The 56419-nt window shown below is 73.6% G+C and carries 50 protein-coding genes and 1 pseudogene (2 of these 51 only partly in view); 36 read left to right on the top strand and 15 right to left on the bottom strand.

From position 1 onward, the window contains the following. The 5 genes from ABTY59_RS22125 to ABTY59_RS22105 form a co-directional block, all read left to right on the top strand. A protein-coding gene (locus tag ABTY59_RS22125; protein ID WP_352020718.1) for a TlyA family RNA methyltransferase crosses the window boundary here: on the top strand, window positions 1–629 show its 3' portion. Its footprint begins 187 nt before the window's first position; only the last 629 of its 816 coding nucleotides appear in the window; the start codon falls outside the window, past its left edge; the stop codon is at window positions 627–629. Beyond that, entirely contained in the window at window positions 626–1549 is a 924-nt protein-coding gene (locus ABTY59_RS22120) for an NAD kinase (protein ID WP_352020717.1), read from the top strand. The genes ABTY59_RS22125 and ABTY59_RS22120 overlap by 4 nt, the downstream gene beginning before the upstream one ends. A gap of 95 nt (window positions 1550–1644) precedes the next feature. Further along, window positions 1645–3387, top strand: coding sequence for a DNA repair protein RecN (gene recN / locus ABTY59_RS22115; protein ID WP_352020716.1), 1743 nt, complete (start codon window positions 1645–1647; stop codon window positions 3385–3387). Beyond that, window positions 3384–4169 carry a hypothetical protein gene (locus tag ABTY59_RS22110; RefSeq protein WP_352020715.1) on the top strand — a complete coding sequence of 262 codons (786 nt, stop codon included), beginning with the start codon at window positions 3384–3386 and terminating at the stop codon, window positions 4167–4169. Before recN ends, ABTY59_RS22110 begins: the two co-directional genes overlap by 4 nt. Before the next feature lie 169 nt (window positions 4170–4338). Beyond that, window positions 4339–5418 carry a glycosyltransferase family 4 protein gene (locus ABTY59_RS22105; protein WP_352020714.1) on the top strand — a complete coding sequence of 360 codons (1080 nt, stop codon included), beginning with the start codon at window positions 4339–4341 and terminating at the stop codon, window positions 5416–5418. 136 nt (window positions 5419–5554) lie between these two features. Here the strand turns inward: ABTY59_RS22105 and ABTY59_RS22100 are convergent, their stop codons facing one another. Next, window positions 5555–7177 (bottom strand): PucR family transcriptional regulator, encoded by a 1623-nt coding sequence (locus ABTY59_RS22100; protein ID WP_352020713.1) that lies wholly within the window; start codon window positions 7175–7177, stop codon window positions 5555–5557. A gap of 161 nt (window positions 7178–7338) precedes the next feature. Between ABTY59_RS22100 and ABTY59_RS22095 the strand changes: the two genes are divergently transcribed. Both ABTY59_RS22095 and ABTY59_RS22090 read left to right on the top strand, forming a co-directional pair. Then, complete coding sequence (locus ABTY59_RS22095; protein ID WP_352020712.1) at window positions 7339–8847, top strand: APC family permease; 1509 nt, start codon at window positions 7339–7341, stop codon at window positions 8845–8847. A gap of 25 nt (window positions 8848–8872) precedes the next feature. Further along, window positions 8873–10507, top strand: a complete 1635-nt coding sequence (locus tag ABTY59_RS22090) for a flavin monoamine oxidase family protein (RefSeq protein ID WP_352020711.1) — start codon at window positions 8873–8875, stop codon at window positions 10505–10507. A 6-nt stretch (window positions 10508–10513) separates the two neighbouring features. Here the strand turns inward: ABTY59_RS22090 and ABTY59_RS22085 are convergent, their stop codons facing one another. Together ABTY59_RS22085 and ABTY59_RS22080 are read right to left on the bottom strand one after the other, a co-directional pair. After that, entirely contained in the window at window positions 10514–11896 is a 1383-nt protein-coding gene (locus tag ABTY59_RS22085; protein WP_352020710.1) for an FAD-binding oxidoreductase, read from the bottom strand. Window positions 11897–11964: 68 nt separating this feature from the next. Beyond that, complete coding sequence (locus ABTY59_RS22080) at window positions 11965–13767, bottom strand: glycoside hydrolase family 15 protein (RefSeq protein WP_403542630.1); 1803 nt, start codon at window positions 13765–13767, stop codon at window positions 11965–11967. Between the two features lie 566 nt (window positions 13768–14333). Between ABTY59_RS22080 and pyrG the strand changes: the two genes are divergently transcribed. The 13 genes from pyrG to ABTY59_RS22015 all read left to right on the top strand — a co-directional run bounded on the left by pyrG (window position 14334) and on the right by ABTY59_RS22015 (window position 28883). Beyond that, complete coding sequence (pyrG, locus tag ABTY59_RS22075; protein ID WP_352020737.1) at window positions 14334–15983, top strand: CTP synthase; 1650 nt, start codon at window positions 14334–14336, stop codon at window positions 15981–15983. An 86-nt stretch (window positions 15984–16069) separates the two neighbouring features. Beyond that, window positions 16070–16696, top strand: a complete 627-nt coding sequence (locus tag ABTY59_RS22070; protein WP_352020708.1) for an NUDIX domain-containing protein — start codon at window positions 16070–16072, stop codon at window positions 16694–16696. Window positions 16697–16868: 172 nt separating this feature from the next. Next, complete coding sequence (locus ABTY59_RS22065; protein WP_352020707.1) at window positions 16869–18854, top strand: AAA family ATPase; 1986 nt, start codon at window positions 16869–16871, stop codon at window positions 18852–18854. A 146-nt stretch (window positions 18855–19000) separates the two neighbouring features. Beyond that, a complete protein-coding gene (gene ald / locus ABTY59_RS22060) occupies window positions 19001–20116 on the top strand; it encodes an alanine dehydrogenase (RefSeq protein ID WP_352020706.1) in 1116 nt (371 codons plus the stop codon). Window positions 20117–20576: 460 nt separating this feature from the next. Then, window positions 20577–21602: a ParA family protein gene (locus ABTY59_RS22055; protein WP_030212665.1), complete on the top strand. Its 1026-nt coding sequence runs from the start codon at window positions 20577–20579 to the stop codon at window positions 21600–21602. Beyond that, entirely contained in the window at window positions 21587–22093 is a 507-nt protein-coding gene (locus ABTY59_RS22050) for a hypothetical protein (protein WP_352020705.1), read from the top strand. The genes ABTY59_RS22055 and ABTY59_RS22050 overlap by 16 nt, the downstream gene beginning before the upstream one ends. Before the next feature lie 44 nt (window positions 22094–22137). Beyond that, window positions 22138–23238: a segregation and condensation protein A gene (locus ABTY59_RS22045; RefSeq protein ID WP_352020704.1), complete on the top strand. Its 1101-nt coding sequence runs from the start codon at window positions 22138–22140 to the stop codon at window positions 23236–23238. Next, complete coding sequence (scpB, locus tag ABTY59_RS22040; protein ID WP_352020703.1) at window positions 23235–23828, top strand: SMC-Scp complex subunit ScpB; 594 nt, start codon at window positions 23235–23237, stop codon at window positions 23826–23828. Before ABTY59_RS22045 ends, scpB begins: the two co-directional genes overlap by 4 nt. Then, window positions 23828–25093: a pseudouridine synthase gene (locus ABTY59_RS22035; protein ID WP_352020702.1), complete on the top strand. Its 1266-nt coding sequence runs from the start codon at window positions 23828–23830 to the stop codon at window positions 25091–25093. The genes scpB and ABTY59_RS22035 overlap by 1 nt, the downstream gene beginning before the upstream one ends. A gap of 255 nt (window positions 25094–25348) precedes the next feature. Beyond that, entirely contained in the window at window positions 25349–26359 is a 1011-nt protein-coding gene (locus tag ABTY59_RS22030; RefSeq protein WP_352020701.1) for an AAA family ATPase, read from the top strand. Then, on the top strand, window positions 26356–27093 hold the full coding sequence (locus ABTY59_RS22025) for an NUDIX hydrolase (RefSeq protein ID WP_352020700.1): 738 nt from the start codon (window positions 26356–26358) through the stop codon (window positions 27091–27093). Before ABTY59_RS22030 ends, ABTY59_RS22025 begins: the two co-directional genes overlap by 4 nt. Next, window positions 27090–28121 carry an ADP-ribosylglycohydrolase family protein gene (locus ABTY59_RS22020; RefSeq protein WP_352020699.1) on the top strand — a complete coding sequence of 344 codons (1032 nt, stop codon included), beginning with the start codon at window positions 27090–27092 and terminating at the stop codon, window positions 28119–28121. Before ABTY59_RS22025 ends, ABTY59_RS22020 begins: the two co-directional genes overlap by 4 nt. A 3-nt stretch (window positions 28122–28124) precedes the next feature. Then, window positions 28125–28883 (top strand): nucleotidyltransferase domain-containing protein, encoded by a 759-nt coding sequence (locus ABTY59_RS22015; RefSeq protein ID WP_352020698.1) that lies wholly within the window; start codon window positions 28125–28127, stop codon window positions 28881–28883. A 149-nt stretch (window positions 28884–29032) separates the two neighbouring features. Here the strand turns inward: ABTY59_RS22015 and ABTY59_RS22010 are convergent, their stop codons facing one another. Continuing rightward, a complete protein-coding gene (locus tag ABTY59_RS22010) occupies window positions 29033–29722 on the bottom strand; it encodes a nucleotidyltransferase domain-containing protein (protein ID WP_352020697.1) in 690 nt (229 codons plus the stop codon). A 10-nt stretch (window positions 29723–29732) separates the two neighbouring features. Beyond that, window positions 29733–30209 carry a Rieske (2Fe-2S) protein gene (locus ABTY59_RS22005; protein WP_352020696.1) on the bottom strand — a complete coding sequence of 159 codons (477 nt, stop codon included), beginning with the start codon at window positions 30207–30209 and terminating at the stop codon, window positions 29733–29735. A 131-nt stretch (window positions 30210–30340) separates the two neighbouring features. Between ABTY59_RS22005 and ABTY59_RS22000 the strand changes: the two genes are divergently transcribed. The 6 genes from ABTY59_RS22000 (at window position 30341) to der (ending at window position 35455) form a co-directional block, all read left to right on the top strand. Further along, window positions 30341–30844, top strand: coding sequence for a YidB family protein (locus ABTY59_RS22000; RefSeq protein ID WP_403538904.1), 504 nt, complete (start codon window positions 30341–30343; stop codon window positions 30842–30844). Between the two features lie 105 nt (window positions 30845–30949). Next, a complete protein-coding gene (aroH, locus tag ABTY59_RS21995; RefSeq protein ID WP_352020694.1) occupies window positions 30950–31312 on the top strand; it encodes a chorismate mutase in 363 nt (120 codons plus the stop codon). Next, window positions 31309–32397, top strand: coding sequence for a prephenate dehydrogenase (locus ABTY59_RS21990; RefSeq protein ID WP_352020693.1), 1089 nt, complete (start codon window positions 31309–31311; stop codon window positions 32395–32397). The genes aroH and ABTY59_RS21990 overlap by 4 nt, the downstream gene beginning before the upstream one ends. Window positions 32398–32614: 217 nt before the next feature. After that, entirely contained in the window at window positions 32615–33289 is a 675-nt protein-coding gene (cmk, locus tag ABTY59_RS21985; RefSeq protein WP_352020692.1) for a (d)CMP kinase, read from the top strand. Continuing rightward, window positions 33244–33930: a lysophospholipid acyltransferase family protein gene (locus tag ABTY59_RS21980; protein WP_352020691.1), complete on the top strand. Its 687-nt coding sequence runs from the start codon at window positions 33244–33246 to the stop codon at window positions 33928–33930. The genes cmk and ABTY59_RS21980 overlap by 46 nt, the downstream gene beginning before the upstream one ends. A 76-nt stretch (window positions 33931–34006) precedes the next feature. After that, window positions 34007–35455: a ribosome biogenesis GTPase Der gene (gene der, locus ABTY59_RS21975; protein ID WP_352020690.1), complete on the top strand. Its 1449-nt coding sequence runs from the start codon at window positions 34007–34009 to the stop codon at window positions 35453–35455. Window positions 35456–35538: 83 nt separating this feature from the next. Here the strand turns inward: der and ABTY59_RS21970 are convergent, their stop codons facing one another. Together ABTY59_RS21970 and ABTY59_RS21965 are read right to left on the bottom strand one after the other, a co-directional pair. After that, window positions 35539–35850: a hypothetical protein gene (locus ABTY59_RS21970; protein WP_352020689.1), complete on the bottom strand. Its 312-nt coding sequence runs from the start codon at window positions 35848–35850 to the stop codon at window positions 35539–35541. 140 nt (window positions 35851–35990) lie between these two features. Then, a complete protein-coding gene (locus ABTY59_RS21965; protein ID WP_352020688.1) occupies window positions 35991–36773 on the bottom strand; it encodes a DUF8842 C-terminal domain-containing protein in 783 nt (260 codons plus the stop codon). Window positions 36774–37000: 227 nt separating this feature from the next. Between ABTY59_RS21965 and ABTY59_RS21960 the strand changes: the two genes are divergently transcribed. Continuing rightward, window positions 37001–37699: a LysM peptidoglycan-binding domain-containing protein gene (locus tag ABTY59_RS21960; protein ID WP_352020687.1), complete on the top strand. Its 699-nt coding sequence runs from the start codon at window positions 37001–37003 to the stop codon at window positions 37697–37699. Window positions 37700–37703: 4 nt separating this feature from the next. Here ABTY59_RS21960 and ABTY59_RS21955 read toward each other — a convergent pair whose 3' ends face one another. From ABTY59_RS21955 to ABTY59_RS21945, 3 genes are read right to left on the bottom strand one after another with little or no spacing between them, the layout of a single operon-like run. After that, window positions 37704–38363 (bottom strand): ATP-binding cassette domain-containing protein, encoded by a 660-nt coding sequence (locus tag ABTY59_RS21955; RefSeq protein ID WP_352020686.1) that lies wholly within the window; start codon window positions 38361–38363, stop codon window positions 37704–37706. Further along, complete coding sequence (locus tag ABTY59_RS21950; protein ID WP_352020685.1) at window positions 38360–40984, bottom strand: ABC transporter permease subunit; 2625 nt, start codon at window positions 40982–40984, stop codon at window positions 38360–38362. Before ABTY59_RS21950 ends, ABTY59_RS21955 begins: the two co-directional genes overlap by 4 nt. Further along, window positions 40972–41373 carry a hypothetical protein gene (locus ABTY59_RS21945; protein ID WP_352020684.1) on the bottom strand — a complete coding sequence of 134 codons (402 nt, stop codon included), beginning with the start codon at window positions 41371–41373 and terminating at the stop codon, window positions 40972–40974. Before ABTY59_RS21945 ends, ABTY59_RS21950 begins: the two co-directional genes overlap by 13 nt. Window positions 41374–41492: 119 nt before the next feature. Between ABTY59_RS21945 and ABTY59_RS21940 the strand changes: the two genes are divergently transcribed. The 4 genes from ABTY59_RS21940 to ABTY59_RS21925 all read left to right on the top strand — a co-directional run bounded on the left by ABTY59_RS21940 (window position 41493) and on the right by ABTY59_RS21925 (window position 45683). Next, window positions 41493–42008, top strand: a complete 516-nt coding sequence (locus ABTY59_RS21940) for an MTB12 C-terminal domain-containing protein (RefSeq protein WP_352020683.1) — start codon at window positions 41493–41495, stop codon at window positions 42006–42008. Beyond that, entirely contained in the window at window positions 41986–43278 is a 1293-nt protein-coding gene (locus tag ABTY59_RS21935) for an ABC transporter substrate-binding protein (RefSeq protein ID WP_352020682.1), read from the top strand. Before ABTY59_RS21940 ends, ABTY59_RS21935 begins: the two co-directional genes overlap by 23 nt. Window positions 43279–43351: 73 nt before the next feature. Next, window positions 43352–44626, top strand: coding sequence for a glycosyltransferase (locus ABTY59_RS21930; protein WP_352020681.1), 1275 nt, complete (start codon window positions 43352–43354; stop codon window positions 44624–44626). Window positions 44627–44714: 88 nt separating this feature from the next. Next, complete coding sequence (locus ABTY59_RS21925) at window positions 44715–45683, top strand: helix-turn-helix transcriptional regulator (RefSeq protein ID WP_352020680.1); 969 nt, start codon at window positions 44715–44717, stop codon at window positions 45681–45683. Here ABTY59_RS21925 and ctaD read toward each other — a convergent pair. After that, window positions 45640–47334, bottom strand: coding sequence for an aa3-type cytochrome oxidase subunit I (gene ctaD / locus ABTY59_RS21920; protein WP_352020736.1), 1695 nt, complete (start codon window positions 47332–47334; stop codon window positions 45640–45642). The two genes, ABTY59_RS21925 and ctaD, sit on opposite strands and share 44 nt — an antisense overlap. Before the next feature lie 309 nt (window positions 47335–47643). On the opposite strand from ctaD, the gene ABTY59_RS21915 reads away from it, so the two are divergent. Next, on the top strand, window positions 47644–47859 hold the full coding sequence (locus ABTY59_RS21915; RefSeq protein WP_352020679.1) for an I78 family peptidase inhibitor: 216 nt from the start codon (window positions 47644–47646) through the stop codon (window positions 47857–47859). 17 nt (window positions 47860–47876) lie between these two features. Here the strand turns inward: ABTY59_RS21915 and ABTY59_RS21910 are convergent. Beyond that, window positions 47877–48813 (bottom strand): annotated as a pseudogene (locus tag ABTY59_RS21910) (phosphatase PAP2 family protein); the annotation flags it as partial. 407 nt (window positions 48814–49220) lie between these two features. Here ABTY59_RS21910 and ABTY59_RS21905 point away from each other — a divergent pair. Next, window positions 49221–51125 carry an MFS transporter gene (locus ABTY59_RS21905; RefSeq protein ID WP_352020677.1) on the top strand — a complete coding sequence of 635 codons (1905 nt, stop codon included), beginning with the start codon at window positions 49221–49223 and terminating at the stop codon, window positions 51123–51125. A gap of 43 nt (window positions 51126–51168) precedes the next feature. Here the strand turns inward: ABTY59_RS21905 and ABTY59_RS21900 are convergent, their stop codons facing one another. Next, window positions 51169–51603 carry a cell division protein SepF gene (locus ABTY59_RS21900; protein ID WP_352020676.1) on the bottom strand — a complete coding sequence of 145 codons (435 nt, stop codon included), beginning with the start codon at window positions 51601–51603 and terminating at the stop codon, window positions 51169–51171. Window positions 51604–51925: 322 nt separating this feature from the next. On the opposite strand from ABTY59_RS21900, the gene ABTY59_RS21895 reads away from it, so the two are divergent. After that, window positions 51926–53257: a DUF5685 family protein gene (locus tag ABTY59_RS21895; RefSeq protein ID WP_352020675.1), complete on the top strand. Its 1332-nt coding sequence runs from the start codon at window positions 51926–51928 to the stop codon at window positions 53255–53257. Window positions 53258–53316: 59 nt separating this feature from the next. Here the strand turns inward: ABTY59_RS21895 and ABTY59_RS21890 are convergent, their stop codons facing one another. Both ABTY59_RS21890 and ABTY59_RS21885 read right to left on the bottom strand, forming a co-directional pair. Then, window positions 53317–54282 carry an ABC transporter substrate-binding protein gene (locus tag ABTY59_RS21890; protein WP_352020674.1) on the bottom strand — a complete coding sequence of 322 codons (966 nt, stop codon included), beginning with the start codon at window positions 54280–54282 and terminating at the stop codon, window positions 53317–53319. Further along, entirely contained in the window at window positions 54279–54758 is a 480-nt protein-coding gene (locus ABTY59_RS21885; protein ID WP_352020673.1) for a GNAT family N-acetyltransferase, read from the bottom strand. The genes ABTY59_RS21890 and ABTY59_RS21885 overlap by 4 nt, the downstream gene beginning before the upstream one ends. Window positions 54759–55193: 435 nt before the next feature. Between ABTY59_RS21885 and ABTY59_RS21880 the strand changes: the two genes are divergently transcribed. Then, window positions 55194–56042 (top strand): amino acid ABC transporter permease, encoded by an 849-nt coding sequence (locus tag ABTY59_RS21880; protein ID WP_352020672.1) that lies wholly within the window; start codon window positions 55194–55196, stop codon window positions 56040–56042. After that, window positions 56039–56419, top strand: the 5' portion of a protein-coding gene (locus tag ABTY59_RS21875; protein WP_352020671.1) for an FAD/NAD(P)-binding protein. It continues 1425 nt past the right edge of the window; only the first 381 of its 1806 coding nucleotides appear in the window; its start codon is at window positions 56039–56041; its stop codon lies beyond the right edge, outside the window. Before ABTY59_RS21880 ends, ABTY59_RS21875 begins: the two co-directional genes overlap by 4 nt.

Raw genomic sequence — 56419 nt, 5'->3', positions numbered from 1 at the left:
CCGACTACGTCTCGCGCGGCGGCCACAAGCTCGCCGGCGCCTTCGCCGCCTTCGTGCCCAAGGGGCTGGAGGTCGAGGGCCGGCGCGCCCTGGACGCCGGAGCGTCCACCGGCGGCTTCACGGACGTCCTGCTCCGCGCGGGCGCCGCGCACGTCGTCGCCGTCGACGTCGGCTACGGACAGCTCGCCTGGTCGCTGCAGAGCGACGAGCGCGTCACCGTGAAGGACCGCACGAACGTACGCGAGTTGACGGTCGACGCCATCGACGGCGTCCCCGTCGACCTCGTCGTCGGGGACCTGTCCTTCATCCCGCTCGGACTCGTCCTGCCCGCACTCGCGGCCTGCACGGCGCCCGGCGCCGACCTCGTCCTCATGGTCAAGCCGCAGTTCGAGGTGGGCAAGGAGCGGCTCGGCACCGGCGGAGTCGTACGGTCCACCGAACTCCGCGCCGACGCCGTGAAGAACGTGGCCCGGCAGGCCGGCGAACTCGGCCTCGGGGTCCTGGGCGTCACCGCCAGCCCGCTGCCCGGCCCCTCGGGCAACGTCGAGTACTTTCTGTGGCTGCGGGCAGGCGCGCCCGCGCTCGATCCGGCGGACGTCGACCGCGCCGTGGCGGAGGGACCTCGTTGAGCTCAACGGCAGCAGCACCATCGGGAACTGCACGCACCGTCTTCCTGCTCGCGCACACCGGCCGGCCGGCCGCCGTGCGCAGCGCCGAACTGGTCGTCCTGGGGCTGCTGCGCTGCGGCATCGGCGTCCGCGTCCTGGAGGCCGAGGCCGCGGACCTGCCGCTGCCGCCGTCCGTCGAGAAGGTGCCGGAGGCCTGCTCCGACGCCCTCGACGGCTGTGAACTCCTCGTCGTCCTCGGCGGCGACGGCACCCTGCTGCGCGGCGCCGAGTTCTCCCGCGCGTCGGGTGTGCCCATGCTCGGCGTCAACCTCGGGCGCGTCGGCTTCCTCGCGGAGGCCGAGCGCGACGACCTCGACAAGGTCGTCGACCGGGTCGTCACCAAGGCGTACGAGGTCGAGGAGCGCATGACCCTCGACGTCACCGTGTACGAGAACGGCGACGTCCTGCACCGCGACTGGGCGCTCAACGAGGCCGCCGTGCAGAAGGTCTCGCCCGAGCGGATGCTGGAGGTCGTGCTCGCCATCGACGGACGCCCGGTGACCGGCTTCGGCTGCGACGGGGTGATCTGCGCGACACCCACCGGCTCCACCGCGTACGCCTTCTCCGCGGGCGGCCCCGTCGTCTGGCCCGAGGTCGAGGCGCTGCTCATGGTCCCCATCGGGGCCCACGCCCTCTTCGCCAAGCCGCTGATCACCACCCCCGAGTCGGTGCTCGCGGTCGAGGTCGAGCCGCACACCCCGCACGGCGTGCTGTGGTGCGACGGGCGGCGGACGGTGGAGCTTCCGGCGGGTGCCCGCGTCGAGGTGCGGCGCGGCGCCGTGCCGGTCCGGCTCGCCCGGCTGCACCACGCCTCCTTCACGGACCGGCTCGTCGCCAAGTTCGCCCTGCCCGTGTCGGGCTGGCGGGGCGCCCCGCACTGACCGCCCCGCACCGACCGCCCCGGCGGACCGCAACGAGTGGGACTCGGGAGGGTTACGCCCGGGGGCGATGTCGCATCGGACCCGGGAAACCTCGTATGGTCTGGGACGTGCTGGAGGAGATGCGGATACGGTCGCTCGGGGTCATCGACGACGCGGTGGTCGAGCTGTCGCCCGGCTTCACCGCGGTGACCGGTGAGACCGGTGCGGGCAAGACCATGGTGGTGACCAGCCTGGGGCTGCTGCTCGGCGGACGAGCCGACCCGGCCCTGGTGCGGATCGGCGCGGCGTCGGCCGTCGTCGAGGGGCGGATCAGCGTGCCCGCGGGCACGTCCGTGGCCGTACGCGCCGAGGAGGCCGGAGCCGAGCTCGACGACGGCGTGCTCCTCGTCAGCCGTACCGTCTCGGCCGAGGGCCGCTCGCGCGCCCACCTGGGCGGGCGCTCCGTGCCCGTCGGGCTGCTCGCCGAACTCGCCGACGAGCTCGTCGCCGTCCACGGCCAGACCGACCAGCAGGGCCTGCTCAAGCCCGCCCGGCAGCGCGGCGCGCTCGACCGGTACGCGGGCGAGGCCGTCTCCGTGCCGCTCGCCGCCTACGGCGAGGCGTACCGGCGGCTGCGCGCCGTCACCACCGAACTGGACGAGATCACCACCCGGGCCAGGGAACGCGCCCAGGAGGCCGATCTGCTGCGCTTCGGGCTCGGCGAGATCGAGGCCGTCGAGCCGCGCGCCGGCGAGGACGTCGAACTCGCCGCCGAGGCCGAGCGGCTCGGCCACGCCGAGGCCCTCGCCTCCGCCGCCGCGCTCGCGCACGGCGCGCTCGCGGGCAACCCGGAGGACCCCGAGGCCGTCGACGCGACGACCCTCGTCGCGGGCGCGGGCCGGGCCCTGGAAGCCGTACGGTCCCACGACCCGGCGCTCGCCGGGCTCGCCGACCGGATGGGCGAGATCTCCATCCTGCTGTCCGACGTGGCGCAGGAGCTGGCCGGATACGCCGACGACCTGGACGCCGACCCGCTGCGGCTCGCCGCCGTCGAGGAACGGCGGGCGCTGCTCACCCAGCTCACCCGGAAGTACGGCGAGGACATCGCCGGCGTCCTGGCGTGGGCGGAGGAGAGCGCCGGGCGGCTCGGCGAACTCGACGGCGACGACGACCGCATCGAGGAGCTCACGGCCGAGCGGGACCGGCTGCGCGACGAGCTGTCGGTGCTCGCCCAGCGGCTCACCGACGCCCGCACGGAGGCGGCGGACCGGTTCGCCGACGCCGTCACCGCCGAACTCGCCTCGCTCGCCATGCCGCACGCGCGCGTGTCCTTCGCCCTCGCCCAGACCGAGGACCCCGAGGGCGTCGAGGTCGGCGGCCGGCGCGTCGCCTACGGGCCGTCCGGCGCCGACGAGGTCGAGCTGCTGCTCGCCCCGCACCCCGGCGCCCCGCCCCGGCCCATCGCCAAGGGCGCGTCCGGCGGAGAGCTGTCCCGGGTCATGCTCGCCGTCGAGGTCGTCTTCGCCGGGGTCGACCCGGTGCCGACGTACCTCTTCGACGAGGTCGACGCGGGCGTGGGCGGCAAGGCGGCCGTCGAGATCGGCCGCCGGCTCGCCAAGCTCGCCAAGTCCGCGCAGGTCGTGGTCGTCACCCACCTCCCGCAGGTCGCGGCCTTCGCCGACCGGCAGCTCCTCGTCGAGAAGACCAACGACGGCTCCGTGACCCGCTCCGGCGTCACCGTCCTGGAGGGCGAGGAGCGCGTCCGGGAGCTGTCCCGGATGCTCGCGGGCCAGGAGGACTCCGAGACCGCCAGGGCCCACGCGGAGGAGCTGCTCGCCGCCGCGCGGTCGGACGCGTGACCCGGGGCGTGGGCCCGGCCGGTCCGCGGCCGGGTGGCCCCGGGCGGTCCGGTCCCCGAACGGGTGGTCTCGGGCGGGTCGGCACCTTCGCCGTCGCCTTCGGCGCGGCCCGGCTCGCCTACGGGCAGCTGAGGCGGCGGCCCCCGGGCGACCCGTCCGGCTGGGAGCGGACCAACCACGTCGGCCGGCCGGTGACCCTGCTGGCCGGCCCGGCCGTCGCGTTCGGCTCGGCCGCCGCCGGCCTGACCGCCGCTCCCGCCGCCTCCCTCGCCGTCGCCGCGGCGGCGCTGTGCGGGCGCTACGACGACCTGCGCGGCGACCACCGGCGCGGGTTCCGGGCGCATCTGGGGGCGCTGCGCGACGGCGAGGTGACCAGCGGGGCGGTGAAGCTGCTCGGCATCGGAGCCGCCTCCCTCGCCGCCGGGGCCCTCCTCCAGGAGAAGCCCGTGGACAAGGTCCTCGCCGGAGTCGTCATCGCCGGCACCGCCCACCTGGTGAACCTCGTGGACGTACGGCCCGGCCGCGCGGGCCTCCTCGTCCTCGGGCTCGCCGCGCCGGGACTGCTGCGGGGATCGCTCGCCGCCGCGCCGATGGGGGCCGCGGCCGCGCTCCTCGGCGACGACCTCGGCGAGCTGACCATGCTCGGCGACACCGGCGCCCACGCCCTCGGGGCCGCCGTCGGCAGCGCGATCGCCGCCTCCAACGGACGACCGGGGCTCGCCGCGCACGCGGCCGGTCTCGTCGCCGCCGCCCTCTGGGGGGAGCGGGCCGCCTCCGTCTGAGGCGCGAGGAGGGGCGCGGGGGAGCGGCCGGAGACCCCGCGCGCTCACCCGAGTGGGTGAACCCGTGACGCGTGTGACCGCTCCGTACTCCTTCCGCGCGGGGGAACGACGCCATCTCGGTGCCGGAACGTGCGTACGGTCGGGGGCGGGGACTGGCATCCTTGGGCGCGTGACACAGCTCCGTACGGTCCAAGTGCTGGGCGGCGGTGGCGCGGGCAGCAGCGCGCACGTCCGATCACTTGCCGCGGGGCTCGTGGCGAGGGGCGTGCGGGTGACCGTGTGCGCCCCGGCCGAACTCGACCGCGCATACGACTACCTGGGCGCCGGCGCGCACTTCGTGCCGCTGCCGCGCCTCGGCGACCCCGCGACCGTCACCGCGCTCCGCAACGCCTGCATCGGCGCGGACGTGGTCCACGCGCACGGCCTCCAGGCCTCCCTGCGGGCCGCGCTGGCGCTCGCCGGCGGCGGCCGGGCGCCCCTCGTGACCACCTGGCACACCCGCGCCCACGTGGACGGAGCGCGGGGCGGGGTGCTGCGGCTCCTGGAGCGGAAGACCGCGCGGGCCGCGACCGTCGTCCTCGGCACCTCCTCCGAACTCGTCGACCGGGCCCGGCGGCGCGGGGCCCGGGACGCCCGCCTGGCCCCCGTCACCGTGCCGCCCGCCCGCGGGCCCGTCTGCCTCCACGACGGCAAGGCCCGCGCCGAACTCGGCGCCGTCGACCGGCCCCTGCTCATGGCCGTCGGCGCGCTCGAACGCGGCCGGGGGTACCGGACGCTGCTCGACGCGGCGCGGTCGTGGCGGGACCTCGACCCGCAGCCGCTGCTGGTGATCGCGGGCGAAGGACGTGAACGGGCCTTCCTGCAACAGCGGATCGCCGAGGAACAGCTCGCCGTGCGGCTCATCGGGCGCCGCGACGACGTCGCCGAGCTGCTCGCGGCCGCGGACGTCGCCGTGCTGCCCTCGCGCTGGGAGGCCCGCTCCCTGCTCGCGCAGGAGGCGCTCCGGCTCGGGGTGCCGCTCGTCGCGACGGCCGTCGGCGGCGTACCGGAACTCGTCGGGGACGCGGCGGAACTCGTCCCGTACGGGGACGCGGCGGCCCTGGCGGGGGCGGTGCGGGGGTTGTTGGACGACGTCGACCGGCGGATGGACCTGGCGGCGGCGGGGCGGGTGCAGGCGGGGTCGTGGCCCACGGAGGACGAGACGGTGGCGCACGTCCTGTCGGTGTACGACGAGCTGACGGGGCGCTAGAGCGGGTCTTGAGCGGGCCGTCCTGGGCGGGGCGCCGTGGGCCGTGCGGTGTGGGCGGGGCGTCGCGGGCCGTGCGGTGTGGGCGGGGCGCCGTGGGCGGGGCGCACACGGGGGCGTGCGCACCGCCCACGACGGGCTACGCCGTGTGGCGGCGGGCGCGTAGGGCCAGGGAGAGGGCCAGGACCGTCTGGGGGTCGTCCAGGTCCGTGCCCAGGAGTTCCGAGATGCGGGCCAGGCGGTTGTAGAGGGTCTGCCGGTTGAGGTGCAGCTCGCGCGCCGTCTCCGCCTTGCGGCCCGCGTGGGCCAGATAGGTCTCCAGGGTGGGCAGGAGAGGCGGCCGGGACACGCGGTCGTGGTCCCGGAGGGGGCCGATCGCCCGGTCCACGAAGGCCGCCAGGTCCGGGTGGTCGCGGAGGCGCCACAGGAGCAGGTCGATGTCCAGGCGCCGGGCGTCGTACCAGGGGAGGTCCGAGAGGCCCTGCGCGGCCGTCGCGGTCTCCGCCGCGTGCCGCAGACCCGCCGAGGCCGCAGCCCAGCCGCCCGCGACGCCGACGACGACGACCGGCGGGTGCGCTCCGGCGCGCTCCAGGCCCGCCCGTTCCACGCCCGCGCGGAGCGCCGCCGCCACCCGGTCCGCCACCGCCGTGCGTTCCGATTCGGAGCGCAGGCCCAGGAGCAGCGGCACCCGGCCTTCGACCGGGCGGACGCCCAGGAGGGCCGGGACGCCCACCGAGGACAGTTCTTCGAGGACCGCCCGGGCGAGCAGGGCCCAGTTGCCCGACGGGGACAGTTCCGAGGCGAGGCGCATCACCACGGGGAGCAGGGGGCCGTCGCCCGGTTTGAAGCCCAGCACCCTCGCCTGCGCCGGGGCGTCCTCCGCCGAGATCCGGCCCTCCGCGAGGTCCGTCAGGAAGTCGCCCCGGCCGCGTGCGGCCAGCTCCTCCTCCTGGCGGGCCTGCATGAGGACGACGGCGAGGAGGCCCGCCGCCCGCTCGGCCGCCATGCGGTGGACGGGGGAGAGCGGTCCCGAGACGGAGAGGAGGACGAGCCGGGCCCGCACCGAGCCCGTGCCGGGGCCGCCGCCGGGCACGTCGACGAGGACGGTGCCGGTGGGCGGGCCGGACTCGCGGGCCGCCCGCTGGCCGCGCAGTCCGTCCCACACCTGGAGCGGGTCGGCCGGCGCGGACTCGGTGCCCGCCGCGTAGAGGAGCTGTCCGTCGGCGGTCTCCAGGAAGACCGGGTTGGCGGCGAAGTCGGAGAGGATGCGGAGCACCTGAGGGACCCCGCCGCCGCCGAGGAGCGCCTCCGTGCACTGCCGGTGGACCTCCTCGGCCTGCCGCTGGAGGGCGTAGTGGCCGTTGACGATCTCGGTGTGGATCTCCTCCGTGACGGCGACGAAGGGGACCTCGCGGTGGAGCTGGACGAGCGGCAGCCCGGCGGCCCGCGCGGTCTCCACTATGGTCGCCGGGAGGCGGGCGAAGCGCGGGCCCAGCTCGACGACGAGCGCGGCGATGCCCCGGTCGGCGAGCCGGCGGACGAACGCCCGCTGTTCGGCCGGGCGGGTGCCCAGGCCGAGGCCCGTGGTGAGGAGGAGTTCGCCGCCCTTGAGCAGCGACGCGATGTTCGGCACCTCGCCCGCGTGCACCCAGCGCACGGTGCGGTGCAGCCGGTCGGCGCCGGCCACGACCTCCGGGAGCCCGCCGCGCAGTCCGGGGAGTTCCAGCGCCCGCTGCACGGTGATCCCGCCCTGATTGTCCATGGGGCCGGACGCTACCCGCGTCCGTGTTGCGGCGACATCACCGCACGGTCACGGGACCGGACAGTTCGTACACCAGGGCGACAACTCGTCGCTCTGTGGCGGGAATTGTGCGACCGCCTGTCGATTGTGGCCTACGTCACTCGCGAGGATCCTCTCGGGCCATGGCAGAGAACCCCACCCCAGAGGTCCACCGGCTCAAGGCCGACTCGGTCGGACTCGTCGGCGTCGTCTTCATGGCCGTCGCCACCGCCGCGCCGATCACGGCGATGACCGGAAACCTCCCCATCGCCGTCGGCTTCGGCAACGGCACCGGAGCACCCGCCGGATACCTCTTCGCGACGCTCGTCCTGACGGTCTTCTCGGTCGGATACGTCGCCATGGCCAAGCGCATCACGGCCGCCGGCGCCTTCTACGGTTACATCTCGCACGGCCTGGGCCGGATCGCCGGCATGGCCTCCGGCATGCTCGCCGTCCTCGCGTACATCGTCTTCGAGGCCTCGATCGTCGGCGTCTTCGCCTACTTCGCCAGGACGACGGTCGCCGACCAGCTCGGCGTCGACCTGCCGTGGATCCTGTACGCGGCGGTCATGCTGGCCGTCACCGCCGTCCTCTCGTACTTCGACATCAACCTGACCGCCAAGGCGCTCGGCGTGATGCTCGTCGCGGAGATCGCCGTCCTCTTCGCGGTCGCCACCGCCGTCCTGATCGCCGGCGGCGGCCCCGACGGCATCCCGGTCGAGCCGGTCGACCCCAGGAACGCCTTCACCGGCACCTCCGCCGGGCTCGGCCTCTTCTTCGCCTTCTGGTCCTGGGTCGGCTTCGAGTCGACCGCGATGTACGGCGAGGAGTCCCGCAACCCCAAGCGGGTCATCCCGCGCGCCACCCTGATCTCCGTCATCGGCGTCGGCCTCTTCTACATCTACGTCTCGTGGATGACCATCGCGGGGAACGGGCTCGCCGGGTCCGTGAAGCTGTCCGCCTCCTCGTCCCCGCTCGACCTGTTCTTCGCGCCCACCGAGACCTTCATCGGCGCCTGGGCCGTCGACGCCTTCCAGTGGCTGCTGCTCACCGGCTCGTTCGCCTGCGGCATGGCCTTCCACCAGTGCGCCTCCCGCTATCTGTACGCCATCGGCCGGGAGGGCTTCCTCCACCCGGCGCTCGGCCGGACGCACGCGCGGCACGGCTCGCCGTACATCGCCTCGTACGTGCAGAGCGGGATCGCCGTCGCCCTCGTCGCCGCCTTCTGGCTCACCGGCCAGGACCCCTACATCCACCTCTACACGCTGCTCGCGATCCTCGGCACGATGGCGATCCTCATCGTCCAGACCCTCTGCTCCTTCGCCGTGATCGGTTACTTCCGCAGGAACCACCCCGAGGACCGGCACTGGTTCAGGACCCTCACGGCCCCGCTCCTCGGCGGCATCGGCATGATCGCCGTCGTCGTGCTGCTGATCATGAACATGGAGACCGCGGCGGGTCTCGCCGCCGACTCCCCCTTCTTCAAGGCGATCCCCTGGATCGTCGGCGTCGTCTTCTTCGGCGGCCTCGGCCTCGGCCTCCACCTCAAGGCCAGGCGCCCCGAGCGCTACGAGATCATCGGCCGGATCGTCCTGGAGGACGCCACCGAGCGCACCGACGCCGAGGTCCCCGCCCCCGTGTCCCAGATCTGACCCCACCCACCTCCAGGAGCGCCCCATGGCACGCACCCACCCGATGCACCTCCTGAAGCACCTCGCCGCCGAGCACGCCGACGCCCGACGGCTCGGCATCCCCGTCGACGAACTGCGCGGCATGAGGGCCGACGCCCTCGGACGCCGGTCCCTCCTCAAGTACGCCACCGCAGCCGGCATCGCCGCCGGCGTCGGAACGACCGTCCCCGCCGCGGCCGCCACCCCGGCCCCGCCCGTGAAGAGCACCGCCCGGGTCGCCGTCGTCGGTGCCGGGATCTCCGGCCTCACCGCCGCCCTCACCCTCCAGGACGCCGGTCTGAGCCCGGTGCTCTACGAGGCCAACCCCTCCCGGGTCGGCGGCCGCATGTGGACCCAGCGGGACCACTGGGCCTACGGCCAGACCTCCGAGATCGGCGGCGAGCTGATCGACACCAGCCACAAGAAGATCCTGGAGCTCTGCCGCCGCTTCGGCCTCGTCACCGAGGACTTCCTCGGCGGCGGACCCAACGGGGCCGAGGAGGTCCTCTGGTTCGGCGGCGCCTACTACCCGCGGGACCGGGCCGACGAGGACTTCAACGCCGTCTACCAGTCGCTGCGCCGCGACCTCTCCGAGGCGGGCGAGGTCACGTGGAACCGGACGACCCCCACCGGCACCGCCCTCGACAACACGTCGGTGTACGAGTGGATCGAGAGCCGCGTCCCCGGCGGGCACTCCTCACCGCTCGGCCGGTTCCTCGACGTCGCCTACAACGTCGAGTACGGCGCCGACACCACCGAACAGTCCTCGCTCGCCCTCGTCCTGCTCATGGGCTACCAGACCAACCCGGGCAACTTCAACGTCTGGGGCCTGTCCAACGAGCGCTACCACGTCGTCGGCGGCAACGACCGGCTCCCCCACGCCGTCGCCGGGGCGCTCGCCCCCGGCACCCTGCGCATGGGCTGGTCGCTGAGCGCCGTACGGGCCAACGCCGACGGCACCCAGACCCTCACCTTCACCGAGGCGGGCGCCACCCGGACCGTCACCGCCGACCACACGATCCTCTGCGTCCCGCTGCCGATCCTCCAACAGCTCGACCTCACCCAGGCCGGGTTCGACCCCCTCATGCGCAACCTGCTGCGGGACGCGCGCATGGGCTACTGCACCAAGCTCAACATGCAGTTCGGCACCCGGCCCTGGCGCGGCACCGGCGCCTGGCCCGGGGTCTCCGCCGGCGACTGCTTCACCGACACCGAGGTCCAGCAGACCTGGGACACCACCAAGGTCCAGGGCGGCACCGGCGGCATCCTCCTCCAGTACGGCGGCGGCAGCCTGGCCCGGAACCTGAACCCGGCCGGCCCGTTCTCCACCGAGTCCGACCCGTACGTGCGCAACCTGGTCACCCGCCACCTGGCCGGCATCGACGCCTTCTTCCCCGGCACCTCCCGGGCGTACACCGGCCGCGCCCAGCTCTCCGCCTGGCACAAGAACCCCTACTCCCTCGGCGCCTACTCCTGCTGGCCCGTCGGCTACCTGCACCGGTACGCCGGATACGAGGGCACCGCACAGGGCAACGTCCACATCGGCGGCGAGCACTGCTCGTACGACTTCCAGGGCTTCATGGAGGGCGGCGCGACCGAGGGCGAGCGCGCCGCCGAGGAGGTGATCACCGCGCTGCGCTGAGCCCGTTCAGCCGGCCGGGACGATGTTCTGGTTGAACCGGAACACGTTGTCGGGGTCGAACGCGGCCTTCACGGCGGAGAGCCGGCGGTAGTTCCGCTCCCCGAAGGAGGAGACGATCCGCTCCTCGCCCTCGGCGCCGACGAAGTTCAGATACGTCGCGTCGAGGGCCCACGGCCGCACGTCGGACCGCACGTCGTGCACCCACTGCCGCGCCGCCTCGTCGTACGCCGGGTCCTCCCAGGTCGCGAAGGGATGCACCGCCCAGGGCGCGGTGCGCCACGGCTGCGGGTACTGGGACGGACCGGCGGCCACGGCCCCGCCCATCAGGAAGAGCACGTGCTGGGTGGCCGTGGCCGCCGGGATGCCCGCGCCGCGGTCGCAGAAGACGTCCACGGCCTCGTCGGGGAACTCCCGCAGGTACTCGGCCGACCAGTAGTTCCGCAGCCCCGGCGGGTCGTCCATCATCGACTGGAGGTCCACGTACGGGATGTCCGTGACGACCTCCACCACCGGCTTCAGCGCGAACAGCGGCGCCGCGAACTCACGGAGCTCCTCGACCGGCCCCGCGTGCGTGAACAGCGCCCCGCACACCAGCTTGCCGACCAGGTCCTCGGGGATGAACGGCTCCGGGGGCGCGGGCAGGTAGATGGCGCCGCCGCCCATCTCGTCGGGCGCGACCGCCCCGAGGTCACGGAAGGCGCGCACCACCTCGGGCGCGTTGTCCGGCAGGTACAGCAGCATCGACATGCTCATCCGGGGGAGCGGATGCAGCCGCATCGTCAGCGAGGTCGCCACCCCGAAGTTGCCGCCGCCGCCGTGCAGCGCCCAGAACAGCTCCGGGTTCTCGTCGGCGTCCGCGTGGACGTGCTTGCCCTCCGCGGTGATCAGGTCGACGGCCAGCAGATTGTCGCTGGCGAGCCCGAACTTCCGCTCCAGCCAGCCCGATCCGCCGCCCAGTGTGAAGCCGCCGACGCCCGTGGTGGACACCCGCCCGCCGGTCGTCGCCACGTGGAACGGCTGGCAGGCGTGGTCCAGGTGGGCCATGGTCGCCCCGCCCTCGATCCGTACCGTCATGTCCTCCGGGTCCACGACGACGCCGTGCATCCGGCGGAGGTCGACGATCAGAGCGCCGTCGATCATGGAGGTCCCGGCGACGCTGTGCCCGCCGCCGCGCACCGCGATCGGCAGCTCCGCCTCGCGGCCGAACATGATCGCGTTGGACACGTCGGCCTGGTTCGCGCACTGCGCGATCACCGACGGACGTCGGTCGATCATGCCGTTGTGCAGGATCCGGGCCTCGTCGTAGCCCGGATCGCCCGGCGTGATCACCTCACCGGCCAGGTCCTCGACCAGTCCGGCCAGAGCGCTCTCGGAGATGTGGGGAGCCATGGGAGCCCCCCTTTCGTACGGGGGGACAGGACCCTCTCATCGTAGGTCCGGCCCCCCCGCGTCGCCCCTCAGCCTCCGTACGCGCCGCTCGCCGTCAGCCGCAGCGCCGTGTCGATCAGCGGGACGTGGCTGAAGGCCTGCGGGAAGTTGCCCACCTGCCGCTGGAGCCGCGGGTCCCACTCCTCGGCGAGCAGCCCGAGGTCGTTGCGGAGCGCGAGCAGCTTCTCGAAGAGGGTCCGCGCCTCGTCGACCCGGCCGATCATCGCCAGGTCGTCCGCCAGCCAGAAGGAACAGGCGAGGAACGCGCCCTCGTCGCCCTCCAGGCCGTCGACCCCGGCCTCCTCGCCGGCCGTCGGGTAGCGCAGCACGAAGCCGTCCTCCGTGGACAGCTCGCGCTGGATCGCCTCGATCGTGCCGATGACCCGCTTGTCGTCCGGCGGCAGGAAGCCCATCTGGGGGATCAGCAGCAGGGAGGCGTCCAGCTCCCTGGAGCCGTACGACTGCGTGAAGGTGTTCCGCTCCTTGTCGTAGCCCTTCTCGCAGACGTCCCGGTGGATCTGGTCGCGCAGCTCGCGCCACCGCTCCAGCGGGCCGTCGGCGTCACCGGACTCGATGAGCTTGATCGTGCGGTCGACGGCCACCCAGGCCATCACCTTGGAGTGCACGAAGTGGCGGCGCGGGCCGCGGACCTCCCAGATGCCCTCGTCGGGCTGGTCCCAGTGCGTCTCCAGGTAGTTGATGAGCTTGATCTGGAGCAGCGAGGCGTAGTCGTTGCGGGACAGGCCCGTCATGTGGCCGAGGTGGAGCGCCTCCGTGACCTCGCCGTAGACGTCCAGCTGCAGCTGGTTCGCCGCGCCGTTGCCGACCCGGACCGGGCCGGAGTTCTCGTACCCCGGGAGCCAGTCGAGCTCCGCCTCGCCGAGCTCGCGCTCGCCCGCGATGCCGTACATGATCTGGAGGTTCTCCGGGTCGCCCGCGACGGCGCGCAGCAGCCAGTCCCGCCAGGCGCGGGCCTCCTCGCGGTAGCCGGTGCGGAGCATCGACGAGAGGGTGATCGCCGCGTCCCGGAGCCAGGTGTAGCGGTAGTCCCAGTTCCGCACGCCGCCGATCTCCTCCGGCAGCGAGGTCGTCGGAGCCGCGACGATGCCGCCGGTCGGCGCGTACGTCAGCGCCTTCAGGGTGATCAGCGAGCGGACCACGGCCTCCCGGTAGGGGCCGTGGTACGTGCAGTGGTCGACCCACTCGCGCCAGAAGTCGGCGGTCGCCTCCAGCGATCCCTCGGGGTCGGGCAGCGCGGGCGGCTCCTTGTGGGAGGGCTGCCAGGAGATCGTGAAGGTGATCCGCTCCCCGGGCGTGACCGTGAAGTCGGAGTACGTCGTCAGGTCCTTGCCGTGGGTCTCCGCGTCCGTGTCCAGCCACACCGAGTCGGGTCCGGCGACCGCGACCGTCCGCTCCCCGACCTTGTGCACCCAGGGCACGATCCGGCCGTAGCTGAACCGCATCCGCAGCGAGGAACGCATCCGCACCCGGCCCGACACGCCCTCGACGATCCGGATCAGCTGCGGCGCGCCGTCGCGCGGCGGCATGAAGTCGGTCACCCGGACCGTGCCGCGCGGGGTGTCCCACTCGGACTCCAGGATCAGCGAGTCGCCCACGTAACGGCGCCGGTCGGCGGGGGCCGGCTCCGCGTCCGCCGGTCCCGCCGGGCCCACCCGCCAGAATCCGTGCTCCTCGGTGCCGAGCAGTCCGGCGAAGACCGCGTGCGAGTCGAAGCGGGGGAGACACAGCCAGTCGACGCTGCCGTCCCGGCAGACCAGAGCGGCGGTCTGCATGTCTCCGATGAGTGCGTAATCCTCGATGCGCCCGGCCACGTGCTCCACTCCAGTCGTACGGCCACGTCCGCCCCTGAGGGGCGCTTGCTGCTGATGCTGCTGATGTGCGTGATGTCTGTGCGGTGTCTGTCCGGCCAGTGTGCGGGACGAGCCGGACTGCTCGGCGGGCGATGCCGGCCCTCGCGGCGGCCGGAGTCCGTCCCGGCGGCGGTCGGTCCGGCGTTCGTGGTGGTCGGTGCCGGCCCCTCGCGGCGGTCGGTGCCCGCCCTGGTGGTGGCTGGTCCGTCCTTCGCGGCGGCGATGTCCGAGCAGAATACGTGCCCCTCCCATGACCGTAGTGATCACACGGGCGACGCGCTGCTCCACACGGGTGAGGCGGCCCTCACCCGTGCCCCCACGGCCGCGTAGCCGTCCGTGAACACCCGACTGCCGCGTGTGGCCGGAAGCGGTCTCCCGATGTCGCTGATACCCTGGTACCCCGTGGACCGGTGGGAAACGGCGAGAGCCGAGGACCCCGAAACCGCAGCGACGGCACCCCCCGATTCTTCCGGAGGGGACGCCGGTACGCACCTCCAGAACGCGACCACGGGAGCCCCCTCTTGGCGATGCCGCCCAACACCACGACGACCAAGCACATCTTCGTCACCGGGGGTGTCGCCTCCTCGCTCGGCAAGGGCCTCACCGCCTCCAGCCTGGGTGCGCTCCTCAAGGCCCGAGGCCTGCGGGTCACGATGCAGAAGCTCGACCCGTACCTGAACGTCGACCCGGGCACGATGAACCCCTTCCAGCACGGCGAGGTGTTCGTCACCAACGACGGCGCCGAGACCGACCTGGACATCGGCCACTACGAGCGCTTCCTCGACGTCGACCTCGACGGCTCGGCCAACGTCACCACCGGCCAGGTCTACTCGCAGGTCATCGCCAAGGAGCGGCGCGGCGAGTACCTCGGCGACACCGTGCAGGTCATCCCGCACATCACCAACGAGATCAAGGGCCGCATCCGGCGCATGGCGACCGACGACGTCGACGTCGTCATCACCGAGGTCGGCGGCACGGTCGGCGACATCGAGTCGCTGCCCTTCCTGGAGACCGTCCGTCAGGTCCGCCACGAGGTCGGCCGCGACAACGTCTTCGTCGTGCACATCTCGCTGCTGCCCTACATCGGCCCCTCCGGCGAGCTGAAGACCAAGCCGACCCAGCACTCCGTCGCCGCCCTGCGCAACATCGGCATCCAGCCCGACGCGATCGTGCTGCGCGCCGACCGCGAGGTCCCCACCGCCATCAAGCGCAAGATCAGCCTGATGTGCGACGTCGACGAGGCCGCGGTGGTCGCCGCCATCGACGCCCCGTCGATCTACGACATCCCGAAGGTCCTGCACACCGAGGGCCTGGACGCCTACGTCGTCCGCAAGCTCGACCTGCCCTTCCGCGACGTGGACTGGACCGTCTGGGAGGACCTCCTGGACCGCGTCCACAACCCGGAGCACGAGGTCACCGTCGCGCTCGTCGGCAAGTACATCGACCTGCCCGACGCCTACCTGTCGGTCACCGAGGCCATGCGCGCCGGCGGCTTCGCCAACCGCGCCCGGGTCAAGGTCAAGTGGGTCACCTCCGACGACTGCAAGACCCCGGCGGGCGCCGCGAAGCAGCTCGGCGACGTCGACGGCATCCTCATCCCCGGCGGCTTCGGCGACCGCGGCGTGTCCGGCAAGGTCGGCGCGATCCAGTACGCCCGCGAGAACAAGGTGCCGCTGCTCGGCATCTGCCTCGGCCTGCAGTGCATCGTGATCGAGGCCGCGCGGAACCTGGCCGACATCCCCGAGGCCAACTCCACCGAGTTCGACCCGGCCACCGCGCACCCCGTCGTCTCGACGATGGAGGAGCAGCTCGCGTACGTCGAGGGCGCCGGCGACCTGGGCGGAACGATGCGCCTGGGCCTCTACCCGGCGAAGCTCGCCGAGGGCTCGGTCGTCCGCGAGGCCTACGGCGACGAGCCGTACGTCGAGGAGCGCCACCGTCACCGCTACGAGGTGAACAACTCCTACCGCGCGGAGCTGGAGAAGAAGGCCGGACTGGTCTTCTCCGGCACGTCCCCGGACAACAAGCTCGTCGAGTTCGTCGAGTACCCGAAGGACGTCCACCCCTACCTGGTCGCCACCCAGGCGCACCCGGAGCTGAAGTCCCGCCCGACCCGCCCGCACCCGCTCTTCGCGGGCCTGGTCAAGGCGGCCGTGGAGCGCAAGACCGCCAAGTAGCCCCTGGGGTTAACGTTGCCGGGGTACCGGTCCCTCTCGGGACCGGTACCCCGGTTCTTCGTACGTGGTCATGTGGGAGGCTACTGATGCAGGTGCAGGACACCCCGGAGGAGTGGCAGGTCGTCGCCACCACCACCCCCTTCACGGGCAAGAAGACGAGTGTCCGCACGGACGACGTGGTCATGCCGGACGGCTCCGTCGCCCGACGCGACTACCAGGTCCACCCCGGCTCGGTGGCCGTCCTCGCCCTCGACGAGCAGGACCGCGTCGTCGTGCTCCGGCAGTACCGGCACCCCGTCCGGCAGAAGCTCTGGGAGATCCCGGCCGGGCTCCTCGACGTCCCGGGCGAGAACCCGCTGCACGCCGCCCAGCGCGAGCTGTACGAGGAGGCGCACGTCAAGGCGGAGGACTGGCGGGTGCTCGCCGACGTCTACACCACTCCCGGCGGCTGCGACGAGGCCGTACGGATCTTCCTGGCGCGGGACCTCGCGGAGGCGGAGGGCGAGCGGTACGAGGTCGCCGAGGAGGAGGCCGACATGGAGCTGGCGCGGGTGCCGCTGGCCGAGCTCGTGCGGGGTTCCCTCGCGGGCGAGCTGCACAACAACTGCCTGGTGGTGGGGGTCCTGGCGCTGGTGGCCGCGCGGGCGGGCGACGGGCTGTCCGCCCTCCGCCCGGCGACGGCCCCCTGGCCGGCCCGCCCGTTCGAGTCGTAGACCCGAAGGGGCGCACCGCGGGGCGTGCGGTCTGAAGAGATGCTGATCCGATCGGGGGAACTGTCCGCGCTGCCCCGCCAGGACCTCCCCGCCCCCTGAACTACGCTCGGAATCGCCCGTGCGGAGCCCCCCGCGGGATCGGCTCGTGCGCAGGTGGACGGGAGCGTGGCCCGTGACGGATCAGGCTGTGGCGGCGGCCGGCAGCCGGCGGTTCTTCGGACGGCAGCGGGAGCTGAAGGCCCTGCGCGCCGACATCGAGCGGACCGGCCTCGACACCCTCACCGGCCGCAAGGCCCCCCGCGCCCGAGTCCTGCTCATCGCCGGGAAGCCGGGGTCGGGACGGTCGGCGCTCGCCGAGGAGCTGGCCTCCGGTCTCGCCGACCGCTACCCCGACGGCGTCTTCCGCGCCCGGCTCACCGAGCCCGGCGGCGACCCCGTCCCCACCGCGCGGGTCGCGCAGGAGCTGCTCGCCGCGCTCGGGGTGGCCGAGCCCCCCGGGGCCGGGGAGGACGAGCTGACGGAGCTGGTCCGGAGCGCCCTCGCGGACCGCAGGGCCGTGGTCCTCCTCGACGACGCCGTCGACGCCGAGCAGGCCGACCCCCTCATCCCCGACAATCCCGACGCGCTGGTCGTCGGGGTCGCCCGGGGACCGCTGACCGGCATCCCCGACGTACGGCCCTGCACGCTCGGCGGCCTCGACCCCAAGTCGGCCATCGAGCTGCTGACCGCCTTCACCGGCTCCGTCCGCATCACCGTCGACCCGCAGGCCGCCGAGACCCTCGTCGAGGAGTGCGGGGGACTGCCCGCCGCCGTCGTCCTCGCCGGTGGATGGCTGTCCGCCCAGCCCAAGGCCTCCGTCGCCGATCTCGCGAAGCGGCTGCGCGGTCTGAGCGGCGACCCCCTCACCCGGACCTTCCTGCTCGCGCACGAGGCGCTGCCCGCCACCGCCGCGCGGATACTGCGATTCCTCGCCCTGGCCCCGCTGGGCCGGGCCGACGCCCACACCGCCTCCGCCCTGGCCGGCTGCTCGGTCTCGGCGGCCGCGACCACCCTCGCCGACTTCGCCGCCCTGGGTCTGGTCGTGGACGGCGAGGACGGTCAGTACGAGGTGCGCGCCCACCTCGTCCCCCTCCTTCGCGCCCAGCTGGAGGAGCGCGACCGGCCCGCCGAGGTGCAGCTCGCCCGGGCCCGGATGCTGGAGCGGACCGTACGGCTCCTCCAGTCCTGCCGTGCGGTCACCGAACCCGAGGGCTCGCCCGCCCGCCGCAAGCTGGCCGGTCTGCCCCGTGCCCTGCGCTTCCCCAGCCGGGCGGCGGCCGCCGCCTGGCTGGACTCCCGGCGGCCGGTGCTCCTCGCCTCCGCCCGCCTCGCCGTGGCGGACGGGGAGCTCGACACCCTCGCCCGGCGTCTGGTCGCCTCCCTCGTGAGGGCCCTCGCGGCGCACCGGGGCGCGGAGGCCGCGGCGCCCGAGCTGTACGGGCTGCACCGGCTGGTCCTGGACGTGGCCGAGCGGCGCGGGCTGCACCGCGAGCGGGCCGCGGCCCTTCTGAACCTGGCCGACCTCGATGCCAGGACGGGCAGGACCAAGGACGCTCTGCTGCGATATCGGTCGGCTTTGGAGGCGGGACGCGTAGCAAATGACCCGTACGCGACCGGTCGCGCAATGGAATCCGTAGGTGGCTCGTATCAGGAGCTGGGGGACTGGCAGCGGGCCGGCGACTGGTACGGGCGGGCGCTCGCGCAGCGCCTCGCCCGGGACGAGCGCCCCGACCAGGCCCGGCTGTACGCCCGCATCGGAGCCGTACAGACCTATGCGGGGCGGTACGGGGAGGCCCTGCGGAGCTGGCGCGCCGCCGCCGCCGGTTACCGGAGGCTCGCCGATCTCCCGGGCTACGCGCGGGCGTTGAGCGAGGCGGCCCGGGTCCAGGAGTACGCCGGACGGCCCGAGGAGTCCCTGCGGACCTGCGAGGAGGCGGTGGAGTGGGCCCGCCGGGCCCAGGACACCAGGCTCCAGGCGGCGCTCCAGCTGCGCCTCGCCGACACGCTCGACCGGCTCGGCGACCCCGCGGCCGCGGGGCTGCACCGGTCCGCGGCCGAGAGACTGCTGGAAACGGAACCTTCTGCCTACGAAATCCGTAGTGGGTTCGAAGAAGATTAGTACTTTGAAAGGCTAGACAGGGGGAACTCCTTCATTAGACTGGGTGCGCCGCGTTCGAACGTGGTCTGCCCCGGTGCGCCGCAGTGCATCCGGGTATGTATCGCAGTGCCCCAGATATCCCCCTGATTCAAGGACCGTGATCGACGATGAAGGTCGGCATCCCCCGCGAGGTCAAGAACAACGAGTTCCGCGTGGCCATCACCCCCGCCGGTGTCCACGAGCTCGTCCGCCACGGCCACCAGGTCTTCGTCGAGCAGAACGCCGGTGTCGGCTCCTCGATCACGGACGAGGAGTACGTCGCCGCCGGCGCCGAGATCCTCCCCACCGCCGACGAGGTCTGGGCCACGGCCGACCTGCTGCTCAAGGTCAAGGAGCCCATCGCGGAGGAGTACCACCGCCTCCGCAAGGACCAGACGCTCTTCACCTACCTGCACCTCGCGGCCTCCCGCGAGTGCACGGACGCCCTCCTGGAGTCCGGCACCACCGCCATCGCGTACGAGACGGTCGAGACCGCCAACCGCGCGCTCCCGCTGCTCGCCCCGATGTCCGAGGTCGCGGGCCGCCTGGCCCCGCAGGTCGGCGCGTACCACCTGATGCGCTCCGTCGGCGGCCGCGGCGTCCTCCCCGGCGGCGTCCCCGGCACCCACGCCGGCGAGTGCGTCGTCATCGGCGGCGGCGTCTCCGGCTGGAACGCCACCCAGATCGCCGTCGGCATGGGCTTCCACGTGACCCTGCTCGACCGTGACATCAACAAGCTCCGCGAGGCCGACAAGATCTTCGGCACCAAGGTGAAGACGATCGTCTCCAACGCCTACGAGCTGGAGAAGGCCGTCGTCGAGGCCGACCTCGTCATCGGCGCCGTCCTCATCCCGGGCGCCAAGGCCCCGAAGCTGGTCACCAACGAGCTCGTCGCCAAGATGAAGCCCGGAAGTGTCCTTGTCGACATTGCGATCGACCAGGGCGGCTGCTTCGAGGACTCGCACGCGACCACCCACGCCGAGCCGACCTTCCAGGTCCACAACTCGGTCTTCTACTGCGTCGCCAACATGCCGGGCGCGGTCCCGAACACCTCCACCTACGCCCTCACCAACGCCACGCTGCCCTACATCGTGTCGCTGGCGAACAACGGCTGGGTCGAGGCGCTCCGCCGCGACGCCGCGCTCGCCCTGGGCCTCAACACCCATGACGGCAAGGTGGTTTACAAGGAGGTCGCCGAGGCGCACGGCCTCGAGCACGTCGAGCTGAACAGCCTCCTGGGCTGACCCCGAAGGCTCCTTGACGGAGGCTCCGTCAACGCGTGCCGTCAATATCACGCACCCGGCCGGACCTTGTTCGACAAGGTCCGGCCGGTCGTGTCTCCGCCCCCGCCGAAACGTTCGGGCAACTCGCCTCGAACGTAACCCTTTAACCGTTTCGCACACCCCTGAAACGTGTGGATGCATGCCTGCGCACCCTTGACAGAGAGGTGTTCGGTTGCCGACACATCGGGCCGGGTCCGGCGGATTGTGTTGCTGCGGAGCGGTGACACGCCATAGAGTCGCCAACCGTCGGCATGGTGCCACGCTGACCTATCGATAAATGTTCCTGGTCACATCCAAGGAGGTAAGACGACTTGTGAATGAGTCGACATTTACTCCCGGGAGTGGTGCGCCAGGTGCCCCGATCGGCTCCGTCGCGGTGCGGACCTTCGCGACGCACCAGCCCATGACGAGTGCCCACACGATGAAGACGATGGACGGCCTACACGTGAACGCCACGGCCGGCAACGAGATGGGCCGAGAGTCCACCCACTTCGCCGCCTACGACGAGGTGCCCGAGGGGCACTTCTACGACCCCGACGCCGAGTACGAGCCCGATCCGGAGTACGCGGCCACCCTCGCACCCGACGCTGCCCGCCAGCGCCGCGAGCGGATCGGCCCCACCGGACGGCCGCTGCCGTACTTCCCGATCCCGGGTCCCCTGACCGACCACGGACCCGCCAAGATCATCGCGATGTGCAACCAGAAGGGCGGCGTCGGCAAGACCACGTCGACCATCAACCTGGGCGCCGCGCTCGCCGAGTACGGACGACGGGTGCTGCTCGTCGACTTCGACCCGCAGGGAGCCCTGTCGGTCGGCCTCGGCGTGAACCCGATGGAGCTCGACCTCACCGTCTACAACCTGCTCATGGAGCGGGGCATGTCGGCCGACGAGGTGCTCCTCAAGACCGCCGTGCCCAACATGGACCTGCTGCCGAGCAACATCGACCTCTCGGCCGCCGAAGTCCAGTTGGTCAGCGAGGTCGCGCGCGAGTCCACGCTCCAGCGCGCCCTGAAGCCGCTGATGAACGACTACGACTACATCGTGATCGACTGTCAGCCCTCGCTCGGCCTGCTGACCGTGAACGCCCTGACGGCGGCTCACAAGGTCATCGTGCCGCTGGAATGCGAGTTCTTCGCGCTCCGCGGAGTCGCGCTGCTCACCGAGACCATCGAGAAGGTCCAGGAGCGGCTCAACCCCGAGCTGGAGCTCGACGGCATCCTCGCCACGATGTACGACTCCCGCACCGTGCACAGCCGTGAGGTCCTCGCGCGCGTCGTCGAAGCCTTCGACGACCACGTGTACCACACGGTCATCGGGCGGACCGTGCGCTTCCCGGAGACCACGGTCGCCGGCGAGCCCATCACCACGTACGCCTCCAACTCGGTGGGCGCCGCCGCCTATCGTCAGCTCGCCAGGGAGGTGCTCGCCCGGTGTCACGCCGAGTGAGTCTGCCCGGAGCCGACGAACTCTTCCGTACGACCGGGGGGACGGCGCTCCAGGCGTCCGCACCCCGCCGCGCGGTCCCTGCGCCCGCGGCCGAGAGCGACACGGCGGCGGCCGAGGGCTCCGCGGAGCACGCCCCGGCGGACTCCGAGGCCGCGGAACCCCGCGCCCGGACGGCCGAGCCCGAGGCTCCGGCCGCCAAGGCCGGGCCCGCCGCCCCGGTGCCCGCCCCCGCGGCGGCGGCCCGGCGGCGCGGCGGCCGGACCGCGAACCGGCGGCCCAGCGGCCGCGAGCGCCACGACGAGAAGATCACGGTCTACGTCTCCGCCGAGGAGCTGATGGACCTGGAGCACGCCCGGCTCGTGCTCCGGGGCGAGCACGGTCTCGCCGTCGACCGCGGCCGGATCGTCCGCGAGGCCGTCGCCGTCGTCCTGGCCGACCTGGAGTCCCGCGGCGACGCGAGCATCCTCGTCCGCCGTCTGCGCGGCCGCTGACGGTAGCCTGCGGGCTGCCGTTCTCCTCGTTCTCCTGGACCCCCATGCACCACGCCCCTGACGAAACGTCCCGCCCGCCGCGCCGCCGCACCCTGGGCCGCGGTCCGGGGGAGACGTCGGGGGCGCCGGGGGCGGGGCCCCAGGAAGGCCTGGAGGGCCTGGAAGGCCTGGAGGCCCTGGAGGTCCCGGAGGCCCTGGAGGCCCTGGAGGTTCCGGAGGCTGAGGAGGCCCCGGAGCCCTCGACGACCGCGGCCCCGCAGCCCCCGGCACCCGCGGCCGAGCGCCCCGTGGCGACGGTGCCCCCCGCCTCCGCCGACTCCGGCGCGGCACCGGTGGCCGGAGGCGCCGAGGCCGGGGACGGGCGGTTCACCGTGCGGCTGGCGAACTTCGAGGGGCCCTTCGACCTGCTCCTCCAGCTCATCACCAAGCACAAGCTCGACGTCACCGAGGTCGCCCTCTCCCAGGTCACCGACGAGTTCATGGCCCACCTGCGGGCCCTCGGGCCCGACGGCGACCTCGACCAGACCACCGAGTTCCTCGTGGTCGCCGCCACCCTGCTCGACCTGAAGGCCGCCCGGCTGCTCCCCGCCGCCGACGTCGAGGACGAGGCCGACCTCGCCCTCCTGGAGGCCCGCGACCTGCTCTTCGCCCGGCTCCTCCAGTACCGCGCGTACAAGCGCATCGCCGCGATCTTCGAGGAGCGCTGGGAGACCGAGGGCCGCCGCCGTCCCCGTACCGTCGGACTCGAACCGCACCACGCCGAGCTGCTCCCCGAGGTCGTCATCTCCCTCGGCGCCGAGGGCTTCGCCAAGCTGGCCGTCAAGGCCATGCAGCCCAAGGCGGAGCCCCAGGTGTACGTCGATCACATCCACGCCCCGCTCGTCAGCGTCCGCGACCAGGCCGCCGTGGTCGTCGCGCTGCTCCGCGCGCGCGGGACCGCCGTCTTCCGGGAGCTGATCGAGGACGCCGGCGACACGCTCACCGTCGTCGCCCGCTTCCTCGCCCTCCTGGAGCTGTACCGGGAGAAGGCCGTCGCCCTCGACCAGGACACGCCCCTCGGGGACCTCACGGTCTCCTGGACGGGCGGCGAGGGCGACCCGTCCGCCGCCGTGACCGACGAATTCGACCAGGAGGCCACCGCATGAGCGACCTCAAGCCCGCACTCGAAGCCGTCCTCATGGTCGTCGACGAGCCCGCCACCGAGGCCCACCTCGCCAAGGTCCTGGAGCGCACCCCGCGCGAGGTGGCCGACGCCCTGCACGAGCTGGCCGACGAGTACACCTCCCAGGGCCGCGGTTTCGAGCTGCGGCGGGTGGCCGGAGGCTGGCGCTACTACACCCGCGCCGCCTTCGCGCCGGCCGTCGAGGCCTTCGTCCTGGAGGGCCAGCAGGCGCGTCTCACCCAGGCGGCCCTGGAGACCCTCGCGGTGGTCGCGTACCGCCAGCCGGTCAGCCGTTCCCGCGTCTCCGCCGTACGAGGGGTGAACTGTGACGGGGTCATGCGCACCCTCCTCCAGCGCGGTCTCGTGGAGGAGGCGGGCGCGGAACCCGAAACAGGTGCGATCCTGTACAGGACGACGAACTACTTCCTGGAGCGGATGGGCCTGCGCGGCCTGGACGAACTCCCCGAGCTCGCCCCCTTCCTCCCCGAGGCCGAGGCGGTCGAGCCGGACTCCCTGGAAGGCGTCCCGTCGTTCGACCCGGACGCAGACGTAGACGACAAGACGGAAATTTGATGCGAAGCAGCAGCGGCAGGAACAGCAGCGGAAACAACGGCGGGAGCCGTGGTGGCAACAGCGGCGGCCGCGGCGGCAGCGGCGGCAGCGGCGGAGGCCGCGGCAACAGCGGTGGTGGCGGCGGGCGCGGCAACTACCGCGGCGCCGGCAACGGCCGCGACGACCGCCAGGGCCAGGGCGGCGGACGTCCCGGTCAGGGCGGCGGGCGTCCCGGTCAGAGCGGCGGCCGTCCCGGGCAGGGCGGCGGCGGCCGTCCGGGTCAGGGCGGCGGCCGGCCGACCGGATCCAGCCCGCGCAAGGCGCGCCCGGAGGAGCGCACCTACGACGAGCGCTACAGCCCCTCGGACGCCCCGAAGCGCGGGCGCGGCGACGCCGCGCGCGGCGGCGCCAAGGGCGGCCCCCGGCAGTCCCCGCAGCGCGGCGGCGGCCGTACGGCGCCGGCCCGCTCGCGCGAGTACGACGCCCGCACGGAGGAGCGCAACCGGGAGCGGTACGCCGGCAAGCCCGAGATCAAGACCCCCAAGACCTTCCCCGGCGCCGAGCAGGAGGGCGAGCGACTGCAGAAGGTCCTCGCCCGCGCCGGCATGGGCTCGCGGCGCGCCTGCGAGGAGCTCATCGAGCAGGCCCGCGTCGAGGTCAACGGCGAGATCGTCGTCGAGCAGGGCATGCGCGTCGACCCGGAGAAGGACGAGATCAAGGTCGACGGCCTGACCGTCGCCACCCAGTCCCACCTGTTCTTCGCGCTCAACAAGCCCTCCGGCGTCGTCTCCACCATGGAGGACCCGGACGGCCGCCAGTGCCTCGGCGACTACGTCACCAACCGCGAGACCCGGCTGTTCCACGTCGGCCGGCTCGACACGGAGACCGAGGGCATCATCCTGCTCACCAACCACGGCGAGCTGGCCCACCGCCTCACGCACCCGAAGTACGGCGTGAAGAAGACGTACCTGGCGGCCATCACCGGCCCGCTGCCCCGTGAGGTCGGCCGGCGCCTGAAGGACGGCATCCAGCTGGAGGACGGCTACGCCCGCGCCGACCACTTCCGCGTGGTCGAGCAGACCGGCAAGAACTACCTGGTCGAGGTCACCCTGCACGAGGGCCGCAAGCACATCGTGCGCCGGATGCTGGCCGAGGCGGGCTTCCCGGTCGAGAAGCTGGTCCGCACCGCCTTCGGCCCGATCGCCCTGGGCGACCAGAAGTCGGGCTGGCTGCGCCGCCTGACCAACACCGAGGTCGGCATGCTGATGAAGGAAGTCGGCATGTAAGGCCCCTGCCGTACCGAGGAAGCCCGTGACCGCCCGGCGGTCACGGGCTTCCTCGCGTCCGGGGCCCGCAGGGCTTGTGATCGACGACCGCCGCCCTTTATAGTCAGAGTGACTCTTAAGGAGATCGGAGGTGAGCCCCGCCGTGTACAGCCGGTGGACCTGGACCCACGGGGGTGGATCAGGTCTCGACGTCCTCCCGGAGCGCCGCACGGCGCACGCCGGAGGGACGCGGCCGTCCATGGCGGGGGGCACCGCATGAAGCGCTACGGCCACGGGCTCGTGCCCGGCGCCTTCCACCCGCCGCACGCCGGCCACCACCACCTCGTCCGCACCGCGCGCGACCGCTGCGAGCGCCTCACCGTGGTGGTCCGCGGCTCCGCGTCGGACACCCCGCCCCTGGAGCAGCGGGTCGCCTGGATGCGGGAGATCCACCCGGACGTCCTCGTCGTCGGCGCCGGAGCCGAGGACGTGTACGCCGGTCCCGAGCGCGTCGACGCCGTCTTCGTGGCGGAGCCGCACCCCTCGGAGTCGCACCCCTCGGAGCCGTATCCCTCGGAGCCGTATCCCCTGGGGGCCTACGGGGCGGAGACCGGCGCGGAGACCGTCCTCGTCCACCCGGAGCACGCCCTCTCCGACACCGCCGTCCGCGAGGACCCCGCCGCCTTCTGGGACTTCCTGGAGCCGTCCGTGCGGTCCGCGCTCACTCGGCGCGTCGTCGTCCTCGGCGCCGAACGGACCGGCGTCACCACCATGGCCCTCGCCCTCGCCGACCACTACCGGCGGCGCGGCGGCGTCTGGGCCCGCACCCGGTACGTCCCGGATCACGCGCGCGCGTACGGCGGACCCGCGCTCGCCGAGCTCCGGTCCTCCGACTTCCCCGTCATCGCCCAGGGCCAGGCCGAACGGGAGGAGGCGGCGGCCCGGGACGGCTCACCCGTCCTCCTCTGCGACACCGACGCCTTCGCCGCCGCCATCCGGCACGAGCGGTACACGGGCACCACCAGTACCGCCACCGCCGCCGTCGCCGCCCACGGCCGGCAGCACCTCTGGCTGCTCACCGACCACCGGGGCGTCGACTGCGCCGACGCGGACCGGCTGCGGCCCTGGATGACCGCGCGCCTCCTCACCCAGCTCACCCGCACCGGCCGCCGTACGGCCGTCCTCACCGGCCCCCACGAGGAACGGCTCGCGGCCGCCGTCGCCGCCGTCGACGCACTGCTCGCCGAAGGCCCGCACCTCACCGAACCCCTGCCGGAGCTCCGATGACCGCCCCCCGCGCCCCCGAGGGCTACGACCCGTACGCCTTCGCGCCGTTCGCCGTCACCGTCGACCTCGCCGTCCTCACGGTCCGCGAGGAGCGCCTCCACGTCCTGCTCGTGGAGCGCGGCCAGGAACCGTACGCCGGGTCGTGGGCCCTGCCCGGTGGATTCGTGCTGCCCCGCGAGTCCGCGGAGACGGCCGCCCGCCGCGAACTCGCCGAGGAGACCGGACTCTCCGAGGTCACCGTCGCCGGGCTCCACCTCGAACAGCTCCGCACCTACACCGAGCCCGGCCGCGACCCGAGGATGCGGGTCGTCTCCGTCGCCTTCACCGCGCTCGTACCCGACCCGCCCGAACCGCGAGGCGGCGGCGACGCGGCCCAGGCCCGCTGGATCCCCTACGGGACGCACGGGCACCTCGCCTTCGACCACGACCGGATCCTCGCCGACGCCCACGACCGGGTCGGCGCCAAGCTGGAGTACACCTGCCTCGCGACGGCCTTCTGCCCGCCCGAGTTCACCCTCGGCGAGCTGCGGCACGTCTACGAGACGGTCTGGGGCGTCGAGCTCGACCGCCCCAACTTCCGGCGCAAGGTCCTCACCACGCCCGGCTTCGTCCAGGCCGTGGAAGGACCGCCGCGCCTCACCGGCGGACGGGGGAAACCGGCCGCTCTCTACCGGGCGGGCGGGGCCACGGCCCTCCACCCGCCCCTCCTGCGACCGGAAGGACGCCCCGCATGAACCTCACCCGCACCCCCACCAAGCAGGCCGCGACCGGCTCCCTGATCGGACTGGCGCTCGGCGACGCGCTGGGCTTCCCGACCGAGTTCAGCGACGTCCCGTCGATCCTCGCCAAGACCGGTCCCTGGCGGGAGATGGCACTCCCCGTCAGGAACGGAACGGCGTACGTCACCGACGACACCCAGATGACCCTCGCCTTCGCCCGCGGCATCCGCACCGCCATGGACCGGGGCGTGCTCGCCCCGGAGCGGCTCGCCGGGCCCGTCCGCGACGAGTTCGTCGCCTGGTACCACTCCCCGGAGAACAACCGGGCCCCCGGCAACACCTGCCTGCGGGCCTGCGGGCTCCTCGACGGCGACCGGGCCTGGCAGGACGCGAGCCAGATCCACTCCAAGGGCTGCGGCGCCAACATGCGGGTCGCGCCCATCGGGCTCGTCCCCGGGATCGGCGAGGAGCAGCGGGCCGGGGCCGCACAGCTCCAGGCGGGCCTGACCCACGGTCACCCCACGGCGCTCGCCGCCTCCGACCTCACCGCCCACGCCGTGCACCTGCTCGCGCAGGGCGTGGACCCGGCCGGACTCGTCGGACAGCTGCGCTCGTACGCGTACGAGAACCGCTCCCGCTACCACGAGCAGTGGCTGGGCGACCTGTGGACCCGCTCGCAGGACCCCAGCGCCCTCCACTTCATCGAGCGCGGCTGGGACGAGTGCCTGGCCGTCCTGGAGCGCCTCGACGCCGTCCAGCGCACGGCCGACCGGGAGCTCGACCCCTGCGCGTACACCGGCGACGGCTGGATCGCCGAGGAGGCCCTCGCGACCGGGCTGCTCTGCTTCCTGCTCTTCCCCGACGAGCCCCTCACCGCGCTCCGCCGCGCCGCCTGCACCCGCGGCGACTCCGACTCCATCGCCGCCCTCGCGGGCGCCCTCGCCGGCGCCCACCTCGGCGCGGACGCCTGGCCGAAGGAGTGGGCCGAGCGCGTCGAGTACCGCAGCGACCTGCTGACCTTCGGCGCGCTCTGGGACGCGTGAGCCGTGACCCTCACCCTGGACCCGGACCGCGACCTCTCCGCCGTCGTCGCGGAACAGCCCGACCCCCTGCTCTTCGCGACCGTCTCCGGCGCGCACCTCTACGGCTTCCCGTCCCGCGACTCGGACGTCGACCTGCGCGGTGCCCACCTGCTGCCCGTCGACGCCCTGATCGGCCTGCGCGAACCGGAGGAGACCCGCAGCCGGATGTGGGACCGGGACGGCGTCGAGATGGACCTCGTCACCCACGACCTGCGGAAGTTCGCGCGGCTGATGCTCCGCCGCAACGGCTACGTCCTGGAGCAGCTCACCTCCCCGCTCGTCGCGCACACGACGGAGACCCACGCCGAGCTGGTCTCGCTCGTGCCGGAGCTGCTCACCCGCCACCACGCCCACCACTACCGGGGCTTCGCGGGCACGCAGTGGCGGCTCTTCGAGAGCAGCGGCGAGCTCAAGCCGCTGCTCTACACCTACCGGGCGCTGCTCACCGGCATCCACCTGATGCGCTCGGGCGAGGTGCAGGCCCATCTGCCGACCCTCGTGGCGGAGGTGGCCGAGGCTCCCGCCCGGCTCCCCGACCTCGTCGCGGCGAAGGCGGCGGCCGAGCACGGAGCGGCCGAGGTCGACCCCGAGGCCGTGCGGGCCGAGACGGAGGCCCTGCACGGCGTCCTGGACGCGGCCCAGGCGGCCTCGGGGCTCCCGGAGGCGGTGCGCGTCCACGACGCGCTCCACGACCTCGTCGTACGGGCCCGGCTAGTGCTGTGACCGGAAAGGTTCACCGGGTCGCGACGCCCGGCACGGCACCTCGCCGCGTTGTCGGCCCTCGCGAGTACGTCCAGTACGAGCCGAGGCCCTCCGCCTTGCGATGCACCGCACCGGACGCCGCGACCCGGCAAACCTTGCCGGCCACAGCACTAGCGCACGCCGAGCGCTGAGGAGCGACGGGCCCGGGTCAGGAAGTCCTGGATCCGCGGCTCGTCCGGGGCGGCGGGGAGCGGGGTGCTGTCGTGGGCCCGGTCGGCCTCCTCCTGGAGGCGGTTCATCCAGGACTCGACCTCCGCCCAGGGCACCTCGCCGCGCTTCACGGCGAGGAGGCGCTCGCGGTCCTCGCCGACGTCGATGCGGAGCTCGCCCGTGCGCAGCAGGTCGCGGCAGCTCGTCAGGAGCCGCAGCAGGTGCATGGCGTGCTTCCAGCGCGGGTGGCCGTGCTGGCGGACGTCGGCGTCCAGCTTGCGGCGCTGACCGCCCGCGTACCGCACGAAGGTCTGGTGGGCCCGGCGGGACAGGAAGGACCCGCGCAGGGAGAGCAGCTCGCGGCCCCAGTCGTCGACGTGCTGGACCACGGGGGAGTGCAGGGACTCCAGGACGTTCGGGTTGTTGCGCAGGGCCAGCTCGCAGAAGCGTTCCAGCTCCCAGCTGAACTGCTCCTCGCCCGGCCCCTCCACGTGCGCCGGCGGCTTGTCGAAGCGCCAGAAGAGCGGGGTCGGCGCGAGGTACACGCCCCGCACGTCCGTGTCGCTGTCCTCGGTCGCGAGACCGAAGGCGCGCGAGCCCATCACGCAGGAGTAGATCGTGTGCTCGCGCACCAGCTCGTCCGGAGTCATGCCGGGCAGATTACGCCAGGGTGATCTCTTCCCCCGAGACAATAATCTTCTCCTCCGGCAGCGGCCGGGGAGCAGGTCCCGCCGCCACCGAGCCGTCGGTGACGCGGAACTTCGAACCGTGGCAGGGGCAGTCGATCGTTCCGTCCGCCACCTTGTTCACCGTGCACCCCTGATGGGTGCAGATCGCGGAGAACGCCTTGAACTCGCCCTCCGTCGGCTGCGTCACGACCACCTTCCGCTCCGCGAAGACCGTGCCCCCGCCCACCGGGATCCGGGACGTCCTGGCCAGCGGGGCGGGGCCGCTGGGAGCGGCCGTGCCCGTGGCCGGCCCGCTGGTGGCCGGAGCGCTCGTGTCGGCGCCGGCGGTGGCCGGTGTGCCCGTGTCCGTGCCGCCGTCACCCCCGTCGCCGTCGTCCGAGCCGCAGCCCGTCGTCAGGGCCGCCGCGGCGAACAGGACGGTACGACGTGTCGTGGCGCTCGAAGTCATGCCGCCAGCTTGGCCGCGGATCGCCTTCGGGGCCCGCAACACGCCGCGCACCCGGCCCGGCTCCCTCGCACGGCCCCGCCGCCCACCCGGCCCGGCCTCCCCCGCGCGGCCCCGCCCGGCCCTTACCCCGAGTGGCGGAACACCCCGGTTCGGGTGACATTGGGCGTGTTCCACCCCGGACGAAAGGCAGGACCATGGCGGGTAACGACCTCGGCAGCCTCCTCGGGAGCCTCCTCGGCGGAGGCGCAGGCGGAGGAGGCGGCACCGGGCAGAGCGGCGGCAACGTCCTCGGCTCCCTCCTGGGGGCGCTCATGCGCGGGCAGGGCGGCAGCGGCGGCAACGGCTCGAACCCGCTCGGGGGCCTCCTCGACATGCTCACCAGGTCCGGCCTCACCGACCAGGCCCAGTCCTGGGTCGGCACCGGCGACAACCAGGCCGTCAGCGGCGCCCAGATCGCCGACGCCCTCCCCGACGACACCCTCAAGAAGGTCGCCGCGGAGGCCGGCGTCACCCCGGAGCAGGCCGCCGACGAGATCGCCCGGTCGCTGCCGCAGGCCGTCGACAGACTGACGCCGGACGGCGCGCTGCCGCAGGGCGGCTCCCTGGAGGAGATCATCCGCCGGCAGCAGCTCTGACCGCCCCACGGCGTCCGCCCCGTCTCGGAGGGCGGGCGCCGCGGCGCGCCGTCCCCGCCGCTGACTAGGCTGAACGGAGCACTGACGCAGGCGAAGGAGCACGACGTGGCGGTACGAGCGGTCCGAGGAGCCGTCCAGCTGGAGCGGGACGAGGCCGGACACATGCGCGAGCAGGTCCAGGAGCTGCTCACCGCCGTCCTGGAGCGCAACGGGCTCACCACCGACGACCTCATCAGCATCTGGTTCACGGCGACCCCCGATCTGCACAGCGACTTCCCCGCCGCCGCGGCCCGGCACATCGGGATCGTCGACGTGCCCCTCATCTGCGCACAGGAACTCGACATCGAGGGAGCGATGCCGAGGGTCGTCCGGCTCCTCGCCCACGTCGAGACCGAACTGCCCAAGTCGCGGCTCGCGCACGTCTACCTCGGCGCCGCGGCCGCCCTGCGCAAGGACATCGCCCAGTGAGAACAGCGCTCGTCATCGGCACCGGCCTGATCGGCACCTCCGCCGCCCTCGCCCTCGCGGGCCGGGGCGTCACCGTCCACCTGCGCGACCACGACCCGGCGCGCGCCCGCACGGCCGCCGCGCTCGGCGCCGGCACCGACGAGGCCCCCGAGGGCCCCGTGGACCTCGCCGTCGTCGCCGTGCCCCCGGCGCACGTGGCCGCCACCCTCGCCGAGGCCATGAAGGCCGGCCTGGCCCGCGGCTACCTGGACGTGGCCTCCGTCAAGGGCGGGCCGAAGCGGGAGCTGGAGGCGCTGGGCCTCGACCTCACCGCGTACATCGGCAGCCACCCCATGTCGGGCAAGGAGCGCTCCGGCCCGCTCGCCGCCACCGCCGACCTCTTCGAGGGCCGGCCCTGGGTCCTCACCCCGACCCGCGACACCGACACCGAGGTCCTCAACCTCGCCCTCGAACTCGTCGCCCTCTGCCGGGCCGTGCCCGTCGTCATGGACGCCGACGCGCACGACCGGGCCGTGGCCCTGGTCTCCCACACCCCGCAGCTGGTGTCCTCCATGGTCGCCGCCCGCCTGGAGGCGGCCGAGGAGTCCGCCGTACGGCTCTGTGGGCAGGGCATCCGCGACGTCACCCGGATCGCGGCCTCCGACCCGCGCATGTGGGTCGAGATCCTCTCCGCGAACCCCGGGCCCGTCGCCGACGTCCTCGCCGGCGTCGCCGCCGACCTCGACGAGACCGTCCGCGCGCTGCGGTCCCTCCAGTCCGCCTCCGCGGACGAGCGCCGCGACGGCGCCACGGGCGTCGAGGACGTCCTGCGGCGCGGCAACGCCGGCCGCGCGCGCGTCCCCGGCAAGCACGGTGCCGCGCCCACGGCCTACGAGACCGTCGCCGTCCTCATCAGCGACCAGCCGGGCGAGCTCGCCCGCATCTTCGCCGACGCGGGCCGCGCGGGGGTCAACATCGAGGACGTCCGCATCGAGCACGCGACCGGTCAGCAGGCGGGTCTGGTCCAGCTCATGGTCGAACCGTCCGCGGCGGGGCCGCTGGGGGCGGCGCTCCAGGAACGAGGCTGGTCCCTGCGCACGAGCTGACCCCTCGCCGTCGCGGGTGGCGCCCGCGCCCCGGGTGGGCAGGGGGCCCCGGGCGGGCGGACGTCCCGGGCCCCCACGCGGAACGCCTGCCCGGGACGGGGGCGGGGGCGGCCCCACCACGGGTGGGGCCGAGCGGGGGCTCGGGACTCGGTAACCTTGTGGGGGTCCCTCGCATACCGCCGGGCCTACCGCTCACCCCCAGGAAGGTGTTCCCACCGTGGAATCCGTGATCGTCGCCATCGACGGGCCCTCCGGCACGGGCAAGTCCAGCACCTCCAAGGCGGTCGCCGCCAAGCTGGGGCTGAGCTACCTCGACACCGGTGCCCAGTACCGGGCGATCACCTGGTGGATGATCAGCAACGGCGTCGACGTCACCGACGCCGAGGCCGTCGCGAACGCCGCCGCCAAGCCGGTCATCGTCTCCGGCACCGACCCGGCCCGGCCCACCATCACCGTCGACGGCGCCGACGCGGCCGGTCCCATCCGGACCGAGGAGGTCACCTCCAAGGTGAGCGCCGTCAGCGCCGTCCCCGAGGTGCGCCGTCTGATCACGGAGCTCCAGCGGTCCATCGCCAAGGGCGTGGCGACCGGCATCGTCGTCGAGGGCCGGGACATCGGCACCACGGTGCTGCCCGACGCCGATCTGAAGATCTTCCTCACCGCCTCGCCCGAGGCCCGTGCCGCCCGCCGCTCCGGCGAGCTCAAGGGCGCCGACGTGCACGCCACGAAGGAGGCCCTGATCAAGCGGGACGCGGCGGACGCCGGCCGTAAGACCTCCCCGCTGGCCAAGGCGGGCGACGCCGTCGAGGTCGACACCACCGACCTCACCCTGGAGCAGGTCATCGAGTGCGTCGTCACCCTCGTCGAGGAGAAGCGGGCGGTCGCCAGGTGACCGTGCCCTCCGCGAAGGGCGCCGCCGTCGGCCGTCGCATCGGCATCGGACTGATGTACGGCTTCTGGAAGCCGCGCGTCCTCGGCGCCTGGCGGGTGCCGGCCTCCGGCCCCGTCATCCTCGCCGTCAACCACGCGCACAACATCGACGGCCCCATGCTCATGGGCACCGCCCCGCGGCCCGTGCACTTCCTCATCAAGAAGGAGGCGTTCGTCGGCCCGCTCGGCAGCTTCCTGGAGGGCATCGGGCAGCTGAAGGTGGACCGGGAGTCGACCGACCGCAACGCGATAGGCAACGCCCTGGGCGTCCTGGAGCAGGGCGGCGTCCTGGGGATCTTCCCCGAGGGCACCCGGGGCGACGGCGACTTCGCCTCGCTCCGCGCGGGCCTGGCGTACTTCGCCGTCCGCAGCGGCGCGCGGATCGTCCCGGTCGCCGTCCTGGGCAGCACCGCGCGCCGCGGGCGGGTGGTCAAGGCACTGCCCCCGCTGCGGGCCCGCGTCGACGTCGTCTTCGGTGACGCGTTCGACGCGGGGGACGGCTCCGGCCGCCGCACCCGCAAGGCGCTCGACGAGGCCACCGTACGGATCCAGGGGAAGCTCACCGCCCACCTGGAAAACGCCAGGCGCCTCACCGGGCGCTGAGCGACACTCTCAGTAGTGGCCCCACGGCTCCGGCCGTCCGGGACCACCGACCACGAATGATCAAGGAACGGACTTCATGAACGACCAGCACGACCACGGGGCACTTGGCGACGCCGAGTACGCGGAGTTCATGGAGCTCGCCGCGGAAGAGGGCTTCGACGCCGCGGACGTCGAGGGCGCGATCGAGGAGGCCGGCCACGGCCCCCTCCCGGTCCTCGCCGTCGTCGGCCGTCCGAACGTCGGCAAGTCGACCCTGGTGAACCGCATCATCGGCCGCCGCGAGGCCGTCGTCGAGGACAAGCCGGGCGTCACCCGCGACCGCGTCACGTACGAGGCCGAATGGGCCGGCCGCCGCTTCAAGGTCGTCGACACCGGCGGCTGGGAGCAGGACGTCCTCGGCATCGACGCCTCCGTCGCCGCCCAGGCCGAGTACGCCATCGAGGCCGCCGACGCCTGCCTGTTCGTCGTGGACGCCACCGTCGGCGCCACCGACACCGACGAGGCCGTCGTCAAGCTGCTGCGCCGCGCCGGGAAGCCCGTCGTGCTGGCCGCCAACAAGGTCGACGGCCAGTCCGGCGAGGCCGACGCCGCGATGCTCTGGTCCCTGGGCCTCGGCGAGCCGTTCCCCGTCTCCTCGCTGCACGGCCGCGGCACCGGCGACCTCCTCGACGAGGTGCTGCGCAAGCTCCCCGAGGCGCCCGAGCAGCGCTTCGGCAACGCGGTCGGCGGCCCCCGCCGCATCGCGCTCATCGGCCGCCCGAACGTCGGCAAGTCCTCCCTGCTCAACAAGGTGGCGGGCGAGGACCGGGTCGTCGTCAACGAGCTGGCCGGCACCACCCGCGACCCGGTCGACGAGCTCATCGAGCTCGGCGGCGTGACGTGGAAGTTCGTCGACACCGCCGGCATCCGCAAGAAGGTCCACCTCCAGGAGGGCGCGGACTACTACGCCTCCCTGCGGACCGCGGCCGCCGTCGAGAAGGCGGAGGTGGCCGTCATCCTCATCGACACCACCGACAACATCTCGGTCCAGGACCAGCGCATCATCACGATGGCGGTCGAGTCGGGCCGCGCCATCGTCATCGCCTACAACAAGTGGGACGAGCTCGACGAGGAGCGCCGCTACTACCTCGAGCGCGAGATCGAGACCGAGATGCAGCAGGTCGCCTGGGCGCCCCGGGTCAACGTCTCCGCCAAGACCGGCCGCCACATGGAGAAGCTGGTCCCGGCCATCGAGACCGCGCTCGCCGGCTGGGAGACCCGCGTCCCCACCGGCCGGCTCAACGCCTTCCTGGGCGAGATCGTCGCCGCCCACCCGCACCCGGTCCGCGGCGGCAAGCAGCCCCGCATCCTCTTCGGCACGCAGGCCGGCACCAAGCCGCCGCGCTTCGTGCTCTTCGCCTCCGGCTTCCTGGAGGCCGGCTACCGCCGCTTCATCGAGCGCCGGCTGCGCGAGGAGTTCGGCTTCGAGGGCACCCCGATCCACATCTCGGTCCGGGTCCGCGAGAAGCGCGGCCGCAAGAAGTAGCACGCGCGGTACGAGACACGGCGAGGGCCGGGACCCGTTTCGGGTCCCGGCCCTCGGCCGTTCGGTGCTCGGTACGCGCCCGGCTAGACGCCTCTGCGGGGCCCCGGTGGCAGAGCCGCCTGGACGTGCCCGTGCTGCGCCGACCACGCCGTCGGGTACGCCGCCGCGTGCCGGTGCCCGTACACGCCCGTGCTCAGGACGGTGCCGAAGGCCCGGAAGCCCAGCTCCTCCTCACCGCTGCGGTCGCCCGGCAGCGTACGGAACGACCTGAGGTACTCCGCGTACAGGGCGTCGTAGATCGGCGTGGGCGAAGGGCCCGCCGACGCGTCCCGCGCGGGGCGCATCGACGGGATCTGGCTCGGATACGGCTGGAGGAACGGGTCGTATGGGTGCACATAGGTGCCAACGACACCGACGCCCGTCGGATGCGGGCGGCTCTCCGAAAGGGGAGCGCTCCGGGGACGCGGAACGGTCGGCGCACCCGCCCACGCCCCCGGCGGCCGCCCTCGCCCTAAGCCGGGCCGGGCCTCGTCCATCAGGTGCCGGCCAGCGGCATCGCGGCGGCCACCAGACGGCCGTTCGCCGCGGCCTTCTCCAGGGCGTCGCGGAGCAGGTCCTCGCGCGGTTGCTGGCCGATCGAGCCGACCGGGGCCGCGAAGACCAGGACCGTGTGCGACTTGTTGGCCGCCGCGCGCCAGCCCTCGGTGACCTGCAGCGGCTGGTGCGCCTGCCACCAGGCGGCCTGCCCGGCGCCCCCCGGCCCCGGCTGGAGCACGGAGTGCAGCTGGCCCATCGCGACCAGGACCGACCAGCCCGGCAGCCCGGCCGGCTTCTCGCCCAGGTCCATGACCGGCTGGAAGCCCTGCTCGGTCAGGAGCGACAGGAACTCGTCGGTGAGGCCGTCCGTGCCCGGACGGGCCACCGGTGCGGTCGGCTCCACGACGAGCGCCGGGTGCAGCTCGCCGTCGATCAGGACGAGACCGCTGGTGACGCCGAGCACGGCCTGCTCGGGGTGGGCCGCGGACAGCGCGTCGGCGGCGTCGGAGGCCGTGATGGAGGCGACGGCGCCCTGGAGCTGCTCCTCGGCGACCCGGACGACCTGCGACGGGATGCAGCTGGCGTGGGCGAACGCGAGGACCGCGGTCTCGTCGCCGACGAACAGCACCGTGCTGGTGCGCTCCTGGTCGGAGTCCCCCGGGGTGCGGCAGGACGTGCAGTCGTAGCTGCCCGGGGCGTTGTCGCCGGCGAGCAGCCGGTCCGCTTCTTCGTCGCCGATCTCGGCGCGTACGTCCTCGCTGACGTCGAGCATGCGCGGCACGGGGGGCTCCCTGGACTCGGTACGGGGGGACGCCGGGCCGTTCCCGGGCGCCTCATGCCGAGTTCAACGGGTCAGCCTCGGCCTGGGTCACGCGCGGAAGCGGGGCAACTTGCCGGAGGCTCGTGCGGCCGGGGTCGTCGGGGGCCGTGACTCCGACCGGGTGGGGTGTGAACAGTGTTCCGCGCGGCACGGGCGGGCGGCGGCGGGAGGCTGCCTAGCCTTCCCCGATGTCGAAGATCCGATTTTGGACGGCCGGTTCCCTCGTGGCGGCGTCCGCGGCCGCGCTCCTGACCCTGGCTCCGGCGCCCGCCGCCCACGCCCGGGACCTGCCGGACCACGTCCGGACCGTGCGGGACGTGCGGGACGCGCCGGACGGGGTGCGGGACGTGCGGGACGCGCCGGACGAGGTGCGGGACGTGCCGGACGGGGCGGCGGAGGCCTCGGCGGCGCTCCTCGGCGCGGCGGACGCGCTCCGGGAGGCGGCCGCCTCCGTGCCCGCGTACGCCTGCGCCCAGGACCAGTGGCCCTGGGGCTGCGTCGCCGAGTGCGAGAGCAGCGGGAACTGGCACACCAACACCGGCAACGGCTTCTACGGCGGGCTCCAGTTCTGGCATCCCACGTGGGTCGAGCACGGCGGCCTGGCGTACGCCCCGCGCGCCGACCTCGCGACCCGGCAGCAGCAGATCACCGTCGCCGAGGAGGTGCTGCGCACCCAGGGGTGGGGCGCCTGGCCGGTGTGCTCCCGGCGGTACGGCCTGTCCGGACGGGTCCACACCGTCCAGCGCGGCGACACGCTCGGCTCGATCGCCCGCCGCTTCGCGATCAAGGGCGGCTGGCAGGCGCTGTACGCGGCGAACCGGAGCGTGATCGGCCCCGATCCGAACCGGATCGTCGTCGGCACCATGCTGCGGATCGCCCCGCTCTGAGACGTCACCCGTACTCGGCCGGCTCCCCGCTCGACGCGCGGGAGCCCCGCCGCAGCTCGTGCACCACCGTCCCGGGCGGCAGCCCGTCCGGCACCCGCTGCTCGGCCAGGACGACGGCCGCGCCGTGCTCCACGGCGAGCGCCGCCAGCATCCGGTACGTGCGGGCCGCGACCGGGGGCGCCAGGCCGAGCGCGGGCTCGTCGACGAGCACCACGCGCGCGCGTGGCGTCAGGAACGCGCGGGAAAGCGCGAGCATCCTGCGCTCCCCGCCGGACAGCGTCCCGGCCCTCCTGGCCAGGAAGGGAACCAGTTCCGGGTACGGGGCGGTGGCGTCGGCCGGCGGCACCCCGGGCGCGGCGAGCGCCAGGTTCTCGGCGACGGTCAGGCCCGGGTACACCGCCCGCAGATCCGGTACGAAGCACAGTCCGCGGCGCGCCCGCCCGTGCGCCGGGAGACGGGTCACGTCGGCCCCGCGCCACTCCACCCGGCCCGCCGACAGGCCCACCGTGCCCGCGAGCGCCCGCAGGGCCGTCGTCCGGCCCGCGCCGTTCCTGCCCAGGAGAACGGTCACCGCCCCGGCGGGCACGGGCAGGTCGAGGCCGTGCAGGGCCTCCAGCGGGCCGTAGCGGACCCGGGCGGTGCGCAGGGCGATCTCGACGCTCACGACAGGATCCGGCCCCCCTCCATGGTGTGCACCGTGTGCGCGATCCCGGCGACCAGGTCCGGGTCGTGCTCCACGACGAGGACCGTCAGGCCGTCCGCCGCGAGGGCCGCCAGGATCCGGCCGAGCGCGGCGGTCTCGGCGGCGTCCAGGCCGGCGGCCGGTTCGTCGAGGAGCAGCGTGTGCGGCCGCCCCGCCAGCGCGCGGGCCAGCTCGACCCGGCGCAGCGTCCCGGTGGGCAGGTCCGCGGCCCGCCGGTGCCGTACCGGGCCGTCGAGCCCGAGCAGCCGCAGGCTCCGCTCCACGTCGGCCGGGTCGCCGCCCCCGCCGCGCTGCTCCTCGCCGAGGCGGACGTTCTCCTCGACGGTGAGCGAGGGGAAGACGGCCAGCCGCTGGAAGGTCCGGGCGATGCCCAGGCGGGTCCGCGCGTGCGGGGACCGGGAGGTGATGTCGGTGCCGTCGAGCGTGATCCGGCCCTCGCCGCGGCGGGGGCGGAGGGTCCCGGCGAGGCAGTCGAAGAGGGTGCTCTTGCCGGCGCCGTTGGGCCCGACGAGGGCGGTGACGCGGGCGGGGGAGAGGACGAGGGTGACGTGGGAGAGGGCGGTGACCCCTCCGGGGTAGGTGAGGGAGAGATCGTGCACGCGGAGCCCTTGGCGGGCGGCGGGCGGGGGAGCGTGAGGGTGCCGCAGGGCTCCGGCCGCGCGGGCGTGCGGGTCCGGCCGGGCTCCGGCCGCGCGGGCGGGCGGGTCCGGCCGGGCTCCGGGCGGGGTGGTGTCGGGGGCCGGCCGGGCTTCGGCCGGAGCGGTGTCGGGGGCCGGTCGGGCTTCGGGCGGGGTGGTCCGGGGGCGTGCCCCCGGGGCTTCGCGTGCCGTGGGCAGGAGGCTCGTCAGGGGCGGGATCCGGGGGGTCAGGATCGCCAGGAGGCCGATCAGGGCCGCTGCCGTGCCCGCCTGGGGGCCCGCGTCCAGGGTCGTCAGGAGGGCCGCCGCCGCCAGGGGCGTGAGCAGGCTGTCCGCGCCCAGGACCAGGACCGCCGCGAACCACAGCAGGCCGCGTACCGGGTCGTACGCCTCCGCGTCGAAGGCCCGCAGGCCCAGGCCGAGGAGCCCGCCGCCGAGGGCCGCCAGGGCCGCGCCCAGGACGAAGGCCAGGAGCTTGAGCCGCGGCACGGGGACGCCCGCCGCCTCCGCGCCCGCCTCGTGGTCCCGCAGGGCGGCGAGCGCCCTGCCCGCACGGCCCCGGCGCAGAGCCGCGACCAGGGCCAGGCAGCCGGCCAGCACGACCAGCTCCAGGGCGTAGAAGGCGCGGTCGTCGGAGAAGCCCGCCGGGCGGTCGAGTTCCAGGCCCGCCGTCGCGTACGGCTGGGTCAGGACGAAGCGGCTCACCGCCACCCCCACGGCGAGGGTGGCCAGGGCGAGCGCCAGGCCGTGCCGCCGGATCGCCGGCCACCCCGTCACCAGCCCCGTCACCGCCACGAGCGGCACCGCGAGACCGAGGGCCAGGAGCGCGGGGACGCCCGCGGCCGCCAGGAGGCCCGTGAACAGCGCGCCGAGGCCCGCGTACGCCGCCTGGCCCAGCGCGATCTGCCCGCCCCGGCCCGCGACCACGACCAGCGACAGGAGGACGACGGCGAGCGCGGGGACCTGGACGGCCGTGCTCAGGTCGGGGCCCGCGAGGCCCAGCGGGAGGAGGAGCAGGACGCCCACCACCAGCCACAGGGCCACCGGGACCCGGGTGGCGCGCGTGGGCGGCGGCAGGGCGTCCCTGCCCTTGCCGCCGACCCCCGGCAGGACGAGCGCCGCCACCAGGAGCGCGACCACGAACAGGTTCGCCCCGACGGCCCGGAGCAGCGGTTCCGCCCAGCCCTCCGGGTGCAGCCGGGTCAGCTGCGCCTGGGCGACGCCGATCGCGAGCGCGGCTCCCACGGCCACCGGCAGCGACCGCATCCGGGCGATCACGGCGACCGCGATCACCTCGACGACGAGCAGCGGCAGCCCGTACGGGTCGAGCCGCACGTACGGGGCGAGCAGGACACCCGTCAGCCCGGCCGTGAACGAGCCGAACGCCCAGCCCGCCGCCGCGACCCGGTCCGCGTCGATCCCCGCGAGGACCGCGAGCGGGCGGTTGTCCACGACGGCCCGCAGTTCTCGGCCGAACCGGGTCCACCGGGTCACCGCCCCCACCAGACACGCCAGCGCCACCACCGCCGCGAGCTGGGCCCACGGCTCGTCGCCGAGCAGCACCGGCGCGTCGTCCCTGGCCCCCGGGCCCCACAGCAGCACCGCCCCGCCCACCAGGAGGACGAACACGCCGATCGTCGCCACCAGGGTCCGCGCCGGATTCGAGCCGCGGAGCGCCAGGGGACGGAAGACGCCGAGGTCGAGGGCGAGGCCGAGGGCGGGGGCCACGACCAGGAGCGTGACCAGGGCCCCCAGGGGCAGCGGCCAGCCCCAGTCGACGACCAGCTGGCGGAGCACGTACGCGCAGACCATGGCGACGGCGCCGTGCGCCAGGTTCAGGACCCCCGTCGCCCGGTAGGTGACGACGAGCCCGATGCCGGTGAGCGCGGCGGCGCCGCCCACCGCGAGGCCGGCGAGCGTCAGCTCGTACGTCAGGGTGGCCACGGCTCACACACCGGGCAGGGGGCGAGTTCCGCGTCCGCCACCTCCACGGCCTCCTCCTTGCCCGCCACGAGCGGGCAGTCGGGACGGTGCGCGAGGGTCCCGCCCGGGACCCGCAGGAAGGGGCCGTCCGCGGACGGCGGGGGAGTCCCCTCGGGGCCGTCGGGGGGCCGCGGTTCCGGAGGGCGTACGGGAAGCAGCGCGCCCGACCCGACGAGGACCGCGCCCGCCACGAGCAGCGCGGCCCCCGGCACCGTGCAGGAGGCCAGGTAGGGCAGCTGGCGCTCCGCGAAGCGCTCGCCGGAGATCCCGTACCAGCCGAGCACGCAGAGCACCGCGCCCCCGGCGGCCGCCGCGAGACCGCTCCACAGCAGGATCCGGGATGTCGGCACGGGGCTTCCCTCGCCTCCTCTGCTGTCTCTTTCCTTGCACTATGCCCTGATCCGTCCCACCCTGGTAACACCAGCACGCCGGCCACTCAGGGCCGGCGAGACACCCGGTGGTGAGCCAGATGGTCGTCGATCGACGCGGGGGGCGCTCCCGCCTCACGGTCCTCGGGGCCGTCGCCGTCCTCGCCCTGGCTCCCGCCCTCGCGAGCTGCTCGGACGACGGAGGGACGAACGGCGGCGGCACGGCCTCCTCCTCCTCCTCGCCGCCCGCCTCGGCCGGTCCCGCCGACCCGGCCGCCGCCAAGGCCGAGATCACCCGGAACTGGACCGCGTTCTTCGACCCGGGGACGCCCGTCGCCGAGAAGGTGAGGCTCCTGGAGAACGGGGAGCGGCTGCGGCCCGTCCTCGCCGCCTTCGCCGCGGACAAGAACGCGGCCATGACCTCCGCCAAGGTCACCGGCGTCGACTTCACCTCGGCCGCCGGCGCGAACGTCACCTACGACCTGCTGGTCGGCGGGAACCCGGCCCTGCCCGGCGCCCAGGGCACCTCCATCCTCCAGAACGACACCTGGAAGGTCTCCGTGAAGACCCTGTGCGGCCTGGTCGAGCTGAGCGGTGTCACCGTTCCGGGCTGCTGAGGCGGTCACGGCGCTGCTCCTGGCCGCGCTGCTCGCCCTCCTCACGGGATGCGGCAGCCGGCTCCCGGAGCGCGCCTTCGAGACGCGGCCCACCGCCAACCCCTCCGGCGGTGAGCCGCTCCGCGTCGGCATCATCACCAGCACCACCAGTCCGGTCGGCGGACCGGCCTTCACCGGACCGCGCGACGGGGCCCGCGCCTGGTTCGACGCCCTCAACGCGCGCGGTGGCCTCGACGGACGCCGGATCGAGGTCGAGACCTGCGACGACGGCGGCAGCGGCGTCGGCAACAACGCGTGCGTGCACCGGCTGATCGACGAGCGGCGCGTCTTCGCCCTCGTCGCCACCACCGCCCTCGACTACGCGGGTGCCCCGCTCGTCGCCCGCGCCGAAGTCCCCGACATCGGCGGGCAGCCCCTCACCCCCGCCTACGACACCTATCCGCACCTCTACGGCATCTACGGCAGCTCCGCCCCGCGCACCGGCCGCGCACCCGGCTGGGACGGCACCCTCTACGGCGGCACCGAGGTCTACCGCTGGTTCCGGAAGGAACTCGGCGCGCGGACCGCGGCCGTCGTCTCCTACAACCAGACCGCCTCCGCCGCCTACGCCCGGCTCGTCGCACGCGGGCTGCGCGCCGAGGGCTACCGCGTGGTCCAGGAACAGGTCGACTTCGCGCTGCCCAACTTCCGCGCGGTCGCCGCCGATCTGCGGGCCGAACACGCCGACGTCGTCTTCGACGCCATGGACACCCACGGCAACGTGCGGCTGTGCGAGGCGATGGAGACGCTCGGGGTCCGGGTCGCCGCCAAGGTGACCAACGTGCAGAACTGGTCCTCGGCCGTCTCCCGCGACTACGCCCGCGCCCCCGGCTGCCGGGCCTCGCTGTGGGTGACGGGCTCCAGCCGGAACTACGAGGACACCGGGCACCCGGCCGTCCGCGCGTTCCGCACGGCCCTGGGCGACCGGCCGCCGTCCCAATGGCAGCTGGAGGGGTGGGCGGCGGCCATGTGGTTCACCGACGCGGCCCGCTCCTGTCTGGCCCGGGGGGCCCTCACCCGGGGCTGCGTCGAGGAGTTCATGAACCGCCCCGAGCCGTACACCGCGAGCGGACTGCTGCTGCCCGTGCGCTTCGAGCACCTGGCCCGGCCGCCGGCGACCCGGAACACCTGCCTGTCCGTGGCCCGTTGGCAGGACGGCCGGGGGTGGGTGAGCCAGGGCGACATGACGAAGAACTGCGCGACCGTCCCGCAGCTCGGCTACCGGCCGTGAACGGCGCGCCCGCACCGGCAGTACAGTCGGGCAGCGACCGACTGATGACTGACCGGGGGGAACCGGCAGCACGATGCGTATCTCCTTTCTGCTCCACAACGGCTACCACTACGGCGGGACGATCAGGACCACGTTCACCCTCGCCGAGGACCTGGCGGAACGCCACGAGGTGGAGATCGTCTCGGTGTTCCGCCACCGCGACCGCCCGATCCTGGGCCTGCCCTCGGGGGTGACGCTGCGTCACCTCGTCGACCTGCGCAAGGACAGCTCCGGATACGACGGCGACCACCCCGACTTCCACCGGCCCGCCGAGGTGTTCCCGCGCGGCGACGGCCGCTGGAAGCAGTACAGCGCGCTCACCGACGCGCGGATCGGGGAGTACCTGCGCGGCGTGGAGGCCGACGTCCTCGTCGCGACCCGCCCCGGGCTCAACGTGCAGCTCGCCCGGCAGGCCCGGCGGGGGCCGGTCCTCGTCGGCCAGGAGCACCTGATACTGGACGGCCACAGCTACCGGCTGCGCCGGGACATCGGGCACGAGTACGCGCTCCTCGACGCCGTCACCACGGTCACCGAGGCCGACGCCCGCGCCTACCGGAGGCTCCGGCTGCCCGGCGTGCGGATCGAGTCCGTCCCCAACAGCGTGCCCGCGCCCGGCGTACGGCCCGCCGACCCCGCCGCCAGGACCGTCGTCGCGGCCGGCCGGCTGACCCGGGTCAAGCGGTACGACGTCCTGATCGACGCCTTCGCGTCGGTGGCCGCAGACCATCCCGACTGGAAGCTGCGGATCTACGGCTCCGGGGACGCCGTCCAGGACCTCAAGCGGCCGCTGGCCCGCCAGATCGAGAACCTCGGCCTGGGCGGGCAGGTCTTCCTCATGGGGACCGTCACGCCGATGGAACCCGAGTGGGCCAAGGGCTCCCTCGCGGCGGTCACCTCGCAGCGGGAGTCCTTCGGCATGACGATCGTCGAGGCGATGCGGTGCGGTCTTCCGGTGGTCTCCACCGACTGCCCGCACGGGCCCGGCGAGATCATCGAGGACGGGGTCGACGGGCGGCTCGTGCCCGTCGACGACGTCGCGGCGGTCGCGGCGGCGCTCCGCGCGTACGTCGAGGACGAGGAGCTGCGGGCCGAGGCGGGGAAGGCGGCGCTCGCCGCGTCCGAGCGGTTCGACCCGAAGCGGATCGCCGCGCGGCACGAGGCGCTGTGGGAGGAGCTGGTCGCCCGCGGGGCGGGGCGGCGGGCGCACTCCGCCGGGCGGGCCCGGGTCCACCGCGCGGTGGGCCGGGTGATCGACGCGGCCTACACCCAGAAGTCCCGCGCGGGCCGCCTCGTGCGCCGCTTCCGCTGACGGCCCCCGCGCCCCGGCCCGTGCGGGTCGGCTCCCGCCCACGACGATGCGGACCGTCGTTGTCCGCGACGGGTGGGAGGGTAGGGGCATGTTGGAGACGTCCGCGCGGCTCTTGCGGCTGCTTTCGTTGCTTCAGGCCCACCGTGAATGGTCCGGCGCCGATCTCGCCGAGCGCCTCGGCGTGACGCCGCGCACCGTGCGGCGGGACGTCGACCGGCTGCGCGGGCTCGGGTATCCCGTGCACGCCAGCCCGGGCACCGGCGGGGGCTACCAGCTGGGGGCCGGGGCCGAGTTGCCGCCGCTGCTGCTCGACGACGAGGAGGCCGTCGCGGTCGCGGTCGGGCTGCGCTCGGCGGCCGGGCAGGGCGTCGAGGGCATCGGGGAGAGTTCGGTGCGGGCCCTGGCGAAGCTGGAGCAGGTCCTGCCGGGCCGGCTCCGGCGCCGGATCGGGGCGCTCAACGCGTTCACGGTGCCCCTGCTCCGTACCCCCGCGGACCGGGTGGACCCGGGCGTCCTCACCGAGTTGGCCAACGCCTGCCGGGACGGCGAGCGGCTCCGCTTCGTCTACCGGGACCACGGCGGCACGGCGACCCGCAGGACCGTCGAGCCGCACCGGCTGGTCTGCACCGAGCGGCGCTGGTACCTGGTCGCCTGGGATCTGGACCGGGAGGACTGGCGGACGTTCCGGGCGGACCGGATCGAGCCGACCCCGCCGCACGGCCCCCGTTTCCCGCCCCGTGAGCCGCCCGCCGAGGACCTGGCCGCCTATGTGGAGAGGGGGGTGTCGGGCAGCGCGTACGCGGTGGAGGCGACGGTCCGGCTGTTCGTGCCGATGGCCGAGGCGGCGGCCGTCGTCGGTCCGCTGGACGGGGTGCTGACGGCGGACGGCGACGGTGCCTGTCTGCTGCGGACGGGGGCGCGGAGCCTGGACTCCATGGTGTTCCACGTGATGTTCATGGGCTTCGACTTCGAGGTGGTCGACCCGCCGGAGCTGGTGGCGGAGGTGCGGGCGCTCAGGGACCGTCTGTCCCGGGCCCTCGACCGCTCGGAGCGCTGATCCGGCTCCGTTCGAACGCGGCGAACTCCGGGTGGTGGAGGTCGAAGGCGGGCGCCTCGGAGCGGATCCGGGGCACGGACTCGAAGTTGTGCCGGGGCGGCGGGCAGGAGGTGGCCCATTCCAGGGAGCGTCCGAAGCCCCAGGGGTCGTCGGTCTCGACCTTCGTCCCGTACCGCCAGGTCCGCCAGACGTTGTAGAGGAACGGCAGGGTGGACGCGCCGAGCAGGAAGGCGCCGATGGTGGACACGGTGTTGAGCGCGGTGAAGCCGTCGGCGGCCAGGTAGTCGGCGTACCGGCGGGGCATGCCCTCCGCGCCGAGCCAGTGCTGCACGAGGAAGGTGGTGTGGAAGCCGACGAACAGGGTCCAGAAGTGGATCTTCCCGAGCCGCTCGTCGAGCATCCGGCCGGTGAACTTGGGCCACCAGAAGGAGAAGCCCGCGAAGGTCGCGAAGACGACGGTGCCGAAGACCGTGTAGTGGAAGTGGGCGACGACGAAGTACGAGTCGGTGACCTGGAAGTCCATCGGCGGCGAGGCGAGGATGACGCCGGTGAGCCCGCCGAAGAGGAAGGACACGAGGAAGCCGACGGACCAGAGCATCGGCGTCTCGAAGGAGAGCGAGCCGCGCAGCATCGTCCCGGTCCAGTTGAAGAACTTCACCCCGGTGGGCACGGCGATGAGGAACGACAGCATCGAGAAGAACGGCAGCAGCACCGCGCCCGTCACGAACATGTGGTGGGCCCAGACCACCACCGAGAGGCCGGTGATCGCCATGGTGGCGCCGACCAGGGTCGCGTAGCCGAAGATCGGCTTGCGGGAGAAGACGGGGATGATCTCGCTGACGATCCCGAAGAACGGCAGCGCGATGATGTAGACCTCCGGGTGGCCGAAGAACCAGAAGAGGTGCTGCCAGAGCAGCGCCCCGCCGTTCTCGGGCTGGAAGACCACGGAGCCGAGTCGCCGGTCGGCCTCCAGGACGAGCAGCGCCGCCGCGAGGACGGGGAAGGCGACGATCACCAGGACGGCGGTGAACAGCACGTTCCAGGTGAAGATCGGCATCCGGAACATGGTCATGCCGGGCGCCCGCATGCCGACGATCGTGGCGAGGAAGTTCACCGAGGTGAGGATCGTGCCGAAGCCGGAGAGCGCGAGCCCCATGATCCACAGGTCGACGCCGGCGCCCGGTGACCGCTCCAGGCTGTTGAGCGGGGCGTAGGCGGTCCAGCCGAAGGCGGCGGGGCCCGTCGGCGTGAAGAGGGAGCCGAGCACCATCAGGGCGCCGAAGAGGAACAGCCAGTACGAGAACATGTTGAGCCGCGGGAAGGCGACGTCGGGCGAGCCGATCTGCAGCGGCACCAGCTCGTTCGCGAAGCCGGCGAAGGTGGGCGTGGCGAAGAGCAGCAGCATGATCGTGCCGTGCAGGGTGAAGGCCTGGTTGAACTCCTGGTTCGTGACGAGCTGGAGCCCGGGGCGGGCCAGCTCGGCCCGCATCACCATCGCCAGGAGCCCGGCGAACAGGAAGAAGACGAACGAGGTGGCCAGATACAGATGGCCGATCTTCTTGTGGTCGGTCGTGGTGAGCCAGTCGATCAGGACGCGGCCGTGCCGCTGCCGGGCCGATTCGACGGCCGCGGTCGCTGTCCCGTTGCCCATCGCCGCCTCCGCCTCGCCGTCCTCCCGGCTCCGCGTCTCCGGGCGTTCGGACAGCGTAAGCATTGTGTAAGGGAAGAGTGTGCGCCTCGGGCGCGCGTCGTCGACGCAATTCGGGACGGGTGCGCGGGAAGCGGTGAATTGATGGCGCGTTACCCGTGTTCGCGGAGCCTTCGTGGGAACTGCCGGGTGCCGTTCGGCATTACTGGAGAAACGGCCGGAATCGCTCCCCGCGACCCCTTGTGAGCAGGCCAAACATATGTCGAGAACTTGTGACACAAGCGTGACCGCGGAGGGACTAACGTGAGGTTCATGTCACCCACTTCGCGCACTCCCGAACCGCCGCACGACGCTCCCGAGTCCTATGTGGGCCTCGACGCCGAGCGGGCCGAGCGACTCGCCAGGACCCGGGGCTGGAGCGTCGTCCGGTCCCTGCCACCCGGCTCGATCATCACCATGGAGTACCTGTCGGCGCGCATCAACTTCGAGGTCGAGGACGGCGCCGTCACCCGCTGCTGGCTCGGCTGAGGAGCCCGCCGGGCGGCAGCGGGGCACGCACGCGGAAGGGCCCCGGCCGATGCGGCCGGGGCCCTTCCGCGGTGCCGGAGACGGTCAGCCGCGGGTCGCCGGGGTGCGCCGGGCGCCGGCCACCCCCACGGGCTCCCGCACGGGCTCGCGGACCGGTTCCCTGACCGGGCGCGGCCCTCCCGAGGCGACGGGCAGCGACGGCACGAGCCGGCGGCGCTCCCGCAGACGTTCCCGTACGCGGTCGCGCGCGGCGAGGATCCAGGCCTCCGCCACGGCGATGACCGGCTCGCACCAGGGCAGGGCGAGCAGCACGAGGAGCCCGGCGGCCCAGCCGAGCAGCACATCGCTCAGCCAGTGCGTGCCGAGGTAGACGGTGGTGAGGCCGACACCGAGCGCGACCACCGCGGAGAGCGCCGACAGATAGCGCCTGGCCCTCGGGGTCGTCGCCAGGTAGGCGAGGATGCCCCAGGTCACGACCGCGTTGGCGGTGTGCCCCGAGGGAAATATGTCGCCGCCCGCGAACAGCTCCGCGGAGCCGACCTGGGTCGCGTAGTGGGGCCCGAGACGGCCGAGGCCGAGCTTGACCGCGCCCACCGAGACGTTCAGCAGGAGCAGGGCGGAGCCGAGGCAGAGCAGGGGGCGCAGGGTGTGCTGGCGCCAGGAGCGCCAGCCCAGCCAGGCGGCCACCATGACGGCCGTGGGCCCGCGCTGGCCGAGGACGACGTAGTAGTCGAGGAAGCCGTGGATCTCGGGCCATTGCTGGTACGGCCGGAAGAGCATGATCTTCCAGTCGAGGGTGACCAGCCAGGTGGAGAGCAGGACGGCCACGACGATGGCGAGATAGAACGCCGACGTCCCGCCGAAGAGGGCGAGACGCGTGCGGGTCATCCGCGGGACCTCTATCTTCGGCGGTTCCGGCTCCCGGTCCAGCCGGGCAAAGATGTCGGTACGCACCCAATCGACGTTACAGGGAGTGAGAAGCAGACCCGGTCGATCCGCTCCCTTCGTGATGACCATGTGATGTGGAGTGGGTCTCACCAGGTGGTCTATTCCAGGCGTCCGTCGGGAAATCCGATGACCTTCGACCCTATTGCCGTGCGGGTCGATTCCGGAAAGGTGTTTGAACGCCCGGGAATTTCTTCAAACAGACGTCCGTGCGGAATTCCATGCGACGCGCGGCCCCCGCCGAGTGGCGTACGCCACACCGCGAGGCCCGCCGGGGTGAGAGCTGCACCACGCGCTCGGGCCTTGAACTCGCGTACGCTGACGGCTCACTCGCCCGTCGATGCCGGGCCGCACTGGGGGGCATAGGCCCTGGTCGGGGCCCGCCGAGCGCGAGAGCTTCACTGGGAGGTACGTACATGCAGCGGACGAACACGGCCCAAGCGCGACCTCGTGGCGCCGTCGGCGCCGGCACCAACCGCTGGCTCGTTCTCGTCGTCCTCTGCGTCAGTCTTCTCCTGGTCGCCCTCGACGCGACCATCCTCCACGTCGCCGTCCCCTCGCTCACCGAGGACCTGCGCCCCAGCTCCACGGCCCTGCTCTGGATCGTCGACGCCTACCCCCTGGTCTGCGCGTCGCTGCTGATCCTCTTCGGCACCCTCGGCGACCGGGTCGGCAGACGGAGGGTGCTCCTCCTCGGCTACGCGCTGTTCGGCGTGGCCTCGGCGGTCGCCGCGCTCGCCACCGAGCCCTCGGTCCTCATCGGGGCCCGCGCGCTGCTCGGCGTCGGCGGCGCGATGATCATGCCCGCCACGCTCTCCATCCTCCGCACGGTCTTCCCCGACCGGCGGGAGCGGGCCACCGCGATCGGCGTCTGGACCGCCACGGCCGCGATCGGGGCCGCCACCGGGCCGGTGCTTGGCGGCTTCCTCGTCGAGAACTACTGGTGGGGCTCCGTCTTCCTCATCAACATTCCGCTCATGGCTTTGATCCTGCCGCTCGGCCGCCGCCTGCTGCCCGAGTCGCGGGGCGCCGCCGACGGACCCTGGGACGTGCTGGGCGCGCTCATGGCCGCCGCCGGCGTGCTCGGCTGCGTCCTCGGGGTGAAGCGCGCCGGGGCCGGCGACCCGCTGCTCGCCCTGCCGACCGCCGGGCCGCTGCTGCTCGGCGCCGTGCTCCTCGTCCTTTTCGTGCGGCGGCAGAAGCGGCGCGCGCACCCGCTGATCGACATGGGGCTCTTCTCCCGCGCCGCCTTCACCACCTCGGTCGGCTGCATCGTCATCGGCATGCTGGCCCTGGTCGGCCTCGAACTCATCGCCGTCCAGTACCTCCAGCTGGTCCTCGGACTCAGTCCCCTGGAGACCGGGCTGCGGCTCCTCCCGCTGACCTTCGCCGCCATGGCGGCCGGCGCCACCGGCTCGTACACCCTGCGCAGGATCGGTCCGCGCCGGATGGTCGGCTGGGGCTTCGTCCTCACCGCCGGCGCGGTGCTGCTGCTGACCCTCATGGGGCAGCACGACCGGCCGCTGCTGCTCACGGTGGGCTTCGTGCTGCTCGGCTTCGGCCTGCAGACCACGCTCTTCTCGGCGTACGAGTCGATGCTCAGCGAGGCGCCGCAGCGGTCCGCGGGCGGTGCGGCCGCGATCGGCGAGACCTCGTACCAGCTCGGCGCGGGCATGGGCATCGCGCTGCTCGGCAGCGTGATGAACGCGGCGTACGCCCCCGGGCTCGCCTCGGTCCCCGGAGTGCCCGCGGAGGCGAGCCGCGCCGCGGCGAACTCGCTCGGCGAGGCCTACAAGGTGGCCGACCAGCTCGGCGGCGCGGCGGGTGACGCCCTGCACCAGGCGGCGCGGCACTCCTTCGTGACCGGCCTGCACATCACGCTCTGCGTGAGCGCCGGGCTCCTGCTCATGGGCGCGCTGATGGCCCGGCGACTGCCGGAGGTCATGGAGTGCCCGGTGGACCCGGAGGAGGCGTTCGACGCGGCCCAGGGGACGCGCGCGGCCCCGGAGGGCCGGCACGCGGACGCGGAGGCGCCCGGCGGGTCCGCGCGGTCGGGTGCCGCCGGGACGTCCGGTGTCGGGCCCCCGCGGTCGGGTGCCGCCGAGACGTCCGTTCCCGCGGAGCGGCCCAGGCTCTCGCAGCCACGTGGTCCCTCGGAGCGGCCGGGGTCTGCGCGGCCGCTCGGTCCCGCCGAGGCGACCGGTCGCGAAGAGTCGGTCGGTCCGGCGGAGGCCCCCGTCTCGCCGGGGCCGGCGGCGCCGCGGGTGCCCGCGACGCGGGAAGCGATCGAGCCCGCCGGCTCGGGACGCCCGGCGCACTGACCCGACCCCGTCGGGAGGTGCCCGGCCGGGCCGGCGGACCCGCTCAGCTCTGGTTGAAGAAACCGTCCTGCTGGCGCCGTCCCGTCTCGCCGCTGATGATCTGGGTGTCGGCGGGGGTCAGCAGGAAGACGCGCGTCGCCACCCGCTCGATCGAGCCGCGCAGACCGAAGGCGAGACCGGCGGCGAAGTCGACCACGCGCTTGGCGTCGTTCGGCTCCATCGCGGTCAGGTTCACGATCACCGGAACGCCGTCCCGGAAGAGCTCGCCGATGCCGCGGGCGTCCCGGAAGCCGTCCGGGGAGACGGTGGCGATACGGCGGCCCCGCTCCTCGGCGGTGTCCGTGGCCACCCGGACCCGGGGGTCCGTCACCCAGGCGTCGCCGCCCTCGGCACCGTCGGCGTACTCGTCGTCGTAGTAACGCTCGTCGTTGTCCTCGACGAGTCCCAGCCAGGCACTCGCCTTGCGCACCGATCCCATGGTCGCCTCCTTTCAGCGCGGTCACTTGTGGTTCCGCAATCCCTATCGTCGTCCATGATGCGGATCGCGCGCCAAGTGGATAGGCGCCGCGCAGGGGATTCGTGACGGTACTGGTGCAGAACGTGAGGGTCGTTTCCTGGCGATTCGTCAGGAAACTTGCGGTATGCGGGGCCTGACGGAGGGCCATGTAGCTGAAAATATGAAAGTCGGGCCACAAGGGTGACGATGGGCGCGTTCGGGTGAACGGGGCCGCTCGCTACGATGCCGCGAGGCCGCGCGGCGGACCTCCACCCGCACCAGCCCGCGACTCACGGGGGAGTCCTTGTTCGGAATCGTCAGACCCTGCACCCACCGCCTCACGGACGGACTCAAGACCGAGTGGATGGCCCACCTCTGCGGCCTCTGCCTGGCACTGCGCGCCGACCACGGCCAGTTCGCCCGCGTCGTCACCAACTACGACGGCCTCATCGTCTCCGTCCTGACGGAGGCTCAGACCGGAGTGACCGAGGCGAGCCGCCGCACGGCAGGGCCCTGCGCGCTGCGCGCCCTGCGCACCGCCCCCGTCGCCCGCGGCGAGGGCGCGAGGCTGGCCGCCGCCGTCTCGCTCGTCCTCGCCTCGGCGAAGGTACGGGACCACGTCGCCGACCGGGACGGCCTGTTGGCCCGCAGGCCCGTCGCCGCCGCGGCCCGCCGCGTCGCCCGCTCCTGGGACAGGGCGGGGGCCAGGACCGGCCGCGCCCTCGGCTTCGACACGGCCGTCCTCGTCGACGCCGTCGACCGCCAGACGGACATCGAGGCGCTCGCCGGCCCCGGCACCTCCCTGCTCGCCGTGACCGAGCCGACCGAGACGGCGACCGCCGCCGCCTTCGCCCACACCGCCGTCCTCGCGGGACGGCCGGGGAACGCGGCACCGCTCGCCGAGGCCGGCCGCCTGTTCGGCCGTCTCGCCCACCTCCTCGACGCCGTCGAGGACCAGGCCGCCGACGCCGTGGCCGGAGCGTGGAACCCGCTCACCGCCACCGGCACCTCCCGCGAGGAGGCCCGCCGGCTCGCCGACGACGCCCTCCACGGCATCCGTCTCGCGCTGCGGGACGCCGACTTCGCGGACGGCAAGCTCGCCCACGTCCTCCTCGCCCATGAGCTGCGCACCTCGGTCGACCGCGCCTTCGGCACGACCAGCTGCTCGCACGGGGCGCCCGGGGCGGGGCACGGCGCGCCGGGCGCCCACGGCCACGGTCCGGTGCCGGGACATCCGTACGCCCCGGGCGCCCACGGCCCGGTGCCGGGAAATCCGTACGCCCCGGGTGGACCGGTGCCGGGCAACCCGTACGCCCCCGGCGGCCCGGGCGGGCCGGGTGGGCCCTACGCCCCCGGCCCCGGCGGCCCCGGCGGCCCCGGCGGACCGCTCCCGCCCGAGCCGCCGAACCGGCGCGGCCTGATCGCCGGCTGCGCCCTCTGGATAGGCCTGGCCTGCACCTGCCAGATGTGCTGCGGGACCTTCGAGGACCCCTGGAGCCGGCAGCGGCGCGAGGGTCTGTGCCAGCAGTGCGACCCCGGAGACTGCTGTGACTGCTGCGACTGCTGCAGCAACTGCTCCTCCTGCTGCGAGGGGGACGGCTGCTGCGGCGGTTGCGACTGCGGCTGCGACTGCTGACGTCCTGCCGACACCCCGCTGACGCCCCGTCGGGCACCCCGACGGGGCGTCGACACGCGTTACTTCTTCGGCGCGGGGATCTCCGGCGGGGAGATCCGCGACGTCTCGATGCCCGAGGCCGTCACCCCCCACTTCCGCAGGATCCGGTCGTACGTCCCGTCGGCCTTCAGGCCGTTCACCGCCGCCTGGAAGGCCGGCGCGAGCGGCGTGCCCTTCTTGAAGGCGAAGCCGACGTCCAGGCGCCGGTACTCGTTGAGGAACTTCACGTTCTTCTGCTGCGTCACCGCGTACCGCACGCCGTTGATCGTGCTCATCACGACATCGCTGCGGCCCTGCTGGAGCGACATCCAGAACGCCCCGGCCTCGCTGTAGACGTTCACCTCGTACGCCGGCTTCCCGGCCTCAGCGCACCGGCCCTTGTTCTGCTCCAGGGTCCTCTCGAAGGTGGTGCCGGCGCCCGTCGCGACCTTCAGGCCGCACAGCTGCGTGAGGTCGGTGACCGCCTTCAGCCGGCTGTCGGCCCGGGTGGCGAAGCCCTGCCCGTCGTTCACGTACGTCACGAAGTCGATGGTCTTCCGCCGCTCCTCGGTCACGCCGAAGTTCCCGGTGCCGACGTCGTACTTGCCACTGCCGAGCGCCGGCAGGATCGCCTCGAAGCCGACCACCTCGCGCTTCACCTCCAGGCCGAGGGCCTTCGCCACGGCGGCCGAGAAGTCGGCGTCCACCCCGACGACGGTCCTGCCGTCGGGGAGATAGGCCGAGCCGGGCGGGGTCCCCACCGAGGCGGCGAACGTCAGGCTGCCGCGCCGGCGCACATCGGCCGGGAGCAGCTCCGCCGCCGCCTCGTTCTTCTTCACCGCGCCGACCACGTCCTCGGTCGGCAGGGCGCCCTGCGCTCCGGTCGCCCCGGCCGGTGCGGTCGCCGGTTCGCCGCCCGCGCAGGCGGTGAGGCCGAGCGCGGCCGCGGTGATCAGGGCGAAGGCGACGGCGGTGCGTACGGTGCCGGAACTCGTGCGCGTACTCATGGCTTCGGGTTCTCCAGGGATTTCTCGAACGGCAGCGGGCCGATCGACTCGGGATCGGCGGACACGTCGAAGAGCGGGCGGTAGCCGCTCGCCAGATAGAGGCCCCTGGCCTCGGGCTGGCGCGGCCCCGTCGTCAGATAGAGGCGGGAGTAGCCGCGGGTCGCGGCCTCCCGTTCGAGCACGGTGAGGACACGGCGGGCGAGGCCGCGCCTGCGGTGCGCCGAGTGCGTCCAGATCCGCTTCAGTTCGGCGGTGTCCTCGTCGTAGCGGCGGTAGGCACCGCCCGCCACGGGCCGGCCCTGCTCCAGGAGGAGCAGGAAGGCGCCGTGCGGAGGGGCGAACTCCGCCGCCGGGTAGCGGTGCAGGTCGTGCGCGGACCCGTAACGGGTCGTGTACTCGTGTGCCAGCTCGTCGAGGAGCGGGCGGGCCAGGGGGTCGGTGGTCGTGGTCCGGTGCACGGACAGCGCGAAGGTCATGACGGTCCCTCAGGGCGAAGGAGGGGAAGGGAAGACAGGGGCGGAGCGAGGGAAGGGGAAGACAGGCGGAGCGAGGGGAGGGGAGGGCTCAGGCACTCACGAGGGGCCTGGAGGTGAAGGCGCCGCGGACAACAGCACGCGGGCGGGGAGAAGCGGCGGGTCGGCTCAACAGGAAGAGGACCACACGCGACCGAAGTCGATGTGGGAGCGCGTGACCAGCTGCTGCGGATGCATGGCCCCAGTGGAACAGGCATCCGTTTCCACGTCAACCGCGATGAGACGTACGGCTCACAGTGCGGACACCCTTGACAGCGGGCCGTGTTGACCGCATAGCCTCGAAGGGCGGATCGGGCTGAGGGGCCCGGATCCGCGGCTCAGCGTGTGAAGGCGCAACCCCGTGTTCGATCCGCCCTCTGGTATCCACGGAGCCCTCGCATGTCCGCGACCCTTGTCAAGATCCCTTCCACGGCCCCGCCGGCGGAGCCGTCTCCGCGTGTCGTCCCCACCCGCCGCACCGGCCAGTGGGCCGCCGCCGTCGTCGTCCTCGTCCTGCTCGCGTTCGGCCTCGTCTCGGTCGTCCGCAACAAGGCCTTCCAGTGGGACGTCGTCGCCGAGTACTTCACCTCCGCGTCCGTCCTGCGCGGCCTCGGCCTCACCCTGTGGCTGACCGCGCTCGTCATGGCCCTCGGCTTCGTCCTCGGCACCCTGCTCGCCGTCCTCAGACTCTCCGCCAACCCCGTGCTCCGCGCGGTGAGCTGGGCTTACGTCTGGTTCTTCCGATCCACCCCGATCCTGGTCCAGCTGCTCTTCTGGTTCAACATCGGCGTGCTGTACCCGCAGATCCTCGGCGTGAACACGGTCAACCTCCTCGGCCCCGTCGCCGTCGCCGTCGTCGGACTCACCCTGCACGAGGCCGCCTACGCCGCCGAGGTCGTCCGCGGCGGCATCCTCTCCGTCGACCGGGGCCAGATCGAGGCCGCCCAGTCCCTCGGCCTCGGCCGGTGGCGCAGGCTCTCCCGGATCGTGCTGCCGCAGGCCATGCGCGCGATCGTCCCGCCCGCCGGGAACATGCTGATCGGCACCCTCAAGGGCACCTCGATCGTCTCCGTCATCGCCGTGCAGGACCTGCTCTACTCGACGCAGCTCGTCTACCACCGCACGTACGAGGTCGTCCCGCTGCTGCTCGTCGCGACCCTCTGGTACGTCGCCGTCACCTCGGTCCTCTCCCTCGGCCAGCACTACGTCGAGCGGCACTACGCCCGCGGAACGGCCGGTGCGCGATGAGCCCGCGCCGCTCCCTCGTCGTCGTGGGCGCCGGGCCGCGGGGGACCGGATTCCTCGAACGGCTCGCCGCCAACCTGCCCGGGCTGTACGGAGACGAGCCCCTCGACGTCCACGTCGTCGACCCGCACCCGCCCGGCCCCGGCCGGATCTGGCGCACCGCGCAGTCCCCGCTGCTCTGGATGAACTCCCGGGCCGAGGACGTCACGATGTTCACCGACGAGACCGTGGACATGGCGGGTCCCGTCGCGACCGGCCCCACCGTCGCCGAATGGGCCGGCATCGAGGGCCGCACCTTCCCCACCCGCTCCCAGCAGGGCGCCTATCTGCGCTGGGTGTACGAGCGGGCCCGCGCCGCGCTGCCCGCCTCCGTCACGGTC

This window comes from Streptomyces sp. NPDC096079 (assembly GCF_040303145.1).
In the GTDB taxonomy this organism is placed as follows: domain Bacteria; phylum Actinomycetota; class Actinomycetes; order Streptomycetales; family Streptomycetaceae; genus Streptomyces.
Note: the sequence above shows the minus strand (reverse complement) of the source record. Positions and strands in the feature narration are given on the sequence as shown.

What these genes read in the sequence shown, in the direction of transcription:
- ABTY59_RS22005 (WP_352020696.1), bottom strand. Translation starts at nt 30,209, where the DNA reads ATGACTTCGAGCGCCACGACACGTCGTACCGTCCTGTTCGCCGCGGCG.
- recN (WP_352020716.1), top strand. Translation starts at nt 1,645, where the DNA reads ATGGTCTGGGACGTGCTGGAGGAGATGCGGATACGGTCGCTCGGGGTC.
- ABTY59_RS21880 (WP_352020672.1), top strand. Translation starts at nt 55,194, where the DNA reads ATGTCCGCGACCCTTGTCAAGATCCCTTCCACGGCCCCGCCGGCGGAG.
- ald (WP_352020706.1), top strand. Translation starts at nt 19,001, where the DNA reads ATGAAGGTCGGCATCCCCCGCGAGGTCAAGAACAACGAGTTCCGCGTG.
- ABTY59_RS21930 (WP_352020681.1), top strand. Translation starts at nt 43,352, where the DNA reads ATGCGTATCTCCTTTCTGCTCCACAACGGCTACCACTACGGCGGGACG.
- ABTY59_RS21915 (WP_352020679.1), top strand. Translation starts at nt 47,644, where the DNA reads ATGTCACCCACTTCGCGCACTCCCGAACCGCCGCACGACGCTCCCGAG.
- ABTY59_RS21960 (WP_352020687.1), top strand. Translation starts at nt 37,001, where the DNA reads ATGTCGAAGATCCGATTTTGGACGGCCGGTTCCCTCGTGGCGGCGTCC.
- ABTY59_RS21885 (WP_352020673.1), bottom strand. Translation starts at nt 54,758, where the DNA reads ATGACCTTCGCGCTGTCCGTGCACCGGACCACGACCACCGACCCCCTG.
- ABTY59_RS21925 (WP_352020680.1), top strand. Translation starts at nt 44,715, where the DNA reads ATGTTGGAGACGTCCGCGCGGCTCTTGCGGCTGCTTTCGTTGCTTCAG.
- ABTY59_RS22030 (WP_352020701.1), top strand. Translation starts at nt 25,349, where the DNA reads ATGAAGCGCTACGGCCACGGGCTCGTGCCCGGCGCCTTCCACCCGCCG.
- ABTY59_RS21905 (WP_352020677.1), top strand. Translation starts at nt 49,221, where the DNA reads ATGCAGCGGACGAACACGGCCCAAGCGCGACCTCGTGGCGCCGTCGGC.
- ABTY59_RS22090 (WP_352020711.1), top strand. Translation starts at nt 8,873, where the DNA reads ATGGCACGCACCCACCCGATGCACCTCCTGAAGCACCTCGCCGCCGAG.
- ABTY59_RS22010 (WP_352020697.1), bottom strand. Translation starts at nt 29,722, where the DNA reads ATGACTCCGGACGAGCTGGTGCGCGAGCACACGATCTACTCCTGCGTG.
- pyrG (WP_352020737.1), top strand. Translation starts at nt 14,334, where the DNA reads ATGCCGCCCAACACCACGACGACCAAGCACATCTTCGTCACCGGGGGT.
- ABTY59_RS21890 (WP_352020674.1), bottom strand. Translation starts at nt 54,282, where the DNA reads ATGAGTACGCGCACGAGTTCCGGCACCGTACGCACCGCCGTCGCCTTC.
- ABTY59_RS22035 (WP_352020702.1), top strand. Translation starts at nt 23,828, where the DNA reads ATGCGAAGCAGCAGCGGCAGGAACAGCAGCGGAAACAACGGCGGGAGC.
- ABTY59_RS22085 (WP_352020710.1), bottom strand. Translation starts at nt 11,896, where the DNA reads ATGGCTCCCCACATCTCCGAGAGCGCTCTGGCCGGACTGGTCGAGGAC.
- der (WP_352020690.1), top strand. Translation starts at nt 34,007, where the DNA reads ATGAACGACCAGCACGACCACGGGGCACTTGGCGACGCCGAGTACGCG.
- ABTY59_RS22095 (WP_352020712.1), top strand. Translation starts at nt 7,339, where the DNA reads ATGGCAGAGAACCCCACCCCAGAGGTCCACCGGCTCAAGGCCGACTCG.
- ABTY59_RS22020 (WP_352020699.1), top strand. Translation starts at nt 27,090, where the DNA reads ATGAACCTCACCCGCACCCCCACCAAGCAGGCCGCGACCGGCTCCCTG.
- ABTY59_RS22045 (WP_352020704.1), top strand. Translation starts at nt 22,138, where the DNA reads ATGCACCACGCCCCTGACGAAACGTCCCGCCCGCCGCGCCGCCGCACC.
- ABTY59_RS22100 (WP_352020713.1), bottom strand. Translation starts at nt 7,177, where the DNA reads ATGGACAATCAGGGCGGGATCACCGTGCAGCGGGCGCTGGAACTCCCC.
- ABTY59_RS21940 (WP_352020683.1), top strand. Translation starts at nt 41,493, where the DNA reads ATGGTCGTCGATCGACGCGGGGGGCGCTCCCGCCTCACGGTCCTCGGG.
- ABTY59_RS21900 (WP_352020676.1), bottom strand. Translation starts at nt 51,603, where the DNA reads ATGGGATCGGTGCGCAAGGCGAGTGCCTGGCTGGGACTCGTCGAGGAC.
- ctaD (WP_352020736.1), bottom strand. Translation starts at nt 47,334, where the DNA reads ATGGGCAACGGGACAGCGACCGCGGCCGTCGAATCGGCCCGGCAGCGG.
- ABTY59_RS22025 (WP_352020700.1), top strand. Translation starts at nt 26,356, where the DNA reads ATGACCGCCCCCCGCGCCCCCGAGGGCTACGACCCGTACGCCTTCGCG.
- scpB (WP_352020703.1), top strand. Translation starts at nt 23,235, where the DNA reads ATGAGCGACCTCAAGCCCGCACTCGAAGCCGTCCTCATGGTCGTCGAC.
- ABTY59_RS22055 (WP_030212665.1), top strand. Translation starts at nt 20,577, where the DNA reads ATGAAGACGATGGACGGCCTACACGTGAACGCCACGGCCGGCAACGAG.
- ABTY59_RS22070 (WP_352020708.1), top strand. Translation starts at nt 16,070, where the DNA reads ATGCAGGTGCAGGACACCCCGGAGGAGTGGCAGGTCGTCGCCACCACC.